This is a genomic window from Haemophilus sp. CCUG 66565 (assembly GCF_001679495.1).
In the GTDB taxonomy this organism is placed as follows: Bacteria; Pseudomonadota; Gammaproteobacteria; order Enterobacterales; family Pasteurellaceae; genus Haemophilus; species Haemophilus haemolyticus_K.
In genome coordinates, this window is record NZ_LZOX01000016.1 from 172,763 (window position 1) to 230,433 (window position 57,671).

Below are 57,671 nucleotides of genomic sequence, written 5' to 3' on the forward strand. Positions count from 1 at the left end.
ATTTGGTATGAATGCAGGTACTTCATCTAATGAGTACAAAGCAGCTGAAATGTTTGCGAAAGAAGTAAAAGAAAAATCACATGGTAAAATTGAAGTTTCACTTTATCCGAGTTCACAACTTGGTGACGACCGTGCAATGTTAAAACAATTAAAAGACGGTTCTCTTGACTTCACTTTTGCTGAATCAGCTCGTTTCCAATTATTCTATCCTGAAGCAGCAGTGTTCGCGTTACCATATGTCATCACCGACTACAACGTTGCACAAAAAGCATTACAAGAAACCGCATTTGGTAAAGATTTAGTTCAAAAAATGAATAAAGAGCTTGGCATCACGCTACTTTCTCAGGCCTATAATGGGACTCGCCAAACAACTTCAAATAGAGCAATCAATAGCATTGCTGATATGAAAGGTTTAAAACTTCGTGTACCCAATGCCGCAACTAACTTAGCATACGCAAAATATGTAGGTGCATCGCCAACACCTATGGCATTCTCTGAGGTATATCTTGCACTTCAAACTAACTCTGTCGATGGTCAAGAAAACCCATTAGCGACCGTACAAGCACAAAAATTCTATGAAGTGCAAAAATTCTTAGCGATGACTAACCACATCTTGAATGACCAACTTTATTTAGTGAGTAACGAAACTTATAAAGAATTACCGGAAGATCTTCAAAAAGTAGTCAAAGACGCCGCTGAAAATGCAGCAAAATACCACACTAAATTATTCGTAGATGGCGAAAAAGATTTGGTGAAATTCTTTGAAAAACAAGGTGTAAAAGTAACCCATCCAGATTTAGCGCCATTCAAAGATGCGATGAAACCATTCTATGCTGAGTTTGTGAAACAAACTGGTGAGAAAGGTGAAAAAGCATTAAAAGAAATCCAAGCGATTAAATAATCCCCTATTATATGCGCCAACAATTTGGTTGGCGTACTCATTTTCGTTCTCCACAATCTCTCGGAGTGAAGTATGAAATTTTTTAACAAACTTGAAGAATGGATTGGCGGTGCGCTATTCCTTGCCATCTTCGGTATTCTTGTTGCTCAAATCCTATTCCGCCAAGCTTTCCAATCACCATTAATTTGGAGTGAGGAACTCGCTAAATTATTGTTTGTATATGTAGGTATGCTCGGTATTAGTGTGGCTATCCGCAAACAAGAACACGTTTACATCGACTTCTTAACCAATTTAATGCCTGCTTCTGTCAAAAAAGTAACAAACTCTTTTGTACAGTTAATGATTTTCCTTGGCATTATTTTCTTTATCCATTTTGGTATTAAAACGTTCCTTGGTGCAGATTTCCCTATTGACGCATTAGGCGGAATTTCAGAGAAATGGATTTATGCTTCTCTGCCGATCATTTCTATCCTAATGTTAGTGCGCTTCTTCCAAGCTCAAGCAGACAATTTTAAAGAAGATAAAAGCTATTTACCGGCGACGTTCTTCATTATAAGTGCGGTCATTTTATTAGGCATTTTATTTACGTTCCCAGAGTGGTACAAAGTATTGCGCATCACAGAATATGTGAAATTTGGTTCTAACTCTGTATACGTTGCCCTAATATTCTGGCTGGTTATTATGTTCCTCGGTGTGCCAGTAGGTTGGTCATTATTTATTACCACATTACTTTATTTCTCAATGACCAGATGGAACGTAGTAAACGCAGCGGCTGAAAAACTGACCATGAGTTTAGATAGTTTCTCATTACTTGCTGTGCCGTTCTATATTCTAACGGGTATTTTAATGAATACTGGCGGTATCACAGAACGTATCTTTAACTTCGCAAAAGCCTTACTCGGTCACTACACTGGTGGTATGGGGCATGTAAATATTGGCGCAAGTTTATTGTTCTCAGGTATGTCAGGTTCTGCACTTGCTGATGCGGGTGGCTTAGGTCAGTTAGAAATCAAGGCTATGCGCGATGCAGGCTATGATGATGATATTTGTGGTGGTATCACTGCAGCATCTTGTATCATCGGTCCATTAGTTCCACCAAGTATCGCCATGATTATTTACGGTGTAATTGCCAACGAATCTATTGCGAAACTCTTCGTTGCAGGTTTTGTACCAGGCGTACTTGTAACGATTGCCTTGATGATCATGAACTACTACGTATCTAAAAAACGTGGTTATCCAAGAACACCAAAAGCAACTCGTGAAGAACTTTGCACATCATTCAAAAGAGCGTTCTGGGCAATTTTAACCCCATTACTCATCATCGGTGGTATCTTCTCTGGCTTATTTAGCCCAACAGAATCTGCCGTTGTTGCTGCAACTTACTCCGTCATCATTGGTAAATTCGTTTATAAAGAATTAACAATGAAAATGCTCTTTAATAGCTGCATTGAAGCTATGGCAATTACTGGTGTGGTTGCATTAATGATTATGACCGTGACCTTCTTCGGAGATATGATCGCACGTGAACAAGTTGCAATGCGTATAGCAGATATATTCGTTGCCGTAGCTGATTCTCCACTTATGGTATTAGTCATGATCAATGCCCTCTTGCTCTTCTTGGGTATGTTCATTGATGCATTAGCATTGCAATTCTTAGTGTTACCGATGTTAATTCCAATCGCAATGCAATTTAATATCGACTTAGTATTCTTCGGTGTAATGACTACCTTGAATATGATGATCGGTATCTTAACACCGCCAATGGGTATGGCTCTCTTTGTGGTGGCGCGTGTGGGTAATATGTCAGTATCCACTGTGACTAAAGGGGTGCTGCCGTTCTTAATACCGATATTCTTAACATTAGTATTAATTACGATTTTCCCACAAATCATTACTTTTGTACCAAATCTATTGATGTCTTAACACTAAAGTGCGGTTAAAAAAAGCAAGGCTTTTATAACCGCACTTTTTTTATAAAATAAATCCTATTCAATGCGGTTTTATGAATAGCAAACCATAAACATAACTTAATAAATGAGGTTTATTATGACATTGACAAAAACAGCATTATGCGCCGCACTTTTTGCAACTGTTGCATTTTCAGCTAACGCACAAGCCTATCCAGATTTACCAGTAGGTATCAAAAGCGGAACTGGCGCACTCATTGGCGATACCGTATATGTAGGCTTAGGTTCTGGTGGCAATAAATTCTATTCTTTAGATTTAAAAGATCCTGCTGCACAATGGAAAGAAATTGCTGCATTCCCTGGTGGTGAACGTAATCAACCTGTTGCAGCAGCCGTAGATGGAAAACTTTATGTATTCGGTGGTTTGCAAAAAAATGAAAAGGGCGAACTTCAACTTGTTAATGATGCTTACAGCTACAATCCAGCTGATAATACTTGGGTGAAACTTCCTACTCGCTCTCCGCGTGGTTTAGTCGGTTCAAGCAGCGCATCTCACGGTGATAAAGTTTATATTTTAGGTGGTTCTAACCTCTCTATATTTAATGGTTTCTTCCAAGACACCGTGGCAGCAGGTGAAGATAAAGCGAAAAAAGATGAAATCGCATCCGCTTATTTCGATCAACGCCCAGAAGATTATTTCTTCACAACAGAATTATTGAGCTATGAACCATCAACCAATAAATGGCGCAATGAAGGTCGTATTCCATTCTCTGGTCGTGCTGGTGCGGCATTCACCATCCAAGGTAATGACTTAGTGGTGGTTAATGGTGAAGTTAAACCAGGTCTTCGTACCGCAGAAACTCATCAAGGCAAATTTACTGCTAAAGGTGTGCAATGGAAAAACTTACCTGACTTACCTGCACCAAAAGGTAAATCACAAGATGGTTTAGCCGGTGCACTCGCAGGCTATAGCCATGGCCATTATTTAGTGACTGGTGGCGCAAACTTCCCTGGTTCAATTAAACAATTCAAGGAAGGCAAACTCCATGCGCATAAAGGTTTAACCAAAACATGGCATAACGAAGTTTATACTTTAAATAATGGTAAATGGAGTATCGTTGGCGAATTACCAATGAATATTGGCTATGGTTTCTCTGTGTCTTACAACAATAAAGTATTGCTCATCGGTGGTGAAACAGACGGTGGTAAAGCATTAACCAGCGTCAAAGCCATTAGCTACGATGGTAAAAAATTGACCGTTGAATAATTTGGCATAGAATAATGTGTAAGGCTTGAGGCAAGAATGGGCTCAAGCCTTTTGATTTCATCAAAATATAAAAATTAAGGAGATTATATGAGTGTACTTAGTTACGCACAAAAAATCGGTCAAGCCTTAATGGTGCCTGTGGCAGCCTTACCTGCTGCAGCATTATTAATGGGTATTGGCTATTGGATCGACCCAGATGGTTGGGGTGCAAACAGTCAATTAGCGGCATTATTAATTAAATCTGGTGCAGCAATTATTGACAACATGGGCTTACTCTTCGCTGTGGGCGTCGCGTTTGGGCTTGCAAAAGACAAACACGGTTCCGCCGCACTTTCAGGTCTTGTTGGTTTCTACGTAGTAACCACCCTACTTTCCCCTGCTGGTGTAGCACAATTACAACACATTGATATTAGTGAAGTACCTGCCGCATTCAAAAAAATCAATAACCAATTTATCGGGATTTTAATTGGTGTGATTTCAGCTGAACTTTACAACCGTTTCTATCAAGTTGAATTACCAAAAGCACTTTCGTTCTTTAGCGGAAAACGCCTCGTCCCCATTTTGGTTTCTTTCGTGATGATCGCCGTATCATTTGCCTTACTCTATATTTGGCCTCATATTTTCAACGCGCTCGTTTCATTTGGTGAATCCATCAAAGATTTAGGTGCGGTAGGTGCGGGCATCTACGGTTTCTTCAACCGTTTATTAATTCCTGTTGGCTTACATCATGCCTTAAACTCTGTATTCTGGTTTGACGTAGCGGGTATCAACGATATTCCAAACTTCTTGGGCGGGGCTAAATCCATTGCCGAAGGCACTGCCACTGTAGGTGTTACTGGTATGTATCAAGCTGGTTTCTTCCCAGTGATGATGTTTGGTTTACCAGGTGCTGCTCTTGCAATTTATCACTGCGCAAAACCAAATCAAAAAGTACAAGTGGCCTCAATTATGCTTGCGGGTGCATTAGCCTCTTTCTTTACAGGGATCACCGAACCGCTTGAATTCTCATTCATGTTTGTTGCGCCTGTACTTTATGTATTGCATGCATTATTAACGGGTATCTCTGTATTCATTTCAGCCACCATGCACTGGATTGCGGGATTCGGCTTTAGTGCTGGTTTAGTGGATATGGTACTTTCTAGCCGCAACCCACTTGCCGTTAGCTGGTATATGTTACTTGTACAAGGTATTGTATTCTTTGCTATCTATTATTTTGTGTTTCGTTTTGCAATTAATGCCTTTAATCTCAAAACGCTGGGACGTGAAGATAAAGCAGAAGTAGAAACAGTTACAGCCCCAACACAAAGCAACCAATCTCGCGAAGAAAGAGCGGTGAAATTTATCGCTGCTTTAGGTGGTTCAGAAAACTTCAAAACTGTGGATGCTTGCATCACTCGTTTACGCTTAACTTTAGTTGACCATCACAATATTAATGAAGATCAACTTAAAGCGCTTGGTTCAAAAGGTAATGTAAAATTAGGTAATGATGGATTACAAGTCATTTTAGGGCCTGAAGCTGAACTTATGGCAGAAGCGATTAAAGCAAAATTAAAATAAATTTTGACCGCACTTTACATGCCGTCTATCACTAGGCGGCATTTTTATTAATGAGATTTAGCGATGTTATTTATTCCACCACCTCTACTCTGTTTATTAATTGGCACAGCAATGTATTTTTTGCCAAAAGTAGCGAGTTATTCTGTCCATTTTGCAGTTATTGCCTTTGTCATTACTCTTTCATTTTTGATTGCTGGAGGCAGTGTGCTTCAATTTTTTATCCGCAAAACAACCATCAATCCTCATGACTTTAAACACACAACACAATTAGTTTCTACAGGCATATTTCAATTTAGCCGTAATCCAATGTATTTAAGTTTGCTGTTAATGTTAATTGCGTGGTCTCTTTGGTTGGGTAATAGTTTAGCTTGGTTAGGCGTGCTTGCCTTTATACTAGTTATGAATCGCTTTCAAATAGCCCGAGAAGAAGCCTATTTGGAAAGTAAATTTGGCGATGAATATCGTCTTTACAAACAAAAAGTAAGACGCTGGCTATAAAAAAAACACCTTCACAAGGAAGGTGTTTTTATCAATTTAAAATCTATTTCTTCGGTGCCTGCATAAAGCGGAAGAAATCACTATCCGGTTTTAAAATCATCATATTGTCAGAATTTGCAAAACTTGCTTCATAGGCTTTTAAGCTACGCACAAAACTGAAGAATTGTGGCTCTTGTGCAAAAGCATCTGAATATAATTTTGCCGCCGCGGCATCGCCTGAGCCTCGTAATTCTTGTGCAGTTTTATTTGCATTAGCAAGAATCAACGTCACTTTACGATCTACATCAGCTTGGATAAATGCAGCTTTTTCTTTACCTTGAGAACGGTGTTCACGCGCGACTGCATCACGTTCTGCACGCATACGTTGGTAAATTGAAGAAGACACTTCGTCTGGTAAATTAATTTGTTTTACACGCACATCAATTACTTCAATACCCAATTCTGCCGTACTGTCTTGCCCTGAATTTAAAGCTTTTTTTGCCCCTTCCATTAATTCACCGCGCGTACCAGAAACGATATCTTTAATGGTTCTTGTACCAATTTCAGAACGCAAACGATCGTTTACTTTACGGCTTAACAAGCTTGAAGCTTGAGTATAATCGCCACCACCAGTAGATGTGTAGAATCGACCAAAATCACTAATTTTCCATTTCACATAAGAATCCACTAGCAAATCTTTTTTCTCAACAGTAACAAAACGTGTTGCTGATCCATCTAAAGTACGAATACGTGCATCTAAAACTTTAATGCTATCAATCAAAGGCACTTTAAAATGCAAACCTGGTTCATAGACAACCACTTTGTTATCTGCATCACGTTGTACTTTGTTGAATCGCAACATAATACCGCGAGTACCTTCCGTCACGACCACGACACTGGAATACACCACTGCCGCAATGACAAAAATAGCTGGTAATAAAAATTTACGCATTAGTTAAATCTCCCTTGGCGAATCGGCTCAACAGTGCTTGGTAGTTGGCTTGAAGAATGATTAATACGCTCTGGCTGTGATAAAACAGGCGCAGATTCTACCGCTCTTTCTGTTACGGCTGGCGCTTTAGCTGATAGTTTTTTACCCATAATTTGTTCTAACGGTAACACAGTTAAATTGTTACCATTATTGCCATCAAGCATCACTTTTGGCGTATTTGCCATGACTTTTTCCATGGTTTGAATATATAAACGCTCACGCAGTAAATCTGGTGCAGCTTTAAATTCAGGCAACAAACGCTGCAAACGTTCCACTTCACCTCGTGCATCTAACACAATACGATCTTTATAAGCTGTCGCTTCTTCAATAATACGTTGTGCATCACCACGCGCAATCGGCTCTTTCTCTCGGGCATAGGCTTCCGCTTCACGAATGAAACGTTGTTCATCTTCTTGTGCTTTAATCGCATCATCAAAGGCATCTTTTACTTCTTCAGGTGGGCGCGCAGATTGGAAGTTCACATCAATCACCTCAAGTCCCATATCATAGGATTTGATAATGTCATTTAATGCTTTCCACGTATCTTCACGAACAACCGCACGACCTGTTGTTAAAATATCATTCATTGACATATGACCGATCACATAACGCAATGCACTATCAGTCGCTTGACCTAGACTGTCATCCGCATTCGTCACACTAAAACGATATTTAGCAGGATCTTGCACACGATATTGCACAGTCATTTCCACACGAACCATATTTTCATCTTTAGTCAGCATTGAACCTTGCGTACGAAGTTCTTTAACTTGCTCGACATTCACCGGCAATACTTTATCTACAAATGTTGGTTTCCAGTTCAAACCTGGTTGAACAATAGAATGTAATTCACCAAAACGAAGCACCACACCACGCTCAGCCTCTTTAATGGTGTAGAAACCACTTACGCCCCAAATAATCGCACCGATGGCAACAGCAAGCGGCACCACTTTTCCAAAATTAAATGGCGTACTGTTTTGAGAACTACCATTATTTTGACCGCTCTTTTTATTTCCACCACCTAATTTTCTGAGAAGGTTATTAAAAATCTCCTCAATATCTGGCGGAGATTGTTCTTGATTCCCACGATTTTGATTGTTATTCCATCCATTATTATTGGATGAATTTCCCGGCTGTTGGTCGTTGCTTTGCCCTGGTTTACTCCAAGGATCGCGATCTGAACCGTTCTGTGACATTTCATTCTCCATTTGTCAAAAAATTGTTAAGAGTTTAGCTAAATAAATGGGGCGCGTCTATGAAAATGCAAGGCTTTTTAGGCAATAAAAAATCCTTGATTTTACACAAGGATTTTCTTGATTAATTCACCTCATAAAGAACGCATTTTTGAAGTTCTTTTATCTGTAAACTTTCACCACTCCACTCATAAAAGTGCGGTAATTTTTCTTGATGATTGACAAAAGCGGCTAAATAAATAGGGAGTTCATCAGTAAACCACAACTGCCCCTGCGGACAATAATCTGAAAAAATTTTTTGTTGTTCAGGGAAATGACGAACATTGGATAATTTTACGATCCCAAATCCTTGAGATTTCAATACAGCCTCTCGCAAACACCAACAGCGATAAAAAGCCTTCAAAGAATCCTGCTGATGATGAAACCAATCAATTTCTTCTTTTGGTGCAATATGTTCCATCAACGCCGTAAAATTTCTTATTTTAGGAAATTCAATATCAATTCCCACCGCACTTTTTTCTTCATTTCTAATATCTAATATTACTGCTACCCAATCACCAGAATGGCTAATATTAAAATCTATTCGCTCATCAATAAAATAAGGTCTGCCACTTTCGGTACGTTGAATTTGAGATAAAAGTGAGGTAGATTTTCCTGCTATTTTTAGAAGTTGGAAAAGTAATAAGTGAGCAAGCTGACGACACTGATGACGCTGAAAAACACGCGAGCTATCCGTTTCAGTTTGATATAGATTTTCTGGAATCAGTGCATAGGGTAAGGATTCCAAAGAAAAAGGTTGATTTATATTGCCGTAGGCGATGTAGGTTGTCATAAAAATAAAAGCACCATTCAAAGGTGCTTTTATATTAAAAGGATTTAGTTTATGTGTAAATTAGCGAATCACTAATTCCGCCACAGAAACACCGACTAAGCAAGCAACAACAACCCCAATTAAACCTGGCACCATGAAACTGTGGTTAAAATAATATTTACCAATTTTTGTTGTACCCGTTACGTCAAAGTTTACTGTTGCAATGTCTGATGGATAATTTGGGATGAAGAAATAGGCATAAGTTGCTGGCATCAAACCAACCAAGATTGGTGCTGGAATACCTAAACCAATACCAACTGGTAATAACATTACAGCTGTTGCTGCTTGGCTGTTAATTACGACAGAAACTGCAAATAATGCCAATGCAAATGTCCAAGGATAAGCTTGAACCATATCAGTAATCGCGGCTTTAAACTCTGGCATTGCATATTGGAAGTAAGTATCGCTCATCCAAGCAATACCATAAATCGCAATAGCAGCCACCATACCAGACTTAAATACCACGCCATTTGGCACGATTTGAGGATTTGTTTTCGTTGCAAGTAAAATCACACCACCAAAGCAAAGCATCATCATTTGGATGATTAGCGACATGGAAATTGCTTTTCCGCTACCGATAGTACGAATTTCAGGAATCATCGCAATCGCAACAATCACAACTAATGCTAATAAGAACAAATAAACTGATTTTTTAGCACCTTGTGGAAGGGCTTCATTCAATGTTGTGCTTGTGGTATTTAAAATACGTTCGCTCCATACGGGATCTTGTAAACGACGTTGATATTCAGGATCTTGTTCTAACTCTTTACCACGACGCATACTATATAAAGAAAGCGCTATCGTACCCGCTAAAGTCGCAGGAACAGTCACACAAATAATATCTAACAAACTAATATGCTCAAAACCAGGCATTGCAGTAATTTTACCTAAATAGAAGACAACAGCTGCAGAGAGTGGGCTAGATGTGATTGCTAATTGAGATGCCACCGAAGACGCTGCCATTGGGCGCTCTGGACGGATTTTATTTTTCAATGCAACATCGCCGATGATTGGCATGATTGTGTAAACTGAGTGACCAGTACCAAGCATAAATGTTAATAAATACACGACCAATGGGCCTAGTAACGTTACACGTTTTGGATTTTTACGGAGAATGCGTTCAGCAATTTGTAACATAAATTTCAAACCGCCTGCAGCTTCAAGTACGGATGCACAAGTCACTACTGCAAGAATGATGAGCATTACATCAATCGGTGCTTTCCCTACTGGCATACGGAATACGAAAACTTCGATAGCAAGACCGATACCAGACACAACACCTAATCCGATACCACCGTAACGGCTTCCCATATAAAGCATTAATAATAGGAATAAAAATTCTAAATAAAGCATAAGTACCTCAAAAATAAAAAAACTGTAAAAATAATACCCTTTTTGAGGCATAAAACTAAATCTTTTTTAAATTTTAGAGCAAGAATTTTATTAAAAGGTAATTCAGATCAATTTTACAATGCAGGAATAAGAGAAAAGTGCGGTGATTTGAGAAAGAAATTTTTGAAAAAAATTAGGCGACTTAAAAAGTCGCCCAACTTGAAATTATTGATTGTTTTGCACGTAGTCAATCGCAGATTGAACAGTTGTGATTTTTTCAGCTTCTTCATCTGGAATTTCGATATCGAATTCTTCTTCTAAAGCCATTACTAATTCAACTGTGTCTAAAGAGTCCGCACCTAAATCTTCAACGAAAGAAGCTTCAGATTTAACATCTTCTTCTTTAACACCTAATTGTTCAACGATGATTTTTTTCACGCGTTCTTCAATACTCATTTGTTTTTCCTATTTTGTTGGTTTTAACTCATAAAAGAGCGGTTAGTGTATGTATTTTTTATCAACTTGCAACTATTTTATAGGCTGGTCGCACCACGAAATAGACAATAAAAAAACATACACCGAGAAAAAAGCTGCATAGCACGTCTGATTCTATCACTATCTATCACACTTTACCACATTCTATAGTCTGAATTTTACTGGCTGTTCTAGATAACGACTAAAAACAGGAAAGGTGATTATCAATGAATATTTTCTGCTCAATACCTAATAATATTTTGTGACTCACTTCAAACTTTCAGTAAAAAGTAAGCCCGTTCTATTTTTTTTATCATCTTTTAAGCGTATTATCTCCAGAGAAGTATTGGAGAAAAAGATGTCTGACATTCAACAATTTAGTCAAGAAGATATGGAAATTGTGGCGGAAAAAACGCTATATAAAGGCTTTTTCACGCTAAAACAAATTCAATTTAAACATAAGCTATTTGCTGGTGGTGAAAGCGAGATTGTCACGCGAGAGTTACTCATTAAAGGTGCTGCTTCTGCAGTTATTGCCTATGATCCTAAAGCTGATTCTGTCGTTTTAGTTGAACAAGTACGTATTGGTGCAGCTTATCACCCTGAACGCATGCGTTCACCTTGGTTGCTCGAATTAATTGCGGGCATGGTGGAGAAAGATGAAAAACCAGAGGAAGTCGCTTTACGTGAAAGCAAAGAAGAAGCAGGAATAACCGTAAAAAATTTGACTCATTGCTTAAGTGTTTGGGATAGCCCAGGTGGCACGGTAGAAAGGCTTCATTTATTTGTTGGAAAGGTAGATAGCTCACAAGCAAAAGGCATTCACGGCTTGGCTGATGAGAATGAAGACATTCGCGTACATGTTGTAAAGCGCGAGCAAGCGTATCAATGGATGTGCGAGGGGAAAATTGATAACGGCATTGCGGTCATTGGATTGCAGTGGCTTCAATTAAATTATGCTCAATTACAAAAACGTTGGTTACGTAATTAGGTGGCATCGATGAAAAATACCTTTGTCTATCAAACAGAGAAATCTATCATAAAATTATTACAAATTACTGATCCGCATTTATTCAAAGAAAAAGAAACTGCCCTTTTGGGTGTAAATACACAAGCAAGCTTTACTCAAGTATTAAAAGAAATCCAACAAGAAAATAATACTTTTGATATTATCCTTGCTACTGGTGATCTGGTTCAAGATGGGAGTGATGAGGGATACCGCCGTTTTGTAGAAATGGTGACGCCTCTAAATAAACCTATTTTTTGGATACCAGGTAACCATGATTTTCAACCTAAAATGGTAGAACACCTAAACAAAACACCAATAGAAAGTGCAAAGCATCTTTTATTGGGTAAATATTGGCAAGCATTATTATTGGATAGTCAAGTTTATGGTGTTCCTCATGGTCAGCTCAGCCAACACCAATTAAATTTATTAGAAGAAAAACTTGCACAACATCCTAATCGCTATACGTTGGTAGTTCTACATCACCACTTATTACCAACAAATTCTGCTTGGCTTGATCAACATAACTTGCGCAATTCACATGAACTGGCAGAAGTACTTGGGAAATTTAGCAATGTAAAAGGTATTTTGTATGGGCATATTCATCAAGAAGTTAATGCTCTTTGGAATGGCTACCAAGTAATGGCAACACCTGCCACAAGTATCCAGTTTAAACCGGATAGCCATCATTTTACACTGGATAATCTACAACCTGGTTGGCGTGAAATTGAGCTACATGAAAATGGTTCAATTTACACTCAAGTAAAGCGGATCCAAGAAGCTCAATTTTTACCTAATATGCAAGAAGAAGGCTACTAATACATAAAACGACAGAATAAACTCTGTCGTTTTTAATTATTTGCATAGCCTTGCTCTGGTAAAGGAATATCATCCAAATAAGCCACGCCATTTTGAAGCTTTAAACGATTTTCCATAAACCATTTCACCACGATCGGATAAATACGATATTCCTGTTCACGAGTACGAGCTTCAATAACTTCCACCGTATCATTATCAAAAATAGGCACCTTGGCTTGTAATATAATTGCACCATTATCAACTTCCTCATTGACAAAATGTACTGTCGTACCGTGCTCTCTATCGCCTGCGTCTAAAGCTTTTTGATAAGTATTCAAGCCCGGATATTTAGGTAAAAGTGAAGGATGAATATTAATAATCTTTCCCTCAAAACGTTGTATAAACTCAGGTGTCAGGATTTTCATATAACCAGCCAGCACAATTAAATCAACATCAAATTTATCCAACTCATCAGCAATAGATTGATCCATTGCCAAATTGCTCTCAAAATTATTGCGTAAAAAAACACGTGAAAAAATACCCGCACTTTTAGCCCGAATTAAACCAAAAATATTTGCTTTATTGCTTATAACACAAACAATTTCCGCGGGTATTTGCTGTGTTTGGCAAGCATCAATTATCGCTTGTAAATTATTACCTTGACCAGAAATTAGAACAGCGATTTTTTTCATAATATTATCGATAAAATAGTATAAAGTTTCAGTTTTAATATCTAAAACATAAGGGCAGATATAAAATCTGCCCCTAAACCCGAATAATAATATGCTATAAGATCACAACCTTTTCATCATTTTCTTTAGCATCTTCTATGTGTCCAATTAACCACGCATCCTCACCAGCTTGTTTTAATATCGCCAATGCTGTATCAATTTGATCTTGAGGTAAAGCTATTACCATTCCAACACCACAATTAAAAGTGCGGTACATTTCATAGGTATCAATATTGCCATTTTCTTGTAACCATTTAAAGATTGCAGGCCATTGCCAACTTTTTTCGCTGATGACCGCTTTAGCATTTTTGGGCAAAACACGAGGAATATTTTCCCAAAAGCCTCCACCAGTTAAATGCGCAATAGCATGAACATTGACTTGTTTAACTAAAGCTAATACTGATTTCACATAGATTTTGGTTGGAGCAAGTAAATGTTCAATCAATGGCTTTCCTTCAAGCAGCGCTGTCGCTGGATTAACATCTGCAACCTCAATAACTTTACGTACCAAAGAATACCCATTGGAATGTGGTCCACTAGAGCCTAATGCAATTAAAGCATCTCCATGACGTACTTGACTACCATCAATTATTTCAGATCTTTCCACTACACCTACGCAGAAGCCAGCCAAATCATAATCACCTTCGTGATACATACCAGGCATTTCAGCTGTTTCACCACCCACTAAAGCACAACCAGCCTCTACACAACCATCTGCAATACCTTTCACTACATCTGTAGCTATATTTACTTCAAGTTTACCCGTGGCATAATAATCTAAGAAAAACAGCGGTTCGGCACCTTGCACAACTAAATCATTCACACACATAGCAACTAAATCTACACCAATCGTATCGTGTTTTTTTAAATCAATTGCTAAACGCAACTTCGTACCAACTCCATCTGTGCCAGAAACTAAAATAGGTTCTTTATATTTACTTGGAATTGAACATAGGGCACCGAACCCACCTAATCCACCAATAACTTCTGGCCGCGTTGTGCGTTTTACTTCCGGTTTAATTCGGTCAACCAAGGTATTGCCAGCATTAATATCTACACCGGCATCTTTATAGCTTAATGATGGTTTACTCACTATTTTTTCCTATTGAAATATTGGAGAAATAAAATCTAAACTGATTTTAACAGGTTAAGCAAACGTTTGCGATAAAATTTTTATGCTTCAATAATAAAAAATCTGCACCTCAAAAGTTTCCTAAGTTAAGGCTCTTGAGGTGCAGATAGCTATGAGTATTGAATAATGAAAAATTAATCTAGAATGTATAATTTACATTAAAGCGAATATCACGACCAGGTTCAGGCAATGTTGACACACCAGCACGTTGGCTGTGGCTTCGATAATATTTGTTATTTATTTTGCGTATTAAATCAAAATCTCTTTGCGTTTTTGTGATCTAAGTTGGCTACACATAAAAAAGCCCTGCATAAACAGGGCTTGAATCATTTTTTCTTACTTAGAAAGTATATTTTACTGTTGCATAATAAGCGCGACCTTGCTCATTGTAAGTGCTTGCTCCATTATTTTTACGATAAATACGTTTATCAAATAAGTTGCTCACACCAATACGCACACTAATCGTATCTTTCCAGTTATAGCCTGCACTTACCCCCCAAACGGCATAACTACCGATTTCAGTTGAGTTAGCTAATGCTGCCGCATTTTCCATTCTAATCTCTTTTACTTTACGACCAGTTTGTTTGCCATATTGTGTATAAGTCAGCATTGCGTCAAAACCGGCTGTAATCTGATAGCTCAAGCTAGAATTTAACGTATATTTCGGCACAATAGAAAGCGGATTGCCCGTATCTTTATTTTTGGTTTTGTGCATATAAGTGAAGTTATTAACCCAAGATAATTTATTCTCGATTAATGGTAAGGTTAAATTTCCCTCTAGACCTTCAACAAGTGCTCGATTCGCATTACTCCATTGGTATACTTCATTTTTATTGGATGTCACACCAATAAGCTTATCTGATGGCACAATTTTGTTACGGTAATCGTTACGGAAATATGTAATAGATGCAAGATAACCGTCTTTATTGTATTCCACTCCAATCTCTTTATTCCAGCTAGTTTCTGGTTTCAAATCTTCATTACCTTGGAAATAACATGCATAATCACCTGCGGTTGGGCAACCTTGACCACGTGTATAAAGTAAGTAGTTTGGATTAGTTTGATAAAGATTTGGTGCTTTATAAGCTCTAGCAATTCCACCTTTTACATTCACATTATCTGTGACAGCATACAGGAAATTAAGCCCACCACTCACATTCGATCCCGAATAACTATTATGATCATAACGAGCTGAAGGTGTTAAAATAAGCTTATCAGTCACCGAAACATTATCTTCTAGGAAAATAGCCCATTCGGTCTGGCTAGAATAACCACCGCGATTTTTTGTAATACCTGGGAATGATTCTGTTGGGTCTTTTTTTACTATTCTGTTTCTTTTCCCATTAGCATCCGTCACAAAAATCACTTGTTCTCCAAGATTTTGTGTCATTGACTGCTTATCATCTAAGGTGCTATGTGTACCTTCAAATCCCAAGGTAACCATGTGTTCTACACCAAGTGTAAGTGGAATATAGAATTCTGAACTAAAACGCGTATTTTTTAAAATTGAGTCAGTAAAACCTGTAGTGCTGGTATAACTTCCTTCTGGACCACCGGCTAATCCTTCAGGTAATCGGCTATTTTTAGTCTTATCAAATGCAATGTAAGTTTTGTTATCAAAATGATCAAACTTACCTTCATAAGTTAACGCATAATTTTGTCGGTATAAACGAGCAGTTTCCGCCTTTGAGCTAGCAAGTTGTCTGGTATAAGGTGCTTTAATACTATTGTAAAGATCAGTCGCACTATTTTGTGTATCACCGTTATAAATATTACCTTGGCGACTAAAGCCAGAATCCAAGGTTAATTTATTTTTCTCATTGATATTCCACACTAAACGGCCATTAATGTCTTTATTACGTACACCTTCACGACCAGCAATCGCAGGATTGCCATTAATACCGACTTCATCCGCTTGAGTTTTATTCCAGTTACCATATAAACGGAATTGCAATACGTCTTTAATTAACGCTCCGCTTAGATTAAAACCGACACGGTTCGTTGCGCCTTCATCGCTGTCTTCTGGTTGGTTGGTGTAATAACTTAAGCTACCGTGTAAATCATTGGTAACAGGTTTAGTGATGATATTAACTACCCCACCCATTGCACCTGAGCCATAGCGTGCTGCTGAAGGACCACGTAATACTTCAATTTTTTCAATCGCTTCAACCGGCACCCAGTTGCTGTCGCCACGAGAATTACGTTCACCACGTACACCATAACGCTCTGCATTACGAGAGGTAACAGGTTTCCCGTCCACTAAAATCAATGTATTTTCAGGTCCCATACCACGAATATCAATTTGACGTTTATTACCACGTTGTCCGGTGGAAGAATTACCCGTTAAATTCACACCAGGCATGGTACGTAATACTTCAGAAACATCATTTGTCGCAGGGCGTTTCTCTAAATCTTTTGCAGTAACAAGAGAAGAACCAAGTGATTGTTTTACCTGATTCTCAGCAGTAATTTTAATTTCATCTAAAGATTCGGTCTGATTTGCATAGCTAACAGTTGCAATAAAAACAGATAAAGGCAGTAATGCAAATTTAGTTTTTTTCATATTATTTCCTTAAGCAGATAATTGATAAAAATTATCGTTTTTTTTTGTATTTTCTGTCAAGTAATAAATTTCATAGAAAAAATGAAAATTTTTGTCATGCTATTTCGCTGATACTATCTTGCAATCCCAATAAATCTGCGTATTATCTACCGCCTCATTTGAACATCTCGGGTTCCCTCACCCCGATTCTTAGGTTAAAAAGGTATAAAATGAAATTAAATACACCAATCTTTAATGCACAACAAAAATATCGAGCCGTTATTTGGCTGAGTTTTTTTCATATTCTGATCATTGCAGCTAGCAATTATTTTGTGCAGGTTCCTTTCGAAATAACGTTAAAATTAACCGCACTTGGTGCAGCCAATGATTTTTCTTTTCATAGCACCTGGGGAACCCTCACTTTTCCTTTTATATTTTTAGCAACAGATCTCACAGTGCGCGTATTTGGTGCAAAAGATGCGCGGAAAATTATTTTCGTTGTTATGTTTCCGGCATTAATTGTCAGTTATGTTGTCTCTGTTTTATTTTCCGAAAGCCAATTCCAAGGCTTTAACGCATTAGCCCAATTTAATATATTTGTATTTCGCATCGCAATTGCCAGCTTTGCCGCTTATGTCGTTGGACAATTATTAGATGTCATCGTATTCAACCGTTTACGCCAATTAAAAACATGGTGGATAGCACCAACTAGCTCAATGACATTTGGCTCCATGGCTGATACGTTCGTCTTCTTCAGCGTTGCATTCTATGAAAGTGCCGATCCATTTATGGCTGAACACTGGGCTCAACTTGGTTTTGTCGATTATTTATTTAAGCTATTTGTCGGTATTATGCTATTTGTGCCAGCTTATGGCATTGTGCTAAATATGATCTTGCGAAAACTGCAAAAACTTACCGCTGCGCACCTTTAATGTAGCAATATGCACATGATCTTTTATAACAACAAAAAGGAACAATAATGACACAACATTCTCTTTCTCTTCGAGAAAAAATTGAACAAAGCCCGATGAGCGGTTATCAATGGTTAATTGTCGTGATGGCTGCCATTATGAACTTATTAGATGGCTTTGATGTCCTCGCACTTGCCTTTACTGCAACGGCCATTCGTGGCGAATTTAGTCTATCTGGCATAGAGTTAGGTTATTTATTAAGTGCGGGTTTATTTGGCATGACGGCGGGATCACTTTTCCTTGCTCCACTAGCAGATAAAATCGGTCGCCGCCCATTACTTTTAATTGCGGTATTTTTATCAGCTGTTGGTATGTTAGGTTCAGCATTTATTGCCCAATATGAAATGCTCGGTTTCTGGCGAGTCATTACAGGCCTTGGTGTAGGTGGAATTTTAGTTGGAACCAATGTGATTACCAGTGAATATTCATCAAAAAAATGGCGTAGTTTTGCCATTAGTGTATACGCTGCTGGTTTTGGTATTGGTGCCGTATTGGGTGGAATGTTTTCCGTTATGCTACAAAGTGAGTATGGCTGGCGCTCCGTCTTTTTAGCAGGAGCGATTTTAACCGCCTTATGCTTTCTTATTTTGCTTATTTGGTTACCTGAATCAATTGATTTCTTAACGAACAAGCAGCCTAGAAATGCAGAAATACGCTTAAATATGATAGCCCAAAAAATTGGTTTAGGTGAAGGATGGGTATTACCATCTAAAATAGAAAAAACAAAAACTAAATTACCTATTACTCAGTTATTCAGTGAAAAATACTTGCGTTCAACCTTATTAATTTGGACTTCGTTTTTTGCCATTATGTTCAGCTTCTATTTTGTCAGCTCATGGACACCTGCCCTACTAAAAGAGGCTGGAATGACCACCGAACAAAGTGTTAGTGTAGGCATGATGATCTCACTAGGCGGAACCTGTGGCGCATTAATTTATGGCTTACTTGCAAGTCGTTGGACGGCCCGTTCTGTATTAATTTTATTTACCCTATTATCTTCTGCATCGGTGATGTTATTTATTGGTTCAGCCTCTATTTTATGGTTAGCAATGGTATTCGGCATTCTTGTTGGCGCATTAATGAATGGATGTATTAGCGGATTATATACATTAAATCCACTCACCTATGATGCTGATATTCGTGGTACTGGTGTAGGTTGGTCGATCGGTGTTGGGCGTATTGGCGCAATTTTAGCCCCTACTGTTGCAGGTAAACTTTTAGATAGTGGTTGGGAAAAACAAAATTTATATATTGGTGTTGGATTTGTCCTCTTAATTTCCACTATTGCCCTCTTCTCTTTAAAACGTCGCCATTAATCAAATCTCCCGCTCACTTGAGCGGGTTTTCTTTGATATAACAGTCTTTACCAATACAGACTATCCTTTCAAAACATTCTCTTTTTCGCTACAATACGCCACTATTTTTTACATCATCAAATAAAAATGTCAGAAATAAAACTTATTGTTGGTTTAGGAAATCCTGGCGATAAATATACCGATACACGCCACAATGCGGGCGAATGGCTTATTGAACGCTTGGCACGTCGTTTTAACGTTTCGCTAAATCCAGAAAGTAAATTCTTCGGAAAAACTGCCCGCACTTTAGTGAATGGAAAAGAAGTGCGCCTTTTAGTACCGACAACTTTTATGAATTTAAGCGGTAAAGCGGTTGGGGCATTGGCAAGTTTTTACCGTATTAAACCTGAAGAAATTTTAGTGATTCATGATGAATTAGATTTACCGCCAGGCACAGCAAAACTCAAACAAGGTGGCGGGCACGGTGGACACAACGGCTTAAAAGATATTGTGGCTCAACTAGGCAATAACAATGATTTCTACCGTTTACGTATTGGCATTGGGCATCCTGGCCATCGTGATTTAGTGGCAGGTTACGTCTTAAATAAACCCTCACCAGCAGATCGCGATGCACTTGAAAAAGTGCTAGATGAAGCGACTGATTGTATAGAAATGATTTTCAAAGATGGAATGGTCAAAGCGACCAACCGTTTAAACAGTTTTAAAATTTAAAAGTGCGGTTACTTTTACAACCGTTTTACTCAAAATAAGGAAAAATTATGGGATTCAAATGTGGTATTGTGGGATTGCCAAATGTCGGCAAATCTACTCTTTTTAACGCGCTCACTAAAGCTGGTATTGAAGCCGCAAACTATCCATTCTGTACTATCGAACCAAATACTGGTGTCGTGCCAATGCCAGATCCGCGTTTAGATGCATTGGCAGAAATCGTTAAGCCTGAACGCGTATTGCCTACCACGATGGAATTTGTGGACATCGCAGGCTTAGTTGCGGGAGCAAGTAAAGGTGAAGGCTTAGGTAACAAATTCCTCGCTAATATTCGTGAAACCGATGCGATCGGTCACGTCGTTCGTTGCTTTGAAAATGACGATATTGTGCACGTTGCGGGGAAAATTGACCCACAAGATGACATTGATACCATCAATACCGAATTAGCCTTAGCAGACTTAGACAGCTGTGAACGTGCGATCCAACGTTTACAAAAACGTGCAAAAGGTGGCGATAAAGAGGCTAAATTTGAACTTTCTGTTATGGAAAAAATCCTCCCTGTACTTGAAAATGCGGGAATGATTCGCTCTGTTGGATTAGACAAAGAAGAATTGCAAGCAATTAAGAGTTACAACTTCTTAACTTTAAAACCAACAATGTATATCGCAAACGTAAATGAAGATGGTTTTGAAAATAACCCATATTTAGATCGCGTTCGTGAAATTGCTGCAAAAGAAGGTGCAGTTGTTGTTCCTGTATGTGCGGCAATTGAATCTGAAATTGCGGAACTTGATGATGAAGAAAAAGTCGAATTTTTACAAGATTTAGGCATTGAAGAACCAGGATTGAACCGCGTAATTCGTGCGGGTTACGCACTTTTAAATCTTCAAACTTATTTCACTGCTGGCGTAAAAGAAGTACGAGCTTGGACTGTTTCAGTTGGTGCAACCGCACCAAAAGCAGCAGCAGTAATCCACACCGACTTTGAAAAAGGCTTTATCCGAGCAGAAGTTATCGCTTACGAAGACTTTATCCAATTCAACGGCGAAAACGGTGCAAAAGAAGCAGGTAAATGGCGCTTAGAAGGTAAAGAGTACGTCGTACAAGATGGCGATGTGATGCATTTCCGTTTTAACGTGTAAGCCGTCAATATCACTCTATTAAAAATTTATATGGTCGATAAACAAAATTATCGACCATTTTATTTAATTCTAATATCTTTTAATACTAGCCTGTAAAGCTAGATAACCATCCCAAATTTATACCCACTTGAGCAATTATATTTAATAATCCAAACAAAATAATAAAGCCAATCATCATACTTCCCCCATAGACTTTATAATCTGCCATTGGAAATTTTTTACGACTTGCACGAACCAATAAGGCAGGCACAATAGCGGCCCAAATCGTTGCAGCAAGCCCAGCATAACCAATCGCAATCACAAATCCATAGGGAAATTGGAGGCTTAACAACAAAGGCGGAATAAATGTCACTATCGTTGTTTTTGTTCGTCCGAGAAAGCTATCATCAAACTTTAATAAATCAGCAATATAATCAAATAACCCTAATGTTACCCCTAAAAATGAACTTGCAATCGCCATATAAGCAAAAAAATTCAGAATAATCGCGATATAATCAGTTTCAATATATTTATGTAACGCTTCCAGTAAAGCAGACACATCACCGCCTTTTTCTATTACTGGTGCAAATTCTGTACGCGGTAAATTACCTTGAATCGCTAATTGCCATAAAATATAAATAACGAGAGCTAAACTGGTTCCAATAAAAATTGCTCTCATTACTCGCTGAGCATCTCGATTATAATATTTCACTAAGCTTGGTACATTGCCATGAAATCCAAAAGAGACTAAACACACAGGAAGTGCGGTCAATATATAAGGTAAATATTGCTGTTCACCAGAGCTTACGGTATTCAATAACACCTCTGTTTTTACCGAACTAAGCAATCCCGTCGTTGAAAGAAAAAAAGCAACAACCATTCCCGCAATTAAAACCGTCGTAAATCGATCTACGGCTTTTGTAGAAAACCAAACGAATACAGCCAAAACAACACAAAAAATTAAGGAACCTGAAGTACGCCCAATTTCTACCGCACTTTCTGGTGATCTCAAAAATTGATTTAATAAACTTTGCGTAATACCACCACCAGAAGTTATATAGGCATAAGTTAAAATATAAAGAACAAAAGCAACCGATAAGCCATTTATAAGATTCCATCCCTTGCCTAGCAAATCTTTCACAATCGTATCAAAGCTTGCGCCCGTCGGATAATGCAAGTTAGCCTCTAGAATCATTAATCCTGACGTAGTCATACAAAACCAGGTATAAATCAAAGCTAAAATGGAACCAATAAACCATACACCAGCTGTTGAAGTTGGATTGGCTAACATACCTGCACCAATTGCTGTTCCGGCAATAATCATCGCTCCACCAAGCAAAGAAGGATGTTTTTTTTGTGTCATAATCTTTTCTCAAAATAAAAATTCGCACTATTATAGTAGTGCAATGATAAAACGCAATATTTTATCTCTCGTAAAATGGTTACAATATCCCTATAATCAATCTATATTGTTTACTAGATATTTTTATAAGATTATTCAATATGCTTAAAGACTATAAAAAGCCGTTTTTTATCCTTCTCAACTCTTTTGTTCTTGCTGCTTGCGTAAGTTCAGCTGAAGTTAACCAACAATCAGAACACAACTACACTCAAGAAATTAATAAAATGAAAGTAAGAGGTAAAATAGACTATAGCTCCACAACAGCAAAACGTATTCACTCAATCTTTGAAAAAATGGTGCCTTATGCGGATCGTGAAAATCACACTAATCTGCCTTTCAAATGGCAAATAAATGTTATTAAATCGGATCAACTCAATGCATGGGCAATGCCTGGTGGAAAAATGGCATTCTATACAGGATTAGTGGATCGTTTAAAACTTACTAATGATGAAATCGCGACTGTTATGGGACATGAAATGGCACATGCATTAAAAGAACATGGTAAATCTCAAACAAATTTTGGAATAGTCACCAATATTGCTGCACAGCTTACTCATGTAGCTCTTTCAACAACCATTGGAGAAGAGGCTAGCGGATTGGCTGTCGGATTAGTAAAAGATTACGCTTTAGATAAACCTTATTCACGTAGTGCAGAAACAGAAGCAGATGAAGTTGGATTAATGTTAATGGCTAAATCAGGTTTTAATCCTCAGGCTGCGCCAGGGCTATGGGATAAAATGAAAACGGCATCTGACCATACAGGTGGTGTATTGGCAGCACTGTCATCAACGCATCCTACTGATGAGTCTCGACAAGAAAATTTGAGACGTTTATTGCCGAAAGCGATTGAACTTTATAAAAGTTCTAAGTAGATAGAATAGACTAATCAAATTCTATTATTAACCCTGAAATATAAAAAAACAGGCACAATATGCGCCTGCTCAAGATAAAATAAAAGATTATTCTAAACGTTTTGCTACTTCTAACCAATCAGCTTTAAACTCACGTTGCATATTGTTAATAGCATCAATGATATCATGATGAACAAGTCGTTCATTTTGAATTCCCACGCAATAACCACCTTTGCCTTGAAGTAACAAATCAACGGCATATGCGCCCATACGAGATGCAAGTATTCTATCAAATGCACAAGGTGAACCACCACGCTGAATGTGACCTAATACGGTTGCACGAGTTTCATGCCCTACACGCGCTTCGATTTCTTTCGCAAGAGAATGCACATCAGTTAATAGTTCTGTAATCGCAATAATTGCGTGACGTTTACCACGGATAATACTACGTTCTATTTGTTGAATAAGTTCTTCTCGATTAAATTCAACTTCTGACGCCACAATATATTCACATCCGCCCGCAATCCCCGCAGAAATTGTTAAGTCACTACAATGGCGTCCCATAATCTCTACAATTGAAATACGTTGATGAGAACTTGATGTATCACGTAAGCGGTCGATAGCATCAACAGCTGTTTGCAAAGCAGTTTGATAACCAATTGTATAATCAGTACCCGCTACATCATTATCAATCGTACCAGGCAAACCAACACAAGGAAAACCATGCTCTTCTGTTAATAATTTTGCCCCCATATAAGATCCATCACCACCAATAACAACTAATGCATCAATATCATGAGAACGCAAAATTTCCGCACATTTTGCTCTTACAGTAGAATCTTTAAATTCAGGAAAACGGGCGGAACCTAAAAACGTACCGCCTCGATTAATAATATCAGAAACACTATAACGGTTTAGTTGTTTAATTTTATTATTAAATAAACCTTGATAACCATCATATATTCCAAACACTTCCAAGCCTTCGGCAAGTGCTGAACGAACAACCCCTCTGATTGCTGCATTCATACCTGGCGCATCGCCTCCACTTGTTAATACTGCAATTTTTTTAATCATAATTTTCTACTTCTAATCTCAATTGAAAATGCTGTTAAGATTACACCATTTGAGGTATCTACTCTAGTGAAATCTTACAAGATTTTGATTATGTGTAACACTTATATTAATGCTTACAATCCCATAACCATTCTAGATCTTGCAAATGCTTAATCTCTTTTTCGACAATATATTTTTGGATATATTTACGTACTTTTTCATCAGAAAAACGAGCTGAAAGATAAGGTTGTTGTACTTTTTGAGCATATTGAAACTGCACAAAACCACACTGAGGCAAATCACGGCCCCTCATCATATTTACCTGCCAAGAGGGATTTTCTTTTGTTGGTGAATACACAACATACCCCTCTAGTTCAGTCGCATTAGGAGATTTGTCAGGAACAATATCAAAATGAAAATGCTTTACCCCCGTATTGCGATAAATACGCTCACGTAACGCAATACGCGATGTTATTGAACGCGGAGGATGATTACGATCAAAAAGCACTTCTATTTGTGACTGCCAATTTTCTAAGGTATCTGGCTTCGCAACATAAACATATCGAGCTATCGTATCTAAATCTTGACTACCCGCAAGTACATAATTTTTTCCATTATGCTCAATTTGGGTAGGAATATTAAGTTGTGTTAATTTAGTTGCACAGCCTGAAAGTAAAAGTGCGGTCAATATGATAAAAATTTTATTCATTGATATCTCGCTTAAATACAAATTCGGTTTCAGTTGATGATGTTGAATCAAACCAATAACCACCTAAATCAAATTCTTTTAATTGTTCAATTTCGGTTAAACGATTTTGAATAAGATAACGGCACATTAAGCCTCGAGCTTTTTTAGCATAAAAGCTAATTACTTTGTATTTGCCATTTTTATTGTCTAAGAAAACAGGCTTAATAATTTGGGCATTAAGATGGTTTTCTTTAACCGATTTATAATATTCATCTGAGGCTAAATTTATCAGAATATTATCACCTTGTTCATCAATAGCTTGTTGAACCGCTTGGGTAATCACATTTCCCCAAAAGGCGTACAGATCTTTTCCTTTTGGATTGACTAATTTTGTGCCCATTTCTAATCGGTAAGGTTGCATTAAATCAAGCGGTTTTAAAAGTCCATAAAGGCCAGAAAGCATACGTAAATGGGATTGTGCAAAGGCAACATCATCCTCAGAAAGTGAATCAGCATCTAAACCAGTATAAACATCTCCTTTAAATGCAAATAATGCAGCACGGGAATTGTTTTCATTGTGAATTTTTGTCCATTCAGCAAAGCGTGCAACATTTAGACCGGCTAACTTATCGCTGATAGACATAAGTGATGAAAGATCTTGCGGAGAAAGTTTACGACAAACTTCAATAAGCTGTTCGCTGTAATCAGTAAAGTGCGGTTGAGAAACAGAAAAATTTTTTACCGCACTTTCAAAATCAAGAGTTTTAGCGGGAGAAATAATAGCTAACATAGTCATCCTTTTATCAGAGATAATCCTCGGTATTTTAGCATAAGTTAATAGTCTGAGGCAGACAATGATTTGGTCTTTTTTGAAACTATCACAAACACCAAGGTTCATTTTATAACCAACTCTACAACATAAAAAAATAAATGCTAGTCAAGCTAATAAAATTGGGCTAGTATAATCCCATAAGAATTACCTGGGGTGTTCGTCAGTGGGCTATGTCCCTGAGCCGATACTTTAAATCTTATAAATTGGTTTCCTATCGTTGGTGTGTAGGCTTAACCTTTGACTCGTTCATTGGGCTAAGAAACCTGAAAACGGTATCAACTGATTTCCTTGAACCGTCGGGTTCAAGGACTACTGCCCGCAGCGGCACTCTGGGTCCTATCTTCTCCTTTCATTTCTATGAATATTCAAAAACGCCAGCAAATCCGCTCTGAAATTCGAAAAATACGAGCAAATTTAACCGCACTTCAACAGCAACAAGCTGAACAATCAGTGACTCAACAGGCGTTAAATCTTATCGATCAACGACAAGCCAAAAATATTGCATTATATTTTTCTTTTGATGGTGAAATTTCGACAAAAACCTTAGTACAATCCCTTTGGATACAAAACAAAAATGTGTATTTGCCTGTTTTACATCCTTTTACTCAACATCATTTATTGTTTTTACACTATTTACCTAATACGCCAATGAAACAAAATCAGTTTGGTATTTGGGAGCCGAAGCTGAATGTTCAAAATGTTTTACCATTAAATGAACTGGATATTTTATTCACGCCATTAGTGGCTTTTGATAAACAGGGAAATCGCCTTGGCATGGGCGGTGGGTTTTATGATCGCACGTTACAGAATTGGCAAGATAAATCTTTTATTCCGGTAGGTTTAGCACATCAATGTCAGCAAGTAGAAAATCTTCCCACTGAGCATTGGGATGTCCCACTATTCGATATTTTGGTGGGTTGAAACCTATCATCAAATTTTTATTGATAGATAAAATCAAAAATATTTCAATTTTTCTCTTGAAATCCCTTTAAACGATCTTACTTAATTTAGGCAAACGGCGAAAGCCAAAACCAAATTGAGGAAAGTGTATGAACATTGAAAAATTTACAACAAAGTTCCAAGAAGCTTTAAGCGAAGCACAATCACTTGCTATCGGAAAAGATAATCAATTTATTGAACCCGTGCATTTATTGACCGCACTTTTAAATCAACAGGGCGGCTCAATTGCACCAATTTTAACTGCAAGTGGCGTAAATGTAACTTTATTGCGTAATGAGTTAAAGACTGAACTAAATAAATTGCCGCAAGTGATTGGCAATGGCGGTGATGTACAACTTTCACGCCAGCTCATTAATTTACTCAATCTATGCGATAAATTTGCACAACAAAACCAAGATAAATTTATTTCAAGCGAATTATTTTTGCTTGCAGCTTTAGAAGAACGAGGAGCGCTCAGCGATATTTTGAAAAAGTGCGGTGCGAAAAAAGAACAAATTTCGCAAGCCATCCAGCAAATTAGAGGGGGACAAAACGTGAATGATCAAAATGCAGAAGAAAGCAGACAAGCATTAGAAAAATATACGATTGATTTAACTGCTCGTGCAGAAAGTGGCAAGCTTGATCCTGTGATTGGGCGTGATGAAGAAATCCGTCGAGCGATTCAAGTATTACAACGTCGTACCAAAAACAACCCTGTGTTAATTGGTGAACCGGGTGTAGGTAAAACCGCTATCGTGGAAGGTTTGGCACAACGCATTGTAAATGGTGAAGTTCCAGAAGGTTTGAAAAATAAACGCGTACTTTCATTAGATATGGGGGCGTTGATTGCTGGTGCGAAATATCGTGGTGAATTTGAAGAGCGTTTAAAAGCGGTTCTCAATGAACTTTCGAAAGAAGAAGGTCGCGTTATCCTCTTTATTGATGAAATTCATACTATGGTCGGCGCGGGTAAAACCGATGGTGCGATGGATGCGGGTAACTTATTAAAACCAAGTTTAGCGCGTGGTGAATTACATTGTGTGGGTGCAACAACGTTAGACGAATATCGTCAATATATCGAAAAAGATGCCGCACTTGAGCGTCGTTTCCAAAAAGTCTTTGTGGACGAACCAAGTGTAGAAGATACTATTGCGATCTTACGTGGTTTGAAAGAACGTTATGAAATTCACCACCATGTAGATATTACTGACCCTGCGATTGTCGCTGCAGCAACGCTTTCACACCGTTATATTTCTGATCGTCAGTTACCTGATAAAGCCATTGATTTGATCGATGAAGCGGCGTCTAGCATTCGTATGGAAATAGATTCTAAACCTGAACCGCTTGATCGTCTTGAACGTCGTATTATCCAACTAAAATTGGAACAACAGGCGTTACAAAAAGAAGAAGACGAAGCAAGTCGCAAACGTTTAGAAATGTTAGAGAAAGAATTGACCGAAAAAGAACGTGAATATGCTGAACTTGAAGAAGTGTGGAAATCTGAAAAAGCAACGCTTTCTGGCTCTCAACATATTAAACAAGAATTAGATACTGCAAAAACCGAACTAGAACAAGCTCGTCGTGCGGGTGATTTAGCTAAAATGTCTGAGTTGCAATATGGCCGCATCCCTGCTCTTGAAAAGCAACTCGAGCAAGCTGAAACCAGTGAAGGAAAAGAAATGACGCTTTTACGCTATCGCGTCACGGATGAAGAAATCGCAGAAGTGCTTTCTAAAGCTACAGGCATTCCAGTATCAAAAATGATGGAAGGCGAGAAAGAAAAACTCTTGCGCATGGAAGATGAACTACATAAACGAGTGATTGGCCAAGAAGAAGCAGTTGATGCCGTCGCAAACGCGATTCGTCGTAGTCGTGCTGGTCTTTCCGATCCTAACCGCCCAATTGGTTCTTTCTTGTTCCTCGGTCCGACAGGTGTAGGTAAAACAGAGCTTTGCAAAACTTTGGCTAAATTCTTGTTTGATAGTGAAGATGCCATGGTGCGCATTGATATGTCTGAGTTTATGGAAAAACACAGTGTCTCTCGCTTAGTCGGGGCACCTCCAGGTTATGTTGGTTATGAAGAAGGTGGTTATTTAACTGAAGCTGTTCGCCGTCGTCCGTATTCAGTGATCTTGTTAGATGAAGTAGAAAAAGCCCATACGGATGTATTCAATATCTTGTTACAAGTATTGGATGATGGCCGTTTAACTGATGGGCAAGGTCGTACCGTGGACTTCCGTAATACCGTGGTGATCATGACCTCTAACTTAGGTTCTGATTTAATCCAAGGTAACAAAGAGGAAAGCTATAGCGAAATGAAGTCCTTAGTGATGTCGGTTGTTAGCCAACATTTCCGTCCGGAATTTATCAACCGTATTGATGAGACAGTGGTATTCCATCCGCTTGGTAAAGAGAATATTCGTGCGATTGCAAATATTCAATTAGAGCGCTTAGCAAAACGTATGGAAACTCGCGGCTATGAATTGGTGTTTACTGACGCTTTATTAGATTTCATTGGTGAAGTGGGTTACGACCCAATTTATGGTGCACGTCCATTGAAACGTGCAATTCAACAAGAAATTGAAAATGGTTTAGCTCAGGAAATATTATCAGGTCACTTATTGCCAGGACAAGTCATTGTTGATTATATAGATAACAAAGTCCAAACAAGACAATAACCAATTAAAAGAAGCCATTTAGTTAATACTAAATGGCTTTATCATAAGTACAACCAAATTTCGATTTATTTTAATATAAACATCGGCGTATCACTGATTGGATCACGGTGAATAATGACGTCCAAATCAAACACTTCTTTTAACAAATCCTCTGTCATCACTTCATCCGGGGCTCCCTGTGCCATTACAGCACCTCTTTTCATCACAATTAAATAATCGCAATAACGACAAGCTTGATTAAGATCATGCAATACAGTAATCACTGTTTTTCCATTCTGCTGCATTTGTCGCATCATGCCCATGAGTTCTGCTTGACGGTTTAAATCCAGATAAGTAGTCGGCTCATCGAGTAGCACTAATTCAGCATCTTGCGCAAGTGTCATGGCTAAAAATACCCGTTGTTGCTGACCACCAGATAAATCAGAAACCAGCTGTTCGGCGAGTTCGGCAGTTTGTGTTTGCGCCATTGCCCAATTAACTAATTCTTCATCTTTTTGGCTGAGTTTGCCCCAAAGATTTAAGTAAGGTGAACGTCCGTAGGCGATCAATTCGCGTACTTTAATGCCTTCTGGTACCAAGTGTTGCTGCGGGAGAAAAGCCAATTCTTGGGCATATTCTTTAGGGCTTTTTTGCCAAATATCCTGACCTTTATGAGTGATTGAGCCTTGCTTCGGTTTGAGCAAGCGAGCCACCGCTTTTAATGTGGTGGACTTACAGCAACCATTTGGGCCGATTAATGCAATCACTTTATTTTTCGGGAATTTTAGCGACAGATTTTTAACCACGAGTTTATCTTGATAACCTAAAGATAAATTATTGATTTCAATGCTCATTATTTAGTTCTCATCAATAAGTAGAAGAAATATGGCGCACCGATAATTGCAGTCAGAATGCCCGCTGGGAGTTCAGTTGGTGGGTCAATCACCCGCGCCAAAATATCCGAAAGTTGTAATAAGAGGGCGCCAATAATCAAGGCCGCCGGTAATAGAGTGCGATGTCTGCCGCCGACTAAACGGCGAGCAAGATGCGGAGCAACCAAGCCTAAAAAGGCAATTGGACCACAAATTGCCACGGCTGTAGTGGAAAGGGCTACCGCTAAGACTAAAACGCTAATTTGCACTTTATTTACGGTTACGCCCAAGGTGGAGGCTTTGTTTTCACCTAAACCAAGGGTGTCGAGATCGCGACAGAAAATAAATGGTAAGGGCAGCAATACCACTAACCATGGCAATACCACATTCAAATAAGACCAGCTGCGTCCCCATAGGCTTCCTGTTAGCCATAACATTGCCGTATTGATCTCGACCGGATTGGTCAGCATCAGATAATGACTAATGGCAGCCCACAATGCGGAAAGTGCAACCCCAATGATTGCCATTTTGATAGGGCGGAAGTTAAAACCGCACACGATCCATAAAATGACAAAAGAGAGCACGCCACCTAAAAAGGCAAAAATTGGCATCCAGTAAAATGCTAAGTTTGGCAAGAACATCAATACCGAAACGGCAACCAACCCTGCCGCATTGTTAATCCCTAAAATATCGGGAGAGGCAAGTGGATTGCGCACCACACTTTGTACTAATACACCAGAAATTGCTAAGGCTCCGCCTAATAAAATGGCTAACACAGCACGGGGGAGGCGATATTCCATCAAGGTAAAATAGTTTTTATCATCAGGCTGAAAGGCCACCCAAATTTCCTCAAAGGAAAGCGTATAAGTGCCAAGGCGAATACTCAATCCAAAGAGTAGTACCATCAGACTGAGCGTGACGACATAAAAGCCGATAACACGAAAAGATACATGAGAGGTTCGCATTAGTGTCTTCCTCTGGCAAATAATACAAAAACTGGGGCACCGATTAAGGCAAGCACCGCACCGGCAGGCACTTCACTAGGGAAGTTGACCGCGCGGGCAATGGTATCTGCAGCGAGCATTAAAATTGCGCCGAGTAGCATCGCCATGGGGAGCGATTTTCGCAAGTCATAACCAATCCAATAGCGGGCAAGATGGGGCACTAGTAAGCCAATAAAGGCCACGGGGCCGGCAACACTTACGCTTGAACCTACAATCAATAACGCCATGATGTTAGCATACCAACGTAAACGGAAGAGATTGATGCCTAGTGAACGAGCGGATTCATCGCTTAAATTGAGTAAATTTAAACGGCTGGCAAAAAACAGGCAGAAAAGTGCGGTCAAAATAAAGAACGGAAATAATGTCAATAATTCATTCCAACGGGCATGTGCAATGCCACCAGCTAGCCAGCTCATAATACCGAAGGCATGATCTTCCGCGATAATCAGCACCAATTTCGTGAGCGCGGCACAAAGTAGTGATACGGCAATCCCCGCTAAAATCACCCGGCTACGATCCCCGCTGTTGTCTTTCCATCCGTTGCTGATCAGCATCACCACAAGCCAACTCAGACCGCCACCGATACTAGCCACTAAAGCAATGCTATAACCAGAAAGAATTAAGGGGCTAAACGCACTGGCGGTCACCATGGAAAGACTGGCTCCTGAGTTCACGCTGAGTAATGTAGGGGAGGCTAGTGGATTGCGCGTAATGGTTTGTAACAACGCACCTGCCACCGCAAGATTGGCACCTAAAATCATGCCAACTAATGCGCGCGGTAAGCGTAAATCGGTTACCGTAATTTTGGCAATTTCATCGCCATCGGGGAGGAGCGCTTGTAAAGCTGCAAGCGGTCGAATTTCGATAGGATAATACAAAAACAGGCTTCCCCATAATAGTAAAGCCAGAATGATAAGGGGAAGTCCCCAACGGAAAGTGGACTTCATCATTATTTTTGTTTCACGAAACCTTCAATTTGTTTTGCCATAATTTTGCTCGCTTCTAAGCCACGACCGCGAGCCCACATGTCGGCATCAACGCTGTAAACATGGTTTGCTTTTACGGCAGGAATGGTTTTCCAAAGTGGCTCAGCTTCCCATTTGCGCGCGATACTTTCATCACGATAATGGGCGATGAACAAGTATTCCGGTTTTTCCATTACTAATTGTTCAAGGTTGATTTCTACGAAAGCTTGATCACTATTGAGTTTAGTTGGGGCAAAACCTAATGTCGTTAAAAAACTACCCACATAGCCATTGTCATTTTGGATATTAAATTTATCTTCTCGGGAAGTACCAAATGAGGCTTTTTTGCCTTGCACACCTAAATTTTTTGCGATGTTGGCAATGTAATCATTATGTTCATTGATCTTCGCTTTCATTTCAGCACTTTTACCCACTAAATCACCAATTTTTTGCGCAGTTTCAAGATTTTCTTGATAACTTTCATGACGAGAATCGAACATCACTGTTGGCGCAATTTTTTTCAATTCTTCAAACACCGCTGTGTGACGGGAAGGATCAGCAATAATTAAATCGGGTTTGAGAGAAGCAATCACTTCAAGACTAGGTTGAGAACGCGTACCAACGGATTGCCATGCAGCAATTTTTTCGCGTACTTGCGGCAAAATACGCTCAACTTTATTATCGTCAGCCACTCCCACAGGACTTACCCCCACTTGTGCTAGGGCATCTACGAAAGAATACTCTAATGCCACCACTCTGGTTGGGGTTTTATCAAGGGTAAACTCACCATTAGCATCTTTTACCGTTACTGCACCGGCGAAAGTAGATGCCATTAACAATACAGAAGTGAGAGTTGTTTTTAATAATTTTTTCATGACATGTCCTCCAGTAATAAAAACGAGGTAATTATACACAAAAAAAATGAATTGATAATGATTTTCTTTTGATTGAATCCTAAAATTACTGAATTCTTGCTATATAGCATTTTGTTATTTCTAATAACATCTAAATATTAATTACTAAGAGGCTACTTTAAAACAGAAATAGCGCGTTAAATACGTGTTATTTTAGACCGCTAACATAGCTCTAGAAGTTTGATCTAATAGACATATCAAACAAGAAAATGCCTATGCTTAAAAATACTGCCCCTCCTCTATATGAACTCAAGATGATAAGTCTTTAGCAATTGGTTCAACAAGACCATCTTGTTCACAAAGTAGCGAGATCCATTGATTTTGAATTTATCCATGATGAGGGCGCTCATCTTTATTGTCAGGATAACGGTCATCCAGCTGTTGACCCTATTTGATAGTTTAAAATAATACTGTTGGGCTATCTCTTTGGTATTAAAAGTGAACGGCAATGGATAAGCCAATGTGGTTTACCACTGGTTTTAGGGATGTCCTTAACAAAAAAGTGATTGACACCAGCACACTTAGCCAAAATAATCTTCGTCGTTTTAATGGTGCGGATGTATTTGAGCATATTTTTTACTTGTATCGTATGGAAAGCAATTGAAAAAGGCTTGATGGGGGCAAGTATCCGTTTACAGACAGTACCCATTTAAAGCTAGCGCTAATAAGAACGAAAAACATAATAAAAAGTATAAGGTACAAGTCAGTCAGTATATTGATATGCTCACCCAAGATGTGGTGAAAATACGAAAAAAGGAAAGAAGCCGTTAAAAGCGAGTGAAAAAGTGGCAGAAATCAAAGACATCAAGGCAAGCATAGGATTATTTTAAATACCTTTGCCTCGGGCAGGTAATATCAATGACAACTAACCCTATATTGCTCACCTTAATTCCTCGACATAACGCTTTCAGCTCCTCCCAAAAAAGCCGTCAGGCTTGATGCTGACTATTTTACCGCCCCTATCACAGAAAGCTTGGCTCGCCGAGAGGTTATTAGTGTATTTGATTATCATCGCCCGAGCAAAATCAAAAAACCGAAAGGCTGATTACCTGACACACTTATCAAGCTACGATAGAAAACGTCGATACAGTTAAGTCATCGGAGCAAGGGAAAAACTCTACGAAACTGACTGCTTGAATGGCAATCTAAAGTGAAATGTAATAGAAAGAGACAAAACCCACCTTTATACCAGATGGTCTATAAAGTGGGTTTGCCTGAGGTATAAAATCGAGTGTTAAATACACGCTATTTTTAAATTTTATTTTTTAGGTAACGCATCAGTCGAAGCATTAAATTTTACATTTGATGAAGTGTAAGCCTCAAAGTGCGGATGTTTTTTCATAAATTTAATGAAACTTTCCGCATCAGGCAAGTATGTATCAACGCCTTCATATTTTGGATCATTAAATAATTTACCAAAAGTTTTGTAACCATCTTTACCGCTAGCTACATAAGCATTGGTACCAACAAGATAACGTTTATTATCATCAATTGGTTCCCATTGTTGGGTTTGTTTATTCAAGACTTCCACACTCACTAAGCGTTTACCTTCCGCATTTGGTGTTTCATTCGCTTCGTAACGAATACCTGCTCCATAAGGGAATGCCCCTGTAGAACCATCAACTAAAGCAAATTGCATCGCATCTTCAAGCACTTGTTTCACTAACGAACCTTCCATTTTATAGGTATATAACGTATTACCGAAAGGCAAGAAAGTATAAGCATCATTAAAAGTCACATTGCCCGGTAAAATATCCGCACGCACACCACCTGCATTTTGAATGGTTAAATCCACTGTTTTGAGTTCGTTATACATTGTTTCTGCAATAAAACGCGTTGCGATAGAACCTTCTGGATTTGAGCCTGCTTTATTTGGGATACGGTTTGCTGAACCACCCGGCATTGCAGAACCAGTGATAACACCAACAATTTCTTGTGCTAAACGATCTTTTTCACTTTTATATTTTGAAATAAGCATGTCTGTTTTTGCATCATGATCATCAAGTGAAATACTCTTCATTGATTTTAAAGTATCAAGTGCTTTTTTACGTTCATCGCCAGTTAATTCAGTCCATTTACCCTCCGCATTTTTCACTTGAAGTTTATGAGAACTCATTAACACGTGAGGAATTTTACGAGTAATAGACGCAATACCTTCAGGACTGAATTTAACACCTAAATCCCCCACAACAGCAGAATAAGCCCAACCCTCCATTACAAACACCGGTTCGCCATTCGGATTTTTAAATTCAAGCGGATATTCATAGATTACTGGTAATTTTAAACCACGTAATTCATCATTTCCGTATAAATAATGCGAATCGCCAGTAACGATCACATCAATATCATTAACTTTTTGCGCGATTTCGATATTTTTTTCACTACCTGCGTGTGAAAGTAGGATGATTTTATTAATACCTTGTTGTTTTAGCGCATTTGCCATAATTTGTGCGGTAGCAATTTCATCATAGAACTTCACATCTTTACCTGGTGAAGAGGAATTAACCGTTTTATTCACGGTGTCTAAACCGATAATAGCAATTTTTTCTCCATCCACAGTGAAAATATCGTAAGGTTTCCATTTGTTATATAAAATTGAATTTTTATCAGGAATAACATTAGCTGAAAGTACTGGGATTTTTAATGGCTCGAGTAGTTTTAATAAACCTTCATTACCCGCATCAAATTCATGATTACCCAAAGTAAAATAATCAAAATTACCTGCATTCATGACAGCCGCATCAGCGGAACCACCAAAAAGGGTGAAATACAGCGTACCAGTAATCGCATCACCAGCATGTAGCACCAATGGATTTTTATACTTTTTGCGTAACTCATAAAGTTTTCCATTCACAGCAGAAAAACCACCAATATCCACTTTTGTTTGTTGACCATTTAAATTAATTCTCGCTTCGTGCGGTTCCAAGTAAGAATGATGGTCATTAATATGCAAGATACTTAACTCCACAGCTTTATGTGCTTGCGGCACTTCTTTAGCAAAGGTTGTGCCTGAGCAAAGCATTGCTAATGCACTAACTGCAAAGGTAACTGATTTTTTAGATAAAAACATAATGGCTCCTTATGAGTAAACGGATTAATTTAAGCCTTCAAGCATTGCTTGGAAAGTCTTATAACGAATAGTATAGTTATTGTGTTGAAGATTTTCACGCGCTTGATCTAAATACGAAAAATCATCAACCTCCACCCCTTTAAATTGGCGAGCAAACATCATATTAGCTAGAGCGAGGCGGGGCTTAATTTCAGAAGATGGGGTTATCAAACTCACTCGATTCTCAGTAATAGAAAAAGTTGTTTGATTAGGAAAATCTTGATGTATCTGTTCAATAATTTTTTGAAATATGCCTTTAGCATCCAAAGACAATAATATGATTTGATCTGGTTTGGCTCCCCGTTCTAGCAAAGCCTGAACAAATTGCTCCGAATTATCTGTTTGACGAATATAAATTTTTGCCTGCTCATTCGCCAAAAAAGACACTAGCAAGTTTTTCTTCATTTCCTGAATTAAATTAGCATCGCCAGTATTTATCGGTTCAAAGTATAAATAATCAAGAAATTTAGGGGTGAGATTTTTATCTGTTTTAAAAATGCGAGTGAGGATTTTTTCGCTTATTTGGATCTGATTATCTAGGAATTGAGGAGGTAAAGAAAAAAGCGCGGTGAGTTTTTTCTGTAAAATCGAAACTTGTTGCTTTTCTTGTTTGGCTAAAGCGATTGAAAATTGTTGCTTTAAAGCTTCAGGTGACTCAGCAGATACTGATTGTTGAGAAGACGAAGGAGGACTCGCTACCACAGATTGTTGAATGCCAATACATGACGCTAATCCAAGTAACACTGAATGAAAACCGATTTTCATAATAAACCTCATTTAACTGATATTTTATCAATGTGAAATACCGCTTAACGCGTAAACTTGACCTAAAACTGCTTGAGAGTTTCTTAGATTATACGTAAAACAAAATTGTATGTGAATGATAATATTTACCTTTTCAAGAGAAAATAACGTACCTATTATAATGGTCATCCAAAACTTGCAATTTTGTTCAAAAAGTATAAAATCTTTAAGCTTTTTGTCTATATATACAGAGAAAAAAGTAAGCTATATTCTTAAATCGCTTTCGAGTTTGGGAATATTCTTTTAGTAATTAAACATTTAGAGGAAGGTTATGGTAACCATTCGTTTATCTCGTGGCGGAGCTAAAAAACGCCCATTTTATCAAATCGTAGTAGCTGACAGCCGTTCACCACGTGACGGTCGTTTCATTGAGCGTGTAGGTTTCTTCAACCCAATCGCACAAGGTAACGCAGAACGTGTTCGTATCGACCTAGACCGTGTTAACCACTGGGTTGGTCAAGGTGCATCACTTTCTGATCGTGTTGCGAGCTTGGTAAAAGAAGCTCAAAAAGCAGCATAATTTTGCTTTTTGATTTAGTTCTTAAACTAAGATAGGTGAGAAATATGGAACAACAACGTATTGAAGTTGTGGGCAAATTAGGCTCAACCTACGGTATCCGTGGGTGGTTACGTATTTATTCATCAACAGAACAAGCTGAAAGCATTTTTGAGTATCAGCCTTGGTTTTTAAAAATCAAAGGTGAGTGGCAGCCAACAGAATTAGAAAACTGGCGTCATCATAACCACGAAATCATCGTGAAATTAAAAGGCGTTGATGATCGTGAAGTCGCACAAATTTTAGCAAATGTTGAAATTGGTGTGGATTTATCTGTTTTCCCAGAACTAGAAGAGGGTGATTATTACTGGCACGATTTAATTGGTTGCTCAGTCGTAAACCTAGAAGGTTATACAATGGGAACGGTAACAGAAATGATGGAAACCGGTTCTAATGACGTGTTAGTAGTTAAAGCCAATACGAAAGATGCTTTTGGAAAACAAGAGCGGTTAATTCCGTTTTTGTATGAACAAGTAGTTAAAAGAGTCGATCTCACCACGAAAACAATTGAAGTGGATTGGGACGCTGGTTTCTAATCTCAAGTATGCACAAACGTAATGTAGTAGGCTTTTTATGTGGATAGGGGTGATTTCATTATTCCCCGAAATGTTTAAAGCGATTACGGAATTTGGGGTTACAGCTAGAGCTGTAAAACATAATCTTCTGCAAGTGGAATGTTGGAATCCAAGAGATTTTACATTCGACAAGCATAAAACCGTGGATGATCGCCCTTATGGTGGTGGCCCGGGAATGCTGATGATGGTGCAACCTTTACGGGATGCGATTCATGCTGCGAAAGCAGCTGCAGGAGAAGGCGCAAAGGTGATTTACCTTTCGCCACAAGGACGTAAACTCGATCAAGGCGGCGTAACCGAGCTTGCTCAAAATCAGAAATTGATTTTGTTATGTGGACGTTACGAAGGTATTGATGAGCGATTGATTCAAACTGAAATCGATGAAGAATGGTCAATCGGCGATTACGTTCTGACCGGTGGGGAGTTGCCGGCAATGACATTAATTGATGCTGTTGCGCGTTTTATTCCCGGTGTACTAGGCAAGCAAGCCTCCGCAGAAGAAGATTCTTTTGCAGATGGTTTATTAGATTGCCCGCATTACACCAGACCGGAAGTGTTAGAAGGATTAACTGTACCACCCGTGCTGATGTCGGGACACCACGAAGAAATTCGGAAATGGCGATTAAAACAATCGCTAAAAAGAACGTGGCTCCGACGCCCTGAGCTCTTAGAGGGCCTAGCTCTGACTGACGAACAACGTAAACTGTTAAAAGAGGCGCAAGCCGAGCATAGCAGTTAGTTTCAGTTACATCTAGGATCAATAAAGGATCAAACAATGTCTAACATTATCAAACAACTTGAACAAGAACAATTAAAACAAAACGTACCTAGCTTCCGCCCTGGTGATACTTTAGAAGTTAAAGTATGGGTAGTTGAAGGTAGCAAACGTCGTTTGCAAGCATTCGAAGGCGTGGTTATTGCAATTCGTAACCGTGGCTTGCACTCAGCATTTACTTTACGTAAAGTATCTAACGGCGTAGGCGTTGAGCGTGTATTCCAAACTCACTCTCCAGCTGTAGATTCTATCGCTGTTAAACGTAAAGGTGCAGTACGTAAAGCTAAACTTTACTACTTACGTGAACGTTCAGGTAAATCTGCTCGTATTAAAGAGCGTTTGGGCGAATAATTTCGCAAAGAAAAAGGCTTGGAATTCCAAGCCTTTTTTGTTAGGTTATTTAATCCGTTCTTCGATAATCCCGCCGCCCAAACAAACCTCACCAAGGTAAAATACGGCAGATTGCCCTGGTGTGACGGCTGATTGAGGTTCATCGAAAATCACTCGAATAGTTTCATCATCAATCGGTTCAATCACACAAGAAATATCTTGTTGGCGATAACGTGTTTTCACCGTGCAACGTAATAACTCTCGAATTGGTTCACGATCAACCCAATGTAATTGGCTAGCAATCAAACCTTTTGAAAATAAACGAGGATGGTCATGCCCCTGAGCGACAATAAGTTCATTATTTTCCACATCCTTATCTACCACATACCAAGCCTCATCACCCGCATTTTTCAAACCACCAATGCCTAATCCTTTGCGCTGTCCCAACGTGTGATACATCAAACCATCATGGCGACCAATAATTTCACCATCAACAGTACGAATATCGCCAGGTTGAGCAGGTAAGTAACGAGCTAAGAAATCCTTAAATTTACGCTCACCAATAAAACAAATACCTGTAGAGTCTTTTTTCTTCGCTGTAATTAAACCAAGATCTTCAGCAATAGCGCGAACAATGGGCTTCTCGATTTCACCAACGGGGAATAAACTTTGCCCTACTTGTTTATGGCTTAAGGTATAAAGAAAATAACTTTGATCTTTATTGGCGTCTAGACCACGTAATAATTTTACATTTTCATCATCACCAGCTCTACGTACATAATGTCCTGTTGCAATGTAATGGGCACCAAGATCTTCAGCTGCATATTCTAAAAATGCTTTAAATTTAATTTCTTTATTACACAAAATATCTGGGTTCGGCGTGCGCCCTGCTTTATATTCAGTCAGAAAATGCTCAAAGACATTATCCCAATATTCTGCCGCAAAATTAATTTTATGTAGTTTAATACCCAACTTATCACATACAGCCTGAGCATCTGCAAGATCAGCTGCTGCAGTGCAGTAATCCGTATCATCATCTTCTTCCCAGTTTTTCATAAACAGGCCTTCCACCTGATAGCCTTGCTGTTGAAGAATAAAAGCTGACACAGAAGAATCCACTCCGCCAGACATACCACAAATCACTTTTTTTGTCGCATTTCTCGCAAGCTGCTCTTGCGTCAGTTGAGGAAAGTGTTGATTATAAGTATTTGAAATTAACATAGTTCTCCCGTAACTTCGGTTAAGGCGAAGCACATTGGTCATTGAATGAGAAAACGGCAAAATAATTTTGCCGTTAATTTTATTTTGCACATAAAGTGCGGTCATTTTTGAGCAAGTTATTTCACTTCATAAAATTGCGAATCATCATCTTTTTCCGCAAATTTTTGCTCATATTCAGCTTTCGCTTGTTCATCGCCCGCATCTAATTTTGATTGAAGCGTGTCACACGGTTTATCACAATCGCAAGCTTTGGCAATACCAAGGGCAGATAAACCACCGCAGCTGCCTTTTAAACTTTGTTTTTTGATAATAAATCCGATAGACATCAACAATATAATTGCGACAAAAGCGATTAAAGTAAAAAATAAAGTTTGCATAACTATTCTTTTGTTTCTGTTAATTTTTTGAAAGCAGAGGATGATTTTGTGATAAAACCATTATCTGTTTTAATGATTAAGTAAACGGCAATATTATTTTTCTCTGCCACTTCTAACGCCTTGTCTTCACCCAGCACAAATAAACCTGTTGATAAGCCATCTGCAGTCATTGAGGTTGGCGCAAGGACCGTAATTGAGGCTAAATGATGCTGAATTGGGTAACCTGTTTTCGGATCAATTTCATGAGCAAAGCGTTTACCATTTTCTTCAAAGTAAATACGATAATCGCCAGAACTTGCCATTCCCATGTTGTCTAATCCAATTACAGCTTCAACCGCTCTTTCACCTGTTGTAGTTGGTTTTTCGATTGCGATCTGCCAAGGTTTGCCTTCAATATTTTTTCCTTTCGCACGAATTTCACCACCGATTTCAACCATATAATTCTGAGTATTTAGTTGTTCTAACTTTTCAGCCACCTGATCAACGCCAAAGCCTTTAGCAATCGAGGACAAATCGACATAAACTTGAGGAAGTGCTTTGCTTAATGTCGGTTTTGCACCACTCATATCGAGGGCAATTTTATCAATACCAACCCAAGCTTGGCGTTCAGCTAATTGTTCTGGCGTAGGTTGTTTTTCTGGGCGTTTTTCAGGACCAAATCCCCATAAATTCACAACAGGACCAACAGTTACATCCAATGCACCTTCAGTCACTTTGTTTAAACGAATCGCTTCAGCTAATACTTTGGCAAAATCTGCTGAAATTTCAATCGGTGTATTCACTTGGGTATTTTGATTGAAACGGCTCAGTTCCGAATCTTTTTTGTAAGTGGACATTTTCGCGTTTACATCTTTTAAGATTGCTTCAATTTCTTCATGCGTCTTTTCAGATGTTGCTTTCATTGAGCCTTCATCAAGGTATTTAACATGATAAGTTGTTCCCATTGTTTTACCACTTAATGAGATAACTTTTGTTTCTTTTTGACAGGCTGCAAGACTTAATGCCATTGCTACCGCCATGATACCGCTTATTAATTTTTTCATCTGGATTTCCTACATCTGTGAATTACTGGCAAACTCAACAAAACTTACCTGTAATCATAGAAAATTTTCTAAAAATACCTTAAATTTTGACCGCACTTCATCACAAAGTGCGGTCAGTTTTTATGATGAATTGATTAACTAAAATCAGCCACCAAAGTCATCTAATAAAATGTTTTCATCTTCAACACCAAGATCTTTCAACATTTTAATTACAGCTGCATTCATCACCGGAGGTCCACACATATAGTATTCACAATCTTCTGGTGCTTCATGATTTTTCAAGTAGTTTTCATAAAGCACATTGTGAATAAAGCCTGTATAGCCGGTCCAATTATCTTCAGGCAATGCGTCCGATAATGCAACATGCCATACAAAGTTTGGATTTTCAGCTTGTAATTGGTCAAAGTCTTCTTGATAGAAGATTTCACGTTTAGAACGTGCACCATACCAGAACGACATTTTACGTTTAGAATGAAGACGTTTTAACTGGTCAAAAATATGAGAACGCATTGGAGCCATACCCGCACCACCACCGATAAATACCATTTCAGCATCAGTTTCTTTCGCAAAGAATTCACCAAATGGACCAGAAATAGTGACTTTATCACCCGCTTTTAATGACCAAATGTATGAAGACATTTGACCTGGAGGTGCATCAGGTTGACGCGGAGGAGGCGTTGCAATACGAACGTTAAGCATAATAATGCCTTTCTCTTCTGGGTATGAAGCCATTGAGTAAGCACGGATAATATGCTCGTCAACTTTAGAGACATAACGCCATAAATCATATTTATCCCAGTCTTCGTGGTATTCTTCAGGAATATCGAAATCTTTATAGTTCACCACGTGTGGATCAGCTTCGATTTGGATATATCCACCCGCGCGGAATGGCACTTCCTCGCCTTCAGGAATAGCCAATTTAAGCTCCTTGATAAAGGTTGCTTTGTTATCGTTAGAAATAACAGTACATTCCCATTTTTTCACGCCGAAGATTTCTTCTGGAAGTTCAACTTCCATATTACCTTTCACGTTAACTTGACAAGCTAGACGATAACCTTCTTTTGCTTCACGTTTGTTAATGTGAGAAAGTTCGGTTGGAAGAATTTCTCCGCCACCATTTTTCACTTTTACCACACATTGACCACAAGAGCCGCCGCCACCACAAGCAGAAGACACGAAAATACCTTTACTCGCTAGAGCACCTAATAATTTGCCACCTGCAGGTAATGTAATCGCTTTCTCTGGATCGTTATTGATACCAATAGTAATATCACCAGAATCGACTAGTTTTGACTTGGCAAACAAGATAATCGCAACGAGTACTAAAATAATAGCGGTAAATGCTGCAACACCTAATAATAAAATTGAAGATTCGCTCATTTATGCCTCCTTATAATTGAATACCAGAGAATGACATAAAGCCAAGCGCCATCAATCCAGCAGAAATAAAGGTTATTCCTAATCCTTTCAAGCCTGCTGGTACATCAGCATATTTCATTTTTTCAGTTAAACCTGCAAGCGCAACAATTGCTAACATCCACCCCAAGCCTGCACCAATACCGTACACGGCAGATTCTGCGAAGGTATATTCACGTTGAATCGCAAAGGATACGCCACCAAAGATCGCACAGTTTACGGCAATAAGCGGAAGGAAAATCCCCAATGCGTTATACAGTGCTGGGAAGAATTTATCGAGCGTCATTTCAAGAATTTGAACGATACCCGCGATAATACCGATAAACGTAATAAAGCTTAAGAAGGATAAATCTACCCCTTCAACTAAGGCGCCATCTTTTAACACATGTTCAAATACAAATTGGTTCGCTGGCACAGAAATGCCAAGCACAACTGTTACTGCAACCCCTAAGCCGAATGCGGTTGACACTTTTTTTGATACAGCAAGGAAAGTACACATCCCTAAGAAGAAAGAAAGCGCCATATTTTCAATGAAGATCGCCTTCACAAATAGGCTAATATAATGTTCCATTGATTATTTCTCCTGTTGCTCAGGTTTCCACGTTCTTAAACCCCAAATGATGAAGCCGATAATAAAGAACGCACTTGGTGCAAGAAGGAACAAGCCGTTTGGTTGATACCAACCACCGTCTTGAATGGTTTGGAATACTGGAAAGCCAAGTAAACGACCAGAACCGATTAACTCACGTAACGTTGCAACAATTAATAAAATTGCACCGTAACCTAAACCGTTACCGATACCATCAACAAAGCTCTCAAGTGGACGAGATTTCATCGCAAAAGCTTCTGCCCGGCCCATCACGATACAGTTAGTAATAATCAAGCCTACAAATACCGAGAGCTGCTTAGATAAACCATAAGCAAAAGCTTTCAATACTTGGTCAACTAAGATTACCAAAGAAGCGATAATTGCCAGTTGTACAATGATACGAATACTATTTGGAATGTAATGACGAATCATTGAAATAAACATACTGGAAAAACCAGTTACTAAACTTACCGCAATGGCCATAACGATCGCGGTTTGTAATTGAGTTGTGACCGCTAATGCAGAACAAATACCCAAAATTTGCAGCGCAATCGGGTTATTTTTTACGATCGGATCAAGCAAAAGTGCTTTTAAATTGCTTTTTGCATCAGCCATTATCTTGCCCCCGCTTTAAATTTTGCTAAGAATGGACCAAAACCGTTTTGACTAAACCAATAATCAAAGGAACCTTGCACACCATTTGAGGTTAAAGTTGCACCTGATAAAGCATCAACACCGTATTCTTTGTTAGAAGAAGCATTTTTAGCAATACGAATAGCCACACGTTGATCATCATCAAACAGTTTTTTATCTACGAAAAGTGCTTGCCAACGCGGATTGGCAATTTCACCACCAAGACCTGCTGTTTCACCTTGATCATAGTAAGTAATGCCTTTGATGGTATTGGCATCTGGGGCAACCGCAACAAAACCGTACATTGTTGACCATAAACCGCGACCGTACATCGGCAATATGACTTGATTGACTTGACCTTGTTCATCTTTTACAAGATAAACTCGCGCTTGATTGGCACGCACTTTAATTCCGGCTTTATCTTGTTCCACCGGAATGGCTTGACTAAGTGCGGTCGATTTTACTGCTGTTTTTGGATCAAATTTTTCTACATCCTCTTTTGATGCTTGAACAAAATCACCACTTTGCAAATCCACTAAACGTGGTTCAATAAACTTGTTATAAGTGTCTTTAATGACGGAAGCATTATCTTCTTTCATTAAGCCAGCAACCGTTAAAATATTACGTTGAACGTCCAGTGCTTTTTGCTCATCTTGTTTCGATTTCAATGCCACCGCGGCACCGGAAACAATGATAGAACACACTAAACTTAGCAATACAACAACGGTAACTGTACCACCAACGCTGTCTTTATTAAACTTAGCCATTTGTTCTTGCTCTCCGACGTTTGATATTTGCTTGAACAACGATGTAGTCGAAAATCGGTGCAAATAAGTTTGCAAATAAAATCGCTAACATCATTCCCTCCGGATAAGCTGGGTTTACAGTACGAATTAATACAGCCATTACACCAATTAATGCACCGTACCACCACTTACCTGCATTGGTAAAGGATGCTGAAACAGGGTCTGTTGCCATAAATACCATACCTAATGCAAATCCACCTAAAACAAGGTGCCAATGCCAAGGCATTGAGAACATTGGGTTAGTATCAGAACCCACTAAATTGAATAGAGTTGAAGTTGCAATCATACCAATCATCACACCAGCAATGATGCGCCATGCAGCAATACGAGTGAACACAATCACTGCGCCACCGATTAAAATTGCAAGCGTAGAAACTTCACCCATTGAACCAGGTAAGTTACCAACAAAAGCATCCATCCAAGTGATTGGAGCGCCAGTGGCTGTATGTTGTAATGCTCCCTGACCACCTTGTGACCATTGTGAAAGTGCGGTTGCACCAGAGAAACCATCAGCAGCAGTCCAAACAGTATCACCTGAAATTTGAGCTGGATAGGCGAAGAACAAGAAAGCTCGGCCTGCAAGTGCAGGGTTCATGAAGTTACGACCAACGCCACCAAAAATTTCTTTTGCAACAACGATACCAAAAGTAATACCTAATGCGGCTTGCCATAATGGCAATGTTGGTGGAACGATTAACGCAAATAAAATGGTTGAAACGAACATCCCCTCATTTACTTCATGACCTCGCACCACTGAGAACAACAATTCCCAAATTGTACAAACGGTAAAAACCACTAAGTAAATTGGTAAGAAGAAGATCGCTCCCAGCGCCATTTTCGAGCCCCAAGTTGCATTGGCAGTTAAATCTAAACCTAATGAACTTGCAAGTGCATAGTGCCAATCGTTAGCAATTAGTTGATCTAAATTGCCTAATTGATTTAAGGCTGGAATCGCTTGGTTACCCACATTGTACATCCCGTAGAAAATCGCAGGGAACAACGCAAGGAAAACCGTAATCATCATACGTTTTGAGTCTAACGCATCACGAACGTGAGTATTTTTGTGCGTTACCGTACCTGGTGTATAAAGCAAGGTATAAATCGATTCAAAGATCGGATAAAGCTTGCTGTATTTACCACCTGGTAAAAACGCGGGTTCCATTTTTTCAAAAAGATTTTTTAAACCCATTTTTAACCTTCCTTCTCAATCTTATCTAATACTTGACGCAAGATTGAACCGTATTCATATTTGCCCGGGCAAACGAAAGAACATAACGCTAAGTCTTCTTCATCTAATTCAAGACAACCTAACGCTTGCGCACCATCGGTATCACCCACGATTAAATCACGTAATAATAATGTCGGTAAAATATCCAACGGCATAACACGCTCATAGCTACCAATTGGAACCATTGCACGCTCACCACCATTTTCAGCCGTAGTGAAGTTGAATAATTTCTTACCGAAGTGACCTAACACTGTACGAGTAATTGAATATTTATTTGATTGAGGTGTAATCCAGCCTAGGAATTCTTTCTCATTACCTTCAGCGATTACCGAGACTTGCAATGCATAGCGACTTAAATAGTCATGCGCACCTTTTGCAGTTTGTCCACAAAGCACTGAACCAGAAATTACGCGATTTTCACCCGCACTTAATTCATTTTGGGTTAATTGAGAGAGATTAGCACCAATTACAGTGCGAATTAAACGAGGCTCTTTCACTTGCGGACCAGCAAGAGAAATTACACGTTCAACATAAAGCTCACCTGTTGTAAATAATTTACCCACTGCAATCACATCTTGATAATTGATGTGCCATACAGTTTTATTTACACCAACAGGATCAATAAAATGAATATGAGTACCAACAAGACCAGCTGGGTGGACGCCACCAAAATCATGAATCTGTAAATTTTCAAGATCAACAGTTGGGATATTGGTATCACCTGCTTTACACAAGTGTAACGGTTTTGAAGGGAATAAACGACTTAATACTGTTAAACCATTCGTGAAATCTTGCCAAAATTCTTTTAGCACGATTGCAGGATCTGCGGCTAATGGATTGGTATCCATTGCATTCACGAAAATTGAGGCTGGTTCACTATCAATCGCAGGTACTTTGCTAAATGGACGAGTACGTAATGCAGTCCATAAACCTGATTCAACAAGGTTTTGTTTTACTTGTTCAGAAGAAAGCGTATTCAATTGTTCTGTACTATATTTTGCGAAAGTGATTTGCTCATTTCCTTCCACATTAATTACGACAGATTGTAATACACGCTTCTCACCACGATTGATTACAGTGATAGTACCACTTGCAGGGGCTGTAAAAATCACACCAGGATTTTTCTTGTCTTCAAAAAGCACTTGGCCTTTCTTTACAACATCGCCTTCGCGCACCTTCATCGAAGGACGCATCCCCACATACTCCTCACCTAGAATCGCAACTTGATTCACAACATTTCCGTTGTGGATTACTTGTGCTGGTTTTCCCGCAATTGGGAGATCCAAGCCTTTCTTAATTGTAATCATACTGTTTGCACTACTTTTCAAGGTTAAAAATACAATTGCAAATAAGCAAGTTAAATGCAATCTCGTGTTTGAGCGTGACAAAGCACCTTTAGAAAGACATCAATGCCACAAAAATAAAAAACTCAAATCGGTTAACTTCACGATAAACATGCTTATCGAGAAATTGAATTTGGATAAAATTAAACGCCTTATTCTAGCGAAAATCTGCTTTTTTCGCTACTTAAACGCCTACTTTTTTGTAAAAACCTTTTGCGATATATCAAAAAAATGTTACATCTTCATAACATAAAAAATTAATGTCCAACGCCTGCGCATTTCGTTGAAGCGGGAATTTTCTCATTTAACTCTCCCCATTCCTCTGCAGTAAACAAGTGCAACGCTAACGCATGAATACCGCCATTAAGCTCATCTGCAAGCAATTGATAAACACGTTGATGACGCTGTACTTTACGCATTCCTTCAAAAACATTACTCACAATCACACATTTAAAATGAGATTCCTCGCCACGACCAGAACTATGTAAGTGGCTTTCATTTTCTACACTAAAAAAGTGCGGTTGAAATTCTAGTTGAATTTTTTGTTCGATAGTTTGTTGAACAGACATCATAAATCTCCACAAAATCACAATGAAACGCTATACATTAGCAATGAAGTTTGCAAGAATAACACAGTTTTAACTGGCTCATTGGGGAAATTATGACATTATCAAACAAAATCAAAACATTATCAGCAGTAAGTATTGCAGCCGCCACGCTGTTCCTTGCTGGCTGCCAAGCACAATCAAATACATTAACGTTCACACCACCAGCACCGAATGCCACAATGAACATTAATCAAAATGCGATTGTGTATGTAACAACGAAAGATAGCCGCACAACGCAAGATATCGCGAGCTATACCAAGCGTGGAGAACTCATTAAATTAAATTCATCACCGAGTGTTACACAATTATTCCAACAAGTGATGCAACAAAATCTTATTAGTAAAGGTTTCAGAATTGGGCAATCCAATGGATCAAATGCGTGGGTAACTGTGGATGTGCGTGAATTTGCTACGCAAGTAGAACAAGGTAATCTTCGTTATAAACTTAATACCAAAATTCAAGCAACTGTTTATGTTCAAGGCGCGAAAGGCTCATATAACAAAGCATTTAATGCTACTCGTTCACAAGAAGGCGCATTAAACGCGGATAATGACGAAATTCAAAAAGTTCTGTCTCAAACATTTAACGATATTGTGAATAACATTTATCAAGATCAAGAAGTATCCGCTGCGATTAATCAATATACAAACTAATTATAAGGGCAATTTTGCCCTTTTTTATTAAGATTAAAACTTGACGAACACCGCTTTCAAGCGTAACATTCGCCCGATTTTTTAACGAGAAGGACACACACTTTGGACAGTCATAGTCGATACCGAATATCGCTCTAGACGCCCGCCTTTTATTATCGGCGCGCGTTCGCCGGTAAATTTACCGTTGTTTCGGCATCTCTTAACGAAAACTTTGCGATTTTTCACCGCACTTTCGTTTCTTCTTTAATTTGTTCACTGTTAGCTGTTCATAATCCTATAAGGAGTATGAAATGATCAACGCGTTTGCTATCAATGATTCCCGCTTGGTTCGCATTGACGAAGACCAAACTGATCTCAATACTGCCATTTGGCTTGATTTACTTGAGCCGACAGGCGAAGAACGTGAAATGCTACAAGAAGGCTTAGGCCAGAGCTTAGCATCTTTTCTAGAATTGGAAGATATCGAAGCTTCCGCCCGTTTCTTTGAAGACGAAGATGGTTTACACCTTCACTCATTTTTTTATTGCGAAGATGAAGACAATTATGCTGATTTAGCGAGCGTCGCTTTTACTATTCGTGATGGTCGTTTATTTACGTTGCGTGATCGCGAGCTACCAGCATTCCGTTTATATCGTATGCGTTCACGTAGCCAGCGTTTGTTAGAATGTAATTCCTATGAAGTTTTACTGGATTTATTTGAAACGAAAATTGAGCAATTAGCGGACGTGATTGAAAACGTTTATGCAGATTTGGAAGAGTTGAGTCGCGTTATTTTAAACGGAAAACAAGATGAAGCCTTTGATGAAGCATTAAATACGCTCACGGAACAAGAAGATACGAGCTCAAAAGTTCGTTTGTGCTTGATGGATACCCAACGAGCATTAGGTTTCTTGGTTCGCAAAACGCGCTTACCAACAAACCAGTTAGAACAAGCACGAGAAATATTACGAGATATTGAATCTTTACAGCCTCATAATGAATCATTGTTCCAAAAAGTAAACTTTTTAATGCAAGCTGCAATGGGTTACATCAATATTGAACAGAACAAAATTATGAAATTCTTCTCAGTTGTTTCTGTGATGTTCCTTCCTGCAACATTAGTTGCATCCACTTATGGTATGAACTTTGATTTTATGCCTGAATTACATTTTAAATATGGTTATCCAATGGCAATTGGATTAATGATCGCCGCAGCATTGACACCATATATTTATTTTAGAAGAAAAGGATGGTTATGATGGAATTATCCCAAACCGCATTATTTATTGGATCAATTATTAATCTTTATGCACTTGTCTTAATCTTACGAGCTTGGTTACAGTTTGCTCGAGTGGATTATTACAACCCTGTTTCAACATTTGCAGTAAAAATGACTGATCCAGTATTAAAACCTCTGCGTAAAATTGCGCCTACTGTGAAAAATATCGATACTTCTGCTTTACTGCTAATATTTATTATCGGTATGTTGAAAGGTATTATTTATTTTGGTTTATCAGTAAATGTACTCTTAGTATTGGGTGTGTTAACTGTATTGAAAAGCATTGGTTTAGCAATTTTTTATGTGCTTTTTATTGGCGCTGTTTTAAGTTGGTTTAATCGTGGCAATAGCCCTGTGATTTATGCATTTTATCAACTTTCAGAACCACTTTTAAGACCTATCCGTCGATTCTTGCCAACATTTGGCATGATTGATTTTTCCCCTATGGTCGTCGTATTTATCTTATTATTCTTAAATAACCTAATGCTTGATATGTTAGGTGGACTTTGGATAATTGCTGGTTAAACAATTACTCAAAAATTATTTATATTAATTAGGTTAAGTATTTTTATACTTAACCTAATTTCTCTTAAAGCAACCAAATTCAAAATTTAAGGTGATAACCTTTCACGGATCCAATTGCCATTTCCTTTTCTATAATAAATCCGATCATGTAAACGACTTGGACGACCTTGCCAAAACTCAACTATTTCTGGACGAATTAAATAACCTCCCCAATGCATCGGCCGTGGTACATGAAATGGATATCTAGCGGCAATTAATGCTGCTTTGCTTAATAAAAATTTATAGCCCGAAATAACCGTACTTTGCTCACTTGCCCAAGCCCCTATCTGACTGGTATAAGGACGACTAGCAAAATACGCATCTGATTGTTCTGTAGGAATTTTTTCCGCTTTCCCTTCAATTCGAACTTGACGTTCTAACTCAGGCCAGAAAAAAGTAATTGCCACATTGGGATTATTGGCTATATTTTGTCCTTTATGACTATGATAATTCGTAAAAAAGACAAAACCCTCTGAATTAACCTCTTTCAACAAGACGACTCGACTACTAGGTCTCCCCTCTTTATCTACTGTCGAGATATTCATTGCTGTCGGTTCGCAAACCTGGCTATTAATAGCCTCATTCATCCACAATTCAAATTGCGAAATCGGATTATCTTGACAATTTTGTTGTGATAACACACGTTTTCTATATTCTTCACGAATATGATGTAAATCCATTTTCCCTCCGTCAAAATAAAAGCCTTAGTATAAAACTAAGGCTTTAAAATATTACTTACTTATTATCAACACTCACACCATAGAATGAATCATAGCCAAATGGGCTTTGTACATAGCCCTTTACGCGTGGACTAAGTGGTGCAAAACCAACAGAATGCGCCACTGGAATCCAAGGTGCTTGATTATGAACGATAACTTGTGCTTGTTTATAAAGTGCGGTGCGTTCTTCCTTATTTGTTAATCCGATTGCTTTATCTAGTAATGCATCAAATTCTGGATTTTTAAAACGAGCCATATTGGAATTACCCGCATTTGAACTTGCCAATAATGGAGATAAGAAGTTATCAGGATCACCATTATCACCAGACCAACCAAAGATACCCGCAGTTAACTCACCCGCTTTCGCACGTTTTTGGTAATCCGCCCATTCATAGGTAACTGGGTTAGTTTTTACACCAACTTTTGCCCAGTCAGCCATGATAAGTTCAGCCATACGTTTGGGATTTGGGTTAGAAGATCGTACAACAGGTTGAATCCAAAAATCTGTTGTAAAACCATTTGGGTAACCTGCTTCTGCTAAAAGTTGTTTTGCTTTTTCTGGATCGTACGGATAATCTTGAACTTCATCGTTGTAACTCCAAATTGTTGGAGGAAGTGGATTTTTAGCTGGTGTACCTGCGCCTTGGTAAACCGCTTCAATAATCGCTTTTTTATCTACTGCATAGTTCAGTGCTTGACGAACCTTGACATTATCAAACGGTGCTTTTTCGGTATTGAATGCAATATACGCCACGTTCAAACCTTTTTGTTCCAAAAGTTGTACTTTTGGATCTGTTTTCATTTTGGCTAAATCCGCTACATTCGGGAATAAAATTAAATCACAAGAGCCCGCCTGTAATTTTGCATAACGTGTTGTCGCATCTGGCACAATATTGATAACTAAACGATCCAATGGTGTTCTACCCTTCCAATAGTTTTCATTTGCTACATATTGAGCAGCTTGATCCGTTTTGTAATCAACAAAAACAAATGGCCCAGTTCCCACTGGGCGATTATCAATTGTTTCAGGCTTACCAGCTTTCAACATTGCATCCGCATATTCTGCGGAATAAATAGAAATAAAATCCATACCTAAACTTGCCAAGAAAGTCGCATCTTTTTTGTTCAAGGTAATACGAATTGTGTTGTCATCTACTTTCTCCACTGATTTTAACAATTCAGGGAATTTCATTGCTTTGAAATATGGATAGGTCCCTTTAGATACATTGTGATATGGATGATTTGGATCTAACTGACGTTGGAATGAGAATAGAACATCATCCGCATTAAAATCACGTGTTGGGGTAAATTCTTTTGTTGTATGGAATTTAACACCTTTTCTTAAATGGAATATATAAGTTAAACCATCATCGCTAATTTCCCAGCTTTCAGCTAAGGCTGGTTCAATATCTGTTGAGCCTTTTTTAAATTCAACTAAGCGGTTATACACTTGTTGTGAGCTTGCATTATAAGATGTTCCCTCCATCACAAGTGCAGGGCTAAATCCTAAAGGTGCTTTTGCTGTACAGTAAACGAAAGTGTTGTTAGATGCTGATTTAGTTTCAGCTTGTGCGGTCGGTTTATTTGCTGAACCTGATTGATCACAGGCGGCTAATACAAGCGTTACAGCCGCAAGAGTTAGTGTAGCTTTTAGCTTCATGATAGTTCCTCACTTTGTTGGCAGAGATTTATTCGATCCTTGTCATATAACCAAGATGCTAGATAAATCCTATCTAAAATAAATGTTTAATAAGATATAAGCAAATGTCGCTTTTTTTAAATAAAAAAATTCCATGGATTATAACAAATTAATCTAAGGATTCTTCCGTAAATGATCGCCATCATTTTTATGTAATTTCATAAGCGACCAAACTAAGGCGATTGCAAAAAGCGATGAGGTTAAAAACGTATAGCTAAAAGCCCGTTGTAAACCATCACTTTCGCTAAAGAAATGTCTATAGAGATTTAAAATTATCGATGAAATAGCAATACCAAATCCAATCCCAACTTGCTGCACAATACTTAATACTGTAGAACCTGTGCCAGCCTGTTGTTTTGAAAGATCCCCCACAGTCAGAGTATTGATTGAAGTAAAAATCATCGACATACAGGCACCGTACCACATAAGATTACAAATAATCCAAGTCAGAGAACTTTGTTTATCTAACCAAGCCATTGAAATCACAGAGCCAGCCATCAAAAGTGCGGATGAAATTAGCGTTGTTTTATAGCCCCAACGATTTAAAATTCGTCCGATTAATATTTTTAAAATCACAGAAATTAGCGCAATCGGTGCTAATAGCCAGCCTGACATTTCAGCACTGTAACCGAAAGATAATTGGAACATCAAAGGCAATAAAAAGGGAACACCAGATGCAGATAATCGGATAAAAATATTGGCAATAATGCCTAATCTAAATGTACGAGCTCGGAAAAGGGATAAAGGTAAAATGGCATCTTCATTGTTTTTAGCATAACTACAATACGCCACAAGTAACAGAACACCAACAACTAACACGCTATAGGTTGTAATTACACTATGCTGACTTTCGCCGAGTAAATCCAAACCAAGTGTGATGCCAACTAACCCTAATGCAAAGAGTAAAAAACCAGTCCAATCCAGTTTCTCTGACTCGCCTTTGATATTGTTCATCACGCTGCCTGATGCCAAAATTCCTAGTGCACCAATTGGAATATTAATTAAAAAAATCCAGTGCCAACTAGCGTGAATGACTAACCATCCACCTAAAATAGGCCCTAGAATTGGTCCGATCAAACCTGCAGTTGCCATTAAATTCCAAGCATTAACTAATTGTTGTTTGGGAACAGCTTGAATAATAGCTAAACGCGCCACTGGCATCATAAAGGCACCACCTATCCCCTGAATCACTCTGGCTAAGATTAAACTTTCTAAATTAGGAGCTACAGCACAAGCGATAGAACCTAAAATAAAAGTCAACACAGCTGCGCGAAAAACGGTCAATGTCCCAAATTTTGTTGCCGCCCAAGCGGTAAGAGGAATAAATAACGCAACGGCTAAAGAATAAGCAATAATCGCCATTTGCATTTCAAAGGCGGGTTTATGTAAATCGGAGGATATCGCCGGTAAGGCGGTATTAAGAATAGTGGCATCTAGGCTCTGCATAAAAAGCGCCATTGCAGCGACCCAAGCTAAACCGCGATAGGCATTGGATTCAGTCATCGTGCTCCGTGAAAATGGTGCAACCAATTTTCAATAAAATCGGCAATTTGCGGAATGCGGTTAATATCCAACAAAGTGCGGTCAATTTCAAGGGGATAATTCGTCGCAACCGCCACGACATATTCGTCAATTTCAGGCAAAGGTTTTGTCATTTCTTGACGGTGAAGCAAAATCTTTGGAATAGGCTCTTGTTTAAAGCCCTCCACCAACACTAAATCCGTTAAAGTTCGGTCAAATTGTTTTGCTAAATAATCCAATGAAACAGGTTTTGGTATTTCCGTCATGATCGCCCAGCGTTCATCATTCGCTAAAATGACTTGAGAAGAACCCGCCTCTTTCATGCGCCAACTATCTTTTCCTTCTTTATCAACTTGCATATTATGATGGCTATGTTTAATCACCGAAACGCGAATGTGACGAGCGATAAGTTCTGGGATAAGTTTTTCTAATAATGTTGTTTTACCACTACCGCTATAACCGGTAATCCCTAACAAAGGTATTGCTCTATTCATCATGTAATCCTTAAATTCTAATTACTCGAGTTTTAACCAAGTGGAATAAACTCCAATATAAAAAGCCTTATTGTATTCAATAAGGCTTTTTACTATTCACTATAACTTTTCAAATTACTTAATTTTGCTAAACCAAGCTCACAGCTTTTCAATTGAGTAGCAAGTTCCATTTGTAGAATTTGTTGTTTACTCTGGTTAAGTTTACTTTTAATTTTATTTACCTGAATATGTGTACCAGGCTGTCTCTCGGCCTGATTTATTAAACTTTCTGTTTCTTTAAACAACTGTTCACATTGCTGTGGAACCGAGTTAGGCACAGCTAAAACAGTAGGTGATATGACAGAGAAAAATGCAGTCAAAATAAGGAATGTTTTTTTCATTTTTAGATCCTTTCTTCTCTTTATCCTAGAAAATTTCAAAACTGAAGATAGTAAGAAAATAACAAAATACAATCAATATGTCCAGACTTAAACGGATTTTACTATGCTAATTAATAATAGAATCTAAACTAGAGCTATATTTTTTTGAAAAAGTCACAAATTTGATATAGATCAATTTTACAAACTTTAACAAATAATAGGTATTTCATAACTTACATCAAAAATATGAACCAGATAACGTTTTTTAGTATTTTTTATCCTTACGTTTAGTAGTAAAATAGCCACCAATTTGGGTTATCTTTGTAGTAATTTTCTATTTTTCATCGTTGTGTAGTGATTATGTAGATAAACCAATTTAGGCTTAACTAATTAAGTTGAGTGATTAGGGGTTATTTAAGGCTCTGCCTTTTTAATCATTGTTGGAACTAATGTTGTTTATACAGAGGAGTTGAGAATGTTGGACGTCGTTGACCTTTCTCGCTTGCAGTTTGCTTTAACTGCGTTGTATCACTTCATTTTCGTGCCGCTGACATTAGGTTTGTCATTCGTCCTTGTGATTATGGAAACCATCTATGTGGCGACAGGCAAAGAAGTTTATAAAGATATGACAAGATTCTGGGGGAAGTTATTTGGTATTAACTTTGCCCTTGGGGTGACCACAGGTATCATTATGGAATTCCAATTCGGTACTAACTGGTCTTATTATTCTCATTATGTAGGTGATATTTTTGGTGCGCCATTAGCGATTGAAGCGTTACTAGCCTTTTTCTTAGAATCAACTTTTGTGGGGTTATTCTTCTTTGGTTGGGATCGTTTAACTAAAGGTAAACACTTACTTGCTACATATTGCGTAGCTTTCGGTTCGAACTTATCTGCAATGTGGATTTTAGTTGCTAATGGTTGGATGCAGTCTCCAGCTGGCTCAGAATTTAATTTTGAGACAGTACGTATGGAAATGACGAGCTTTTTAGATCTTTGGTTAAATCCTGTTGCTCAAAGTAAATTCTTGCACACGTTAACAGCAGGTTATTCGACTGGTGCAATGTTTGTATTAGGTATTAGTGCATTCTATTTATTAAAAGGTCGTGATATTGGTTTTGCCAAACGTTCATTCTCTGTTGCTGCAACCTTTGGTTTTATCGCGGCATCGGCTGTGTTAATTATGGGGGATGAATCAGGTTACGACATTGGTAAAGCACAACCAGTGAAATTGGCTGCAATGGAAGCTGAGTTTGAAACTCATCCTGCGCCAGCGCCATTTCATCCAGTTGCAATTCCAAATACTGCAGAAATGAAAAATGATTTTGCGATTGAGATCCCATATTTGGGTGGTTTAATTGCAACGCGTTCTTTAGATACTGAAATTGTTGGTTTGAAAGATATTCAAGCGAAAAATGAAGGTCGTGTTCGTAACGGTATGGTCGCTTACGATTTATTCACGCAATTAAAAGCAGAGAAAAAATCAGCAGGCCACGTAAATCCAGAAACTAAAGCAAAA

55 protein-coding genes, 1 other RNA gene and 1 pseudogene (2 of these 57 running past the window's edge) are annotated in these 57,671 nt (G+C 38.5%); 24 read left to right on the forward strand and 33 right to left on the reverse strand.

The annotated features are described in order from the left end of the window. The 5 genes from A9501_RS06360 to A9501_RS06380 all read left to right on the forward strand — a co-directional run. Positions 1 to 901, forward strand: partial view of a sialic acid TRAP transporter substrate-binding protein SiaP gene (locus tag A9501_RS06360; protein ID WP_080351572.1) — the 3' portion only. It extends 86 nt beyond the left edge of the window; 901 of the gene's 987 nt are visible here — the last part of the coding sequence; its start codon lies off the left edge, out of view; its stop codon occupies positions 899 to 901. 72 nt (positions 902 to 973) lie between these two features. Beyond that, positions 974 to 2,824 carry a TRAP transporter large permease subunit gene (locus A9501_RS06365; protein ID WP_048953901.1) on the forward strand — a complete coding sequence of 617 codons (1,851 nt, stop codon included), beginning with the start codon at positions 974 to 976 and terminating at the stop codon, positions 2,822 to 2,824. A gap of 123 nt (positions 2,825 to 2,947) precedes the next feature. Beyond that, positions 2,948 to 4,075 (forward strand): N-acetylneuraminate epimerase, encoded by a 1,128-nt coding sequence (locus A9501_RS06370; protein WP_048953902.1) that lies wholly within the window; start codon positions 2,948 to 2,950, stop codon positions 4,073 to 4,075. Positions 4,076 to 4,162: 87 nt separating this feature from the next. Beyond that, positions 4,163 to 5,632: an N-acetylglucosamine-specific PTS transporter subunit IIBC gene (gene nagE, locus A9501_RS06375; protein WP_048953903.1), complete on the forward strand. Its 1,470-nt coding sequence runs from the start codon at positions 4,163 to 4,165 to the stop codon at positions 5,630 to 5,632. 63 nt (positions 5,633 to 5,695) lie between these two features. Next, on the forward strand, positions 5,696 to 6,130 hold the full coding sequence (locus A9501_RS06380; RefSeq protein WP_048953904.1) for a methyltransferase family protein: 435 nt from the start codon (positions 5,696 to 5,698) through the stop codon (positions 6,128 to 6,130). A gap of 43 nt (positions 6,131 to 6,173) precedes the next feature. On the opposite strand, the gene hflC is transcribed toward A9501_RS06380, so the two are convergent. The 5 genes from hflC to acpP form a co-directional block, all read right to left on the reverse strand. After that, positions 6,174 to 7,061 (reverse strand): protease modulator HflC, encoded by an 888-nt coding sequence (hflC, locus tag A9501_RS06385; protein ID WP_046942512.1) that lies wholly within the window; start codon positions 7,059 to 7,061, stop codon positions 6,174 to 6,176. Beyond that, positions 7,061 to 8,296, reverse strand: a complete 1,236-nt coding sequence (gene hflK, locus A9501_RS06390; RefSeq protein ID WP_048953905.1) for an FtsH protease activity modulator HflK — start codon at positions 8,294 to 8,296, stop codon at positions 7,061 to 7,063. The genes hflC and hflK overlap by 1 nt, the downstream gene beginning before the upstream one ends. A 121-nt stretch (positions 8,297 to 8,417) precedes the next feature. Beyond that, positions 8,418 to 9,125: a 4'-phosphopantetheinyl transferase family protein gene (locus A9501_RS06395; RefSeq protein ID WP_048953906.1), complete on the reverse strand. Its 708-nt coding sequence runs from the start codon at positions 9,123 to 9,125 to the stop codon at positions 8,418 to 8,420. Between the two features lie 60 nt (positions 9,126 to 9,185). After that, positions 9,186 to 10,517 (reverse strand): anaerobic C4-dicarboxylate transporter, encoded by a 1,332-nt coding sequence (locus A9501_RS06400; RefSeq protein ID WP_048953953.1) that lies wholly within the window; start codon positions 10,515 to 10,517, stop codon positions 9,186 to 9,188. A 204-nt stretch (positions 10,518 to 10,721) separates the two neighbouring features. Further along, positions 10,722 to 10,952, reverse strand: a complete 231-nt coding sequence (gene acpP / locus A9501_RS06405; protein WP_005627318.1) for an acyl carrier protein — start codon at positions 10,950 to 10,952, stop codon at positions 10,722 to 10,724. A gap of 376 nt (positions 10,953 to 11,328) precedes the next feature. Here acpP and nudF point away from each other — a divergent pair, with 376 nt between their 5' ends. Further along, positions 11,329 to 11,961, forward strand: coding sequence for an ADP-ribose diphosphatase (nudF, locus tag A9501_RS06410; RefSeq protein WP_048953907.1), 633 nt, complete (start codon positions 11,329 to 11,331; stop codon positions 11,959 to 11,961). A 9-nt stretch (positions 11,962 to 11,970) separates the two neighbouring features. Next, positions 11,971 to 12,795 (forward strand): 3',5'-cyclic-AMP phosphodiesterase, encoded by an 825-nt coding sequence (cpdA, locus tag A9501_RS06415; protein ID WP_048953908.1) that lies wholly within the window; start codon positions 11,971 to 11,973, stop codon positions 12,793 to 12,795. A 32-nt stretch (positions 12,796 to 12,827) separates the two neighbouring features. Here the strand turns inward: cpdA and purN are convergent, their stop codons facing one another. From purN to A9501_RS06430, 3 genes are all read right to left on the reverse strand, one after another. Beyond that, on the reverse strand, positions 12,828 to 13,466 hold the full coding sequence (gene purN, locus A9501_RS06420; protein WP_065265324.1) for a phosphoribosylglycinamide formyltransferase: 639 nt from the start codon (positions 13,464 to 13,466) through the stop codon (positions 12,828 to 12,830). Between the two features lie 94 nt (positions 13,467 to 13,560). Further along, a complete protein-coding gene (gene purM / locus A9501_RS06425; RefSeq protein ID WP_048953910.1) occupies positions 13,561 to 14,598 on the reverse strand; it encodes a phosphoribosylformylglycinamidine cyclo-ligase in 1,038 nt (345 codons plus the stop codon). 379 nt (positions 14,599 to 14,977) lie between these two features. Next, complete coding sequence (locus A9501_RS06430; RefSeq protein WP_048953911.1) at positions 14,978 to 17,200, reverse strand: FepA family TonB-dependent siderophore receptor; 2,223 nt, start codon at positions 17,198 to 17,200, stop codon at positions 14,978 to 14,980. A gap of 209 nt (positions 17,201 to 17,409) precedes the next feature. Between A9501_RS06430 and A9501_RS06435 the strand changes: the two genes are divergently transcribed. From A9501_RS06435 to ychF, 4 genes are all read left to right on the forward strand, one after another. Then, on the forward strand, positions 17,410 to 18,111 hold the full coding sequence (locus tag A9501_RS06435) for a 7-cyano-7-deazaguanine/7-aminomethyl-7-deazaguanine transporter (protein WP_065265325.1): 702 nt from the start codon (positions 17,410 to 17,412) through the stop codon (positions 18,109 to 18,111). 47 nt (positions 18,112 to 18,158) lie between these two features. After that, positions 18,159 to 19,466, forward strand: a complete 1,308-nt coding sequence (locus tag A9501_RS06440) for an MFS transporter (RefSeq protein ID WP_048953913.1) — start codon at positions 18,159 to 18,161, stop codon at positions 19,464 to 19,466. Positions 19,467 to 19,592: 126 nt separating this feature from the next. Continuing rightward, the gene (pth, locus tag A9501_RS06445) at positions 19,593 to 20,177 is read left to right on the forward strand and encodes an aminoacyl-tRNA hydrolase (protein ID WP_048953914.1); all 585 of its coding nucleotides are present in this window, start codon (positions 19,593 to 19,595) and stop codon (positions 20,175 to 20,177) included. 47 nt (positions 20,178 to 20,224) lie between these two features. Continuing rightward, entirely contained in the window at positions 20,225 to 21,316 is a 1,092-nt protein-coding gene (gene ychF, locus A9501_RS06450; protein ID WP_048953915.1) for a redox-regulated ATPase YchF, read from the forward strand. An 85-nt stretch (positions 21,317 to 21,401) separates the two neighbouring features. Here the strand turns inward: ychF and mtr are convergent, their stop codons facing one another. Continuing rightward, entirely contained in the window at positions 21,402 to 22,658 is a 1,257-nt protein-coding gene (gene mtr / locus A9501_RS06455) for a tryptophan permease (RefSeq protein ID WP_048953916.1), read from the reverse strand. Positions 22,659 to 22,798: 140 nt separating this feature from the next. Between mtr and A9501_RS06460 the strand changes: the two genes are divergently transcribed. Continuing rightward, positions 22,799 to 23,569, forward strand: coding sequence for a M48 family metallopeptidase (locus A9501_RS06460; protein ID WP_048953917.1), 771 nt, complete (start codon positions 22,799 to 22,801; stop codon positions 23,567 to 23,569). Between the two features lie 87 nt (positions 23,570 to 23,656). On the opposite strand, the gene pfkA is transcribed toward A9501_RS06460, so the two are convergent. The 3 genes from pfkA to yaaA form a co-directional block, all read right to left on the reverse strand. Further along, positions 23,657 to 24,622, reverse strand: a complete 966-nt coding sequence (pfkA, locus tag A9501_RS06465) for a 6-phosphofructokinase (protein WP_048953918.1) — start codon at positions 24,620 to 24,622, stop codon at positions 23,657 to 23,659. 106 nt (positions 24,623 to 24,728) lie between these two features. After that, complete coding sequence (locus tag A9501_RS06470; protein WP_048953919.1) at positions 24,729 to 25,310, reverse strand: hypothetical protein; 582 nt, start codon at positions 25,308 to 25,310, stop codon at positions 24,729 to 24,731. After that, complete coding sequence (yaaA, locus tag A9501_RS06475) at positions 25,303 to 26,079, reverse strand: peroxide stress protein YaaA (protein WP_048953920.1); 777 nt, start codon at positions 26,077 to 26,079, stop codon at positions 25,303 to 25,305. Before yaaA ends, A9501_RS06470 begins: the two co-directional genes overlap by 8 nt. A gap of 184 nt (positions 26,080 to 26,263) precedes the next feature. Between yaaA and ssrS the strand changes: the two genes are divergently transcribed. From ssrS to clpB, 3 genes are all read left to right on the forward strand, one after another. Beyond that, positions 26,264 to 26,461: non-coding RNA, 6S RNA (ssrS, locus tag A9501_RS06480), on the forward strand. Between the two features lie 17 nt (positions 26,462 to 26,478). Further along, positions 26,479 to 27,042, forward strand: coding sequence for a 5-formyltetrahydrofolate cyclo-ligase (locus A9501_RS06485; RefSeq protein ID WP_048953921.1), 564 nt, complete (start codon positions 26,479 to 26,481; stop codon positions 27,040 to 27,042). A gap of 128 nt (positions 27,043 to 27,170) precedes the next feature. Then, a complete protein-coding gene (gene clpB, locus A9501_RS06490) occupies positions 27,171 to 29,738 on the forward strand; it encodes an ATP-dependent chaperone ClpB (protein ID WP_048953922.1) in 2,568 nt (855 codons plus the stop codon). A gap of 65 nt (positions 29,739 to 29,803) precedes the next feature. Here the strand turns inward: clpB and fecE are convergent, their stop codons facing one another. The 4 genes from fecE to A9501_RS06510 are packed head-to-tail and all read right to left on the reverse strand — an operon-like array spanning position 29,804 to position 33,433. After that, positions 29,804 to 30,571: a Fe(3+) dicitrate ABC transporter ATP-binding protein FecE gene (gene fecE / locus A9501_RS06495; RefSeq protein ID WP_065265326.1), complete on the reverse strand. Its 768-nt coding sequence runs from the start codon at positions 30,569 to 30,571 to the stop codon at positions 29,804 to 29,806. After that, positions 30,571 to 31,554 carry a Fe(3+) dicitrate ABC transporter permease subunit FecD gene (gene fecD / locus A9501_RS06500; RefSeq protein ID WP_065265327.1) on the reverse strand — a complete coding sequence of 328 codons (984 nt, stop codon included), beginning with the start codon at positions 31,552 to 31,554 and terminating at the stop codon, positions 30,571 to 30,573. Before fecD ends, fecE begins: the two co-directional genes overlap by 1 nt. Further along, the gene (gene fecC / locus A9501_RS06505; protein WP_065265328.1) at positions 31,554 to 32,543 is read right to left on the reverse strand and encodes an iron-dicitrate ABC transporter permease FecC; all 990 of its coding nucleotides are present in this window, start codon (positions 32,541 to 32,543) and stop codon (positions 31,554 to 31,556) included. The genes fecD and fecC overlap by 1 nt, the downstream gene beginning before the upstream one ends. Further along, positions 32,543 to 33,433 carry a Fe(3+) dicitrate ABC transporter substrate-binding protein gene (locus tag A9501_RS06510; protein ID WP_065265329.1) on the reverse strand — a complete coding sequence of 297 codons (891 nt, stop codon included), beginning with the start codon at positions 33,431 to 33,433 and terminating at the stop codon, positions 32,543 to 32,545. The genes fecC and A9501_RS06510 overlap by 1 nt, the downstream gene beginning before the upstream one ends. 311 nt (positions 33,434 to 33,744) lie before the next feature. Between A9501_RS06510 and A9501_RS09835 the strand changes: the two are divergent. Continuing rightward, positions 33,745 to 34,502 (forward strand): annotated as a pseudogene (locus A9501_RS09835) (transposase); the annotation flags it as partial. Positions 34,503 to 34,730: 228 nt separating this feature from the next. Here A9501_RS09835 and nadN read toward each other — a convergent pair. Both nadN and A9501_RS06520 read right to left on the reverse strand, forming a co-directional pair. Next, positions 34,731 to 36,542 (reverse strand): NAD nucleotidase, encoded by a 1,812-nt coding sequence (gene nadN / locus A9501_RS06515; protein ID WP_048953927.1) that lies wholly within the window; start codon positions 36,540 to 36,542, stop codon positions 34,731 to 34,733. Positions 36,543 to 36,566: 24 nt separating this feature from the next. Beyond that, positions 36,567 to 37,346, reverse strand: coding sequence for a hypothetical protein (locus A9501_RS06520; RefSeq protein WP_048953928.1), 780 nt, complete (start codon positions 37,344 to 37,346; stop codon positions 36,567 to 36,569). 310 nt (positions 37,347 to 37,656) lie between these two features. Here A9501_RS06520 and rpsP point away from each other — a divergent pair, with 310 nt between their 5' ends. Genes rpsP through rplS form a run of 4 tightly spaced genes read left to right on the forward strand, consistent with a single transcriptional unit; the run spans position 37,657 to position 39,642 of the window. After that, positions 37,657 to 37,905 carry a 30S ribosomal protein S16 gene (rpsP, locus tag A9501_RS06525; RefSeq protein WP_005626429.1) on the forward strand — a complete coding sequence of 83 codons (249 nt, stop codon included), beginning with the start codon at positions 37,657 to 37,659 and terminating at the stop codon, positions 37,903 to 37,905. A gap of 44 nt (positions 37,906 to 37,949) precedes the next feature. After that, on the forward strand, positions 37,950 to 38,477 hold the full coding sequence (gene rimM, locus A9501_RS06530; protein ID WP_065265330.1) for a ribosome maturation factor RimM: 528 nt from the start codon (positions 37,950 to 37,952) through the stop codon (positions 38,475 to 38,477). A 37-nt stretch (positions 38,478 to 38,514) separates the two neighbouring features. Next, a complete protein-coding gene (trmD, locus tag A9501_RS06535) occupies positions 38,515 to 39,255 on the forward strand; it encodes a tRNA (guanosine(37)-N1)-methyltransferase TrmD (protein WP_048953930.1) in 741 nt (246 codons plus the stop codon). A gap of 36 nt (positions 39,256 to 39,291) precedes the next feature. After that, a complete protein-coding gene (rplS, locus tag A9501_RS06540) occupies positions 39,292 to 39,642 on the forward strand; it encodes a 50S ribosomal protein L19 (RefSeq protein WP_005626422.1) in 351 nt (116 codons plus the stop codon). A gap of 45 nt (positions 39,643 to 39,687) precedes the next feature. On the opposite strand, the gene mnmA is transcribed toward rplS, so the two are convergent. The 10 genes from mnmA to A9501_RS06590 form a co-directional block, all read right to left on the reverse strand. After that, positions 39,688 to 40,842 carry a tRNA 2-thiouridine(34) synthase MnmA gene (gene mnmA / locus A9501_RS06545; RefSeq protein WP_106014025.1) on the reverse strand — a complete coding sequence of 385 codons (1,155 nt, stop codon included), beginning with the start codon at positions 40,840 to 40,842 and terminating at the stop codon, positions 39,688 to 39,690. Positions 40,843 to 40,958: 116 nt separating this feature from the next. Beyond that, complete coding sequence (gene nqrM / locus A9501_RS06550) at positions 40,959 to 41,219, reverse strand: (Na+)-NQR maturation NqrM (RefSeq protein WP_065265331.1); 261 nt, start codon at positions 41,217 to 41,219, stop codon at positions 40,959 to 40,961. A gap of 2 nt (positions 41,220 to 41,221) precedes the next feature. Continuing rightward, a complete protein-coding gene (locus tag A9501_RS06555; protein WP_048953932.1) occupies positions 41,222 to 42,262 on the reverse strand; it encodes an FAD:protein FMN transferase in 1,041 nt (346 codons plus the stop codon). 144 nt (positions 42,263 to 42,406) lie between these two features. Then, positions 42,407 to 43,642 carry an NADH:ubiquinone reductase (Na(+)-transporting) subunit F gene (nqrF, locus tag A9501_RS06560; protein WP_005636875.1) on the reverse strand — a complete coding sequence of 412 codons (1,236 nt, stop codon included), beginning with the start codon at positions 43,640 to 43,642 and terminating at the stop codon, positions 42,407 to 42,409. Positions 43,643 to 43,652: 10 nt separating this feature from the next. After that, the gene (nqrE, locus tag A9501_RS06565; RefSeq protein WP_005633378.1) at positions 43,653 to 44,249 is read right to left on the reverse strand and encodes an NADH:ubiquinone reductase (Na(+)-transporting) subunit E; all 597 of its coding nucleotides are present in this window, start codon (positions 44,247 to 44,249) and stop codon (positions 43,653 to 43,655) included. Positions 44,250 to 44,252: 3 nt separating this feature from the next. After that, entirely contained in the window at positions 44,253 to 44,882 is a 630-nt protein-coding gene (locus tag A9501_RS06570; RefSeq protein WP_005633380.1) for an NADH:ubiquinone reductase (Na(+)-transporting) subunit D, read from the reverse strand. Then, positions 44,882 to 45,667, reverse strand: coding sequence for a Na(+)-translocating NADH-quinone reductase subunit C (locus tag A9501_RS06575; protein ID WP_005633382.1), 786 nt, complete (start codon positions 45,665 to 45,667; stop codon positions 44,882 to 44,884). Before A9501_RS06575 ends, A9501_RS06570 begins: the two co-directional genes overlap by 1 nt. Then, on the reverse strand, positions 45,660 to 46,895 hold the full coding sequence (locus A9501_RS06580; protein ID WP_005636872.1) for an NADH:ubiquinone reductase (Na(+)-transporting) subunit B: 1,236 nt from the start codon (positions 46,893 to 46,895) through the stop codon (positions 45,660 to 45,662). Before A9501_RS06580 ends, A9501_RS06575 begins: the two co-directional genes overlap by 8 nt. Before the next feature lie 2 nt (positions 46,896 to 46,897). Further along, positions 46,898 to 48,241, reverse strand: a complete 1,344-nt coding sequence (locus A9501_RS06585; protein ID WP_005636870.1) for a Na(+)-translocating NADH-quinone reductase subunit A — start codon at positions 48,239 to 48,241, stop codon at positions 46,898 to 46,900. Between the two features lie 293 nt (positions 48,242 to 48,534). Beyond that, complete coding sequence (locus A9501_RS06590; RefSeq protein WP_048953933.1) at positions 48,535 to 48,846, reverse strand: BolA family protein; 312 nt, start codon at positions 48,844 to 48,846, stop codon at positions 48,535 to 48,537. Positions 48,847 to 48,938: 92 nt separating this feature from the next. Here A9501_RS06590 and A9501_RS06595 point away from each other — a divergent pair, with 92 nt between their 5' ends. From A9501_RS06595 to A9501_RS06605, 3 genes are all read left to right on the forward strand, one after another. Continuing rightward, positions 48,939 to 49,538, forward strand: coding sequence for a YajG family lipoprotein (locus tag A9501_RS06595; protein WP_048953934.1), 600 nt, complete (start codon positions 48,939 to 48,941; stop codon positions 49,536 to 49,538). 290 nt (positions 49,539 to 49,828) lie between these two features. After that, a complete protein-coding gene (gene corA / locus A9501_RS06600) occupies positions 49,829 to 50,776 on the forward strand; it encodes a magnesium/cobalt transporter CorA (protein ID WP_005629627.1) in 948 nt (315 codons plus the stop codon). Further along, positions 50,776 to 51,321, forward strand: coding sequence for a YggT family protein (locus tag A9501_RS06605; RefSeq protein ID WP_048953935.1), 546 nt, complete (start codon positions 50,776 to 50,778; stop codon positions 51,319 to 51,321). The genes corA and A9501_RS06605 overlap by 1 nt, the downstream gene beginning before the upstream one ends. 86 nt (positions 51,322 to 51,407) lie before the next feature. On the opposite strand, the gene pdxH is transcribed toward A9501_RS06605, so the two are convergent. From pdxH to A9501_RS06630, 5 genes are all read right to left on the reverse strand, one after another. Next, complete coding sequence (gene pdxH, locus A9501_RS06610) at positions 51,408 to 52,040, reverse strand: pyridoxamine 5'-phosphate oxidase (RefSeq protein ID WP_048953936.1); 633 nt, start codon at positions 52,038 to 52,040, stop codon at positions 51,408 to 51,410. A 55-nt stretch (positions 52,041 to 52,095) separates the two neighbouring features. After that, positions 52,096 to 53,739, reverse strand: a complete 1,644-nt coding sequence (locus A9501_RS06615; protein ID WP_048953937.1) for an ABC transporter substrate-binding protein — start codon at positions 53,737 to 53,739, stop codon at positions 52,096 to 52,098. Between the two features lie 153 nt (positions 53,740 to 53,892). Beyond that, positions 53,893 to 55,281 carry an MDR family MFS transporter gene (locus tag A9501_RS06620; RefSeq protein WP_048953938.1) on the reverse strand — a complete coding sequence of 463 codons (1,389 nt, stop codon included), beginning with the start codon at positions 55,279 to 55,281 and terminating at the stop codon, positions 53,893 to 53,895. Continuing rightward, positions 55,278 to 55,793 (reverse strand): molybdopterin-guanine dinucleotide biosynthesis protein MobB, encoded by a 516-nt coding sequence (gene mobB, locus A9501_RS06625; RefSeq protein WP_048953939.1) that lies wholly within the window; start codon positions 55,791 to 55,793, stop codon positions 55,278 to 55,280. Before mobB ends, A9501_RS06620 begins: the two co-directional genes overlap by 4 nt. A 92-nt stretch (positions 55,794 to 55,885) precedes the next feature. Then, entirely contained in the window at positions 55,886 to 56,173 is a 288-nt protein-coding gene (locus A9501_RS06630; RefSeq protein ID WP_048953940.1) for a DUF5339 domain-containing protein, read from the reverse strand. Positions 56,174 to 56,627: 454 nt separating this feature from the next. Between A9501_RS06630 and A9501_RS06635 the strand changes: the two genes are divergently transcribed. Then, a protein-coding gene (locus A9501_RS06635) for a cytochrome ubiquinol oxidase subunit I (protein ID WP_009766713.1) crosses the window boundary here: on the forward strand, positions 56,628 to 57,671 show its 5' portion. Its footprint extends 522 nt past the window's final position; only the first 1,044 of its 1,566 coding nucleotides appear in the window; its start codon is at positions 56,628 to 56,630; the stop codon falls past the right edge of the window.

Excerpts from the sequence above, each read along its gene's own strand:
- A9501_RS06365 (WP_048953901.1), top strand. The coding sequence starts at position 974 with ATGAAATTTTTTAACAAACTTGAAGAATGGATTGGCGGTGCGCTATTC.
- A9501_RS06395 (WP_048953906.1), bottom strand. The coding sequence starts at position 9,125 with ATGACAACCTACATCGCCTACGGCAATATAAATCAACCTTTTTCTTTG.
- A9501_RS06370 (WP_048953902.1), top strand. The coding sequence starts at position 2,948 with ATGACATTGACAAAAACAGCATTATGCGCCGCACTTTTTGCAACTGTT.
- rimM (WP_065265330.1), top strand. The coding sequence starts at position 37,950 with ATGGAACAACAACGTATTGAAGTTGTGGGCAAATTAGGCTCAACCTAC.
- nqrM (WP_065265331.1), bottom strand. The coding sequence starts at position 41,219 with ATGCAAACTTTATTTTTTACTTTAATCGCTTTTGTCGCAATTATATTG.
- fecC (WP_065265328.1), bottom strand. The coding sequence starts at position 32,543 with ATGATGAAGTCCACTTTCCGTTGGGGACTTCCCCTTATCATTCTGGCT.
- A9501_RS06555 (WP_048953932.1), bottom strand. The coding sequence starts at position 42,262 with ATGAAAAAATTAATAAGCGGTATCATGGCGGTAGCAATGGCATTAAGT.
- A9501_RS06595 (WP_048953934.1), top strand. The coding sequence starts at position 48,939 with ATGACATTATCAAACAAAATCAAAACATTATCAGCAGTAAGTATTGCA.
- pth (WP_048953914.1), top strand. The coding sequence starts at position 19,593 with ATGTCAGAAATAAAACTTATTGTTGGTTTAGGAAATCCTGGCGATAAA.
- mnmA (WP_106014025.1), bottom strand. The coding sequence starts at position 40,842 with ATGTTAATTTCAAATACTTATAATCAACACTTTCCTCAACTGACGCAA.
- A9501_RS06430 (WP_048953911.1), bottom strand. The coding sequence starts at position 17,200 with ATGAAAAAAACTAAATTTGCATTACTGCCTTTATCTGTTTTTATTGCA.
- hflC (WP_046942512.1), bottom strand. The coding sequence starts at position 7,061 with ATGCGTAAATTTTTATTACCAGCTATTTTTGTCATTGCGGCAGTGGTG.
- corA (WP_005629627.1), top strand. The coding sequence starts at position 49,829 with ATGATCAACGCGTTTGCTATCAATGATTCCCGCTTGGTTCGCATTGAC.
- A9501_RS06470 (WP_048953919.1), bottom strand. The coding sequence starts at position 25,310 with ATGAATAAAATTTTTATCATATTGACCGCACTTTTACTTTCAGGCTGT.
- A9501_RS06620 (WP_048953938.1), bottom strand. The coding sequence starts at position 55,281 with ATGACTGAATCCAATGCCTATCGCGGTTTAGCTTGGGTCGCTGCAATG.
- pfkA (WP_048953918.1), bottom strand. The coding sequence starts at position 24,622 with ATGATTAAAAAAATTGCAGTATTAACAAGTGGAGGCGATGCGCCAGGT.
- nagE (WP_048953903.1), top strand. The coding sequence starts at position 4,163 with ATGAGTGTACTTAGTTACGCACAAAAAATCGGTCAAGCCTTAATGGTG.
- ychF (WP_048953915.1), top strand. The coding sequence starts at position 20,225 with ATGGGATTCAAATGTGGTATTGTGGGATTGCCAAATGTCGGCAAATCT.
- A9501_RS06605 (WP_048953935.1), top strand. The coding sequence starts at position 50,776 with ATGGAATTATCCCAAACCGCATTATTTATTGGATCAATTATTAATCTT.
- A9501_RS06575 (WP_005633382.1), bottom strand. The coding sequence starts at position 45,667 with ATGGCTAAGTTTAATAAAGACAGCGTTGGTGGTACAGTTACCGTTGTT.
- clpB (WP_048953922.1), top strand. The coding sequence starts at position 27,171 with ATGAACATTGAAAAATTTACAACAAAGTTCCAAGAAGCTTTAAGCGAA.
- cpdA (WP_048953908.1), top strand. The coding sequence starts at position 11,971 with ATGAAAAATACCTTTGTCTATCAAACAGAGAAATCTATCATAAAATTA.
- A9501_RS06590 (WP_048953933.1), bottom strand. The coding sequence starts at position 48,846 with ATGTCTGTTCAACAAACTATCGAACAAAAAATTCAACTAGAATTTCAA.
- A9501_RS06630 (WP_048953940.1), bottom strand. The coding sequence starts at position 56,173 with ATGAAAAAAACATTCCTTATTTTGACTGCATTTTTCTCTGTCATATCA.
- A9501_RS06520 (WP_048953928.1), bottom strand. The coding sequence starts at position 37,346 with ATGAAAATCGGTTTTCATTCAGTGTTACTTGGATTAGCGTCATGTATT.
- trmD (WP_048953930.1), top strand. The coding sequence starts at position 38,515 with ATGTGGATAGGGGTGATTTCATTATTCCCCGAAATGTTTAAAGCGATT.
- A9501_RS06380 (WP_048953904.1), top strand. The coding sequence starts at position 5,696 with ATGTTATTTATTCCACCACCTCTACTCTGTTTATTAATTGGCACAGCA.
- hflK (WP_048953905.1), bottom strand. The coding sequence starts at position 8,296 with ATGTCACAGAACGGTTCAGATCGCGATCCTTGGAGTAAACCAGGGCAA.
- A9501_RS06585 (WP_005636870.1), bottom strand. The coding sequence starts at position 48,241 with ATGATTACAATTAAGAAAGGCTTGGATCTCCCAATTGCGGGAAAACCA.
- nqrE (WP_005633378.1), bottom strand. The coding sequence starts at position 44,249 with ATGGAACATTATATTAGCCTATTTGTGAAGGCGATCTTCATTGAAAAT.
- acpP (WP_005627318.1), bottom strand. The coding sequence starts at position 10,952 with ATGAGTATTGAAGAACGCGTGAAAAAAATCATCGTTGAACAATTAGGT.
- A9501_RS06435 (WP_065265325.1), top strand. The coding sequence starts at position 17,410 with ATGAAATTAAATACACCAATCTTTAATGCACAACAAAAATATCGAGCC.
- rplS (WP_005626422.1), top strand. The coding sequence starts at position 39,292 with ATGTCTAACATTATCAAACAACTTGAACAAGAACAATTAAAACAAAAC.
- nadN (WP_048953927.1), bottom strand. The coding sequence starts at position 36,542 with ATGTTTTTATCTAAAAAATCAGTTACCTTTGCAGTTAGTGCATTAGCA.
- A9501_RS06400 (WP_048953953.1), bottom strand. The coding sequence starts at position 10,517 with ATGCTTTATTTAGAATTTTTATTCCTATTATTAATGCTTTATATGGGA.
- mobB (WP_048953939.1), bottom strand. The coding sequence starts at position 55,793 with ATGAATAGAGCAATACCTTTGTTAGGGATTACCGGTTATAGCGGTAGT.
- A9501_RS06485 (WP_048953921.1), top strand. The coding sequence starts at position 26,479 with ATGAATATTCAAAAACGCCAGCAAATCCGCTCTGAAATTCGAAAAATA.
- mtr (WP_048953916.1), bottom strand. The coding sequence starts at position 22,658 with ATGACACAAAAAAAACATCCTTCTTTGCTTGGTGGAGCGATGATTATT.
- nqrF (WP_005636875.1), bottom strand. The coding sequence starts at position 43,642 with ATGAGCGAATCTTCAATTTTATTATTAGGTGTTGCAGCATTTACCGCT.
- A9501_RS06570 (WP_005633380.1), bottom strand. The coding sequence starts at position 44,882 with ATGGCTGATGCAAAAAGCAATTTAAAAGCACTTTTGCTTGATCCGATC.
- rpsP (WP_005626429.1), top strand. The coding sequence starts at position 37,657 with ATGGTAACCATTCGTTTATCTCGTGGCGGAGCTAAAAAACGCCCATTT.
- A9501_RS06510 (WP_065265329.1), bottom strand. The coding sequence starts at position 33,433 with ATGAAAAAATTATTAAAAACAACTCTCACTTCTGTATTGTTAATGGCA.
- A9501_RS06460 (WP_048953917.1), top strand. The coding sequence starts at position 22,799 with ATGCTTAAAGACTATAAAAAGCCGTTTTTTATCCTTCTCAACTCTTTT.
- A9501_RS06615 (WP_048953937.1), bottom strand. The coding sequence starts at position 53,739 with ATGAAGCTAAAAGCTACACTAACTCTTGCGGCTGTAACGCTTGTATTA.
- fecE (WP_065265326.1), bottom strand. The coding sequence starts at position 30,571 with ATGAGCATTGAAATCAATAATTTATCTTTAGGTTATCAAGATAAACTC.
- yaaA (WP_048953920.1), bottom strand. The coding sequence starts at position 26,079 with ATGTTAGCTATTATTTCTCCCGCTAAAACTCTTGATTTTGAAAGTGCG.
- pdxH (WP_048953936.1), bottom strand. The coding sequence starts at position 52,040 with ATGGATTTACATCATATTCGTGAAGAATATAGAAAACGTGTGTTATCA.
- A9501_RS06440 (WP_048953913.1), top strand. The coding sequence starts at position 18,159 with ATGACACAACATTCTCTTTCTCTTCGAGAAAAAATTGAACAAAGCCCG.
- purN (WP_065265324.1), bottom strand. The coding sequence starts at position 13,466 with ATGAAAAAAATCGCTGTTCTAATTTCTGGTCAAGGTAATAATTTACAA.
- nudF (WP_048953907.1), top strand. The coding sequence starts at position 11,329 with ATGTCTGACATTCAACAATTTAGTCAAGAAGATATGGAAATTGTGGCG.
- A9501_RS06580 (WP_005636872.1), bottom strand. The coding sequence starts at position 46,895 with ATGGGTTTAAAAAATCTTTTTGAAAAAATGGAACCCGCGTTTTTACCA.
- fecD (WP_065265327.1), bottom strand. The coding sequence starts at position 31,554 with ATGCGAACCTCTCATGTATCTTTTCGTGTTATCGGCTTTTATGTCGTC.